Consider the following 57,671-nt stretch of genomic DNA (forward strand, 5'->3'; position numbering starts at 1 on the left):
CCTCGCCGAGCCCGGCAGCCTCAGCCATGCACGCGCGCTCGGCGGCGTCATCAGCAATGGCCTCATGCTCCGGCGCTTCGACGTCATCGGCGAGGCCCTCTCCGACCTCCTCCGCGTCGAGCCCGAGCCCGAGGCGATCCCCGCGCTCGCCTGGGCCTTCGCGATGGCCGTGAACACCCTGCTCCTCACGGGCCAGCGCGGCCCGGCCGAGCTTTACCTGCGCCGCATGGAGCACCTCTCGATCGGCCTCGCGGCGGAAAACCCTTCGGTCATGGCCTGGCTCGCCCATGCGCAGGGGTACTGGGCGCACCACGTCGAACAGGATCTCTGGAATGCGCTCGAGCTCCACCGCCTGAGCGTGACCGGCTTCCGCGAGGCCGGCGATCAGCGCTACTGGCCCAACGCCGAGATGCACGTCGGTTCGCTCCTCCTCGCGCTCGGCGCATTCGACGAAGCGAGCTCGATCGTCGAGCGCGCGCTCGCCGCGTCGCCCCCCGGCAGCCAGGCCACGTTGATGGGCCGATGCGTGCTCGCGTGGGTCGCCCTCGATCGGGGTGCGCTCGCGGAGGGCATTCGCCTGGGCGAGGCGGTGGCGAACGAGGCGGACGCGCTCGACGAGGGCGTGATGGGCCTGCATGCGCGCCTATCGATCCTCGAAGCACGCGTCGCGGGCGGGGAGCTCGACGGCATCGAGGCCGCGCTCGACGCATATGAGCCTGCCGTGAAGGGCATGCCCGTCGCGGAGCTCTGGCACACGAACGTCCGCGCCGCGGCGCTCCTCGCCGCAGGGAGGGTCGTCGAGGCGCGGGGCCTCTGCGTGGAGGCGCTTTCGCGCGACGAGGCGCTCCAGGGAACGGATCATCGCCGGCGGGTCGCGCTCGGCGTCGTGCTGGCGCAGGCGCTCGACGCGCTCGGGCGGCGGGACGAGGCCATTGCGGTGCTCCTCCGCATGCGACGAGAGACCGAGGCGCGGGCCGAGAGGATTGCCGATCGGGCGCTCCGGGACAGGTATCTCTTCCACGTGCCGGTACACGCGCGAATGTGGGCGCTTCTGAGCAAGTTTTCATGACTGCGCGGGTGTCGCGCACGCACACAACCCCATCACCATCGAGAAAAAAGGAACCGCCATGGGCACCACCTATACCCGACTCGACAAGAACAACGCCGCTGTCCTGCTCGTCGACCACCAGGCCGGATTGCTGTCGCTGGTCCGCGACTTCGATCCCGACAGGTTCAAGAACAACGTGCTCGCCTTGGCCGACCTCGCGAAGTACTTCAACCTCCCGACGATCCTGACCACCAGCTTCGAAGACGGCCCGAATGGTCCGCTCGTGCCCGAGCTGAAGCAGACGTTCCCCGATGCACCGTTCATTCCGCGTCCGGGGCAGATCAACGCCTGGGACAACGAGGACTTCGTCAAGGCGGTCAAGGCCACCGGAAAAAAGCAGCTCATCATCGCCGGCGTCGTCACCGAGGTCTGCGTGGCATTCCCGGCTCTTTCGGCCCTGGAGGAAGGTTATCAGGTGTTCGTCGTGACCGACGCCTCGGGCACGTTCAACGAGGTGACCCGTCACGCCGCGTGGAACCGCATGGCCGCGGCCGGCGCGCAGCTCATGAGCTGGTTCGGGGTCGCGTGCGAGCTCCACCGCGACTGGCGCAACGACGTGGAGGGCCTGGGAACGCTGTTCTCGAACCACATCCCGGACTACCGGAATCTGATCACCTCCTACACCACGCTCAAACCGAGCAAGTAGCACCGGCACGCGGACGCTCGCGCTGCGCTCTCTCGACGCGTCAGCTCAAAACGACCATGGCTCCGCGCGGCGCCCTGGCTCCCCCGAAACCCCCCCGCGGCATCGCCCCTGTGGCATGAACAGATCGCTCTGGTGCCGAGGAAGGCGCTCTGCCTGGCATGGGAAGCGTGCTCGCCGAGACGGCGCGCGGGGGCAGGAGAGGAGGAGGCGGCGGAGCGTGATGCTTCGGCTTCGAAGGAAGTGCGAGCCCTCCCCACGAATTGGGATTGCCCGACGCACGCACGAGCGATTATACTGAAGGAATGCAACGTTCTTATGCTCTTCAGCTCGTCGCCGCCATTTTCGTGCTCGCCGCTGGCTGCGGACAGGACGCCGGATCAGGGGCCGGGGGCTCGGGCGCCGGCGCGAGCTCGACCGGCTCGGCGCAAGGTGGGTCTGGACAAGGCGGCGCCGGACAAGGCGGCAGCGAAAACGTGGGGGGAAGCTTCGCCGGAAGTGGCGGCTCGGGCGGCGGCTCGGGCGGCGGTGGTGCCGGCGGGCCGGAGGTCTGCGACGGCATCGACAACGACAACGACGGGACGATCGACAACGTCGACGTGGGCAACGACGGCATCTGCGATTGCCTGCGCATCGCGACGCTCGGGCTGCCTGGCCAGTGGGGCAATGGGGACGTGTTCGCCCAGTGGCTCGACACCCGGAGCGACAATGGCGCCGTCTCCCTGAACGATCAGGTGCTCACGAAGGATCTGCTCGACAAATACCAGGTCATCGTGGCGCAGAATTTGAGCGAGCTCGGCCGGGCGTACTCGGCCGAGGAGGTCACGGCCTTGAGCGATTGGGTCAAGGCCGGGGGCGGCTTCATGACGCTCATCGGTTATGGCGACCCCTCCGAGCGGACGAACGTGAATACCTTGCTGGCAGCCTTCGGCATGAGCTACGCCGCGCAGCAGATTCTACCGAAGAACGGGGGAGCGACGATCCCCGTCACGAACTGGGTGATGCATCCCGTGACGAACGGCGTGACGAGGGTCGGCGTCGACAACGGGTATCCTGTCGAGGGGACGGGACAGACGCTCGCCACGGAACAAGGGTACGACCTGCTCAAGGCCCAGGAAGTGGGCAGTGGTCACGTGCTCATGTGGGGCGACGAGTGGATCACGTACGATACGGAATGGACCGAGCACCCGGAATACCAGCTCGAGCTGTTCTGGCTGAATGCGATCAAGTGGCTGACGCCCGCGAAGAACTGTCAGGTGACCATTCCGACGCCGAAGTGACGTCGGCCCCGCGGACGTTGCCGCGGCCGGCGCCCACGGGGCGCGGCCTCATCCTGGTGGTGCCAGTCCTAGGATGAATTCACGCTCTTTTGGGTCGGCCGCGGAGCCGCTATCCCTGGGCCATGACGACGAACCAAAGGCCCTTGCATTCTGGTCACGGCGCGCAAACGACGGCGCGCGAGGTACTCGGCGACACCAGGCTCGACGGCGCCGTCGCCGTGGTCACAGGCGGGTACGCGGGCATCGGGCTCGAAACCACGCGCGCGCTCGCGGCCGCGGGCGCGACCGTGATCGTCCCGGCGAGGACGCCCGACAAGGCGCGCGCCGCGCTCGCGGCCATGGAGCGCGTGGAGATCGAGAGCCTCGATCTCGGGGATCCGAGCTCGATCGACACGTTCGCCGCTCGCTTCGTGGCGTCGGGCCGCCCCCTTCACATGCTCGTGAACAATGCGGGCATCATGGCGACGCCGCTCGTGCGCGACGCGCGCGGGTTCGAGTCGCAGCTCGCGACGAACCACCTCGGCCACTTCCAGCTCACGGCGCGGCTGTGGCCCGCGCTGCGAAAGGCCGGGGGCGCGCGCGTGGTCTCGTTATCGTCCGGCGGACACGCGTATTCCGGGGTCGACTTCGAGGATCCACATTTCGAGCGACGTCCGTACGACAAATGGATCGCCTACGGCCAGGCGAAGACGGCGAACGCCCTCTTCGCGCTCGCGCTCGACGCGCGCGGCGAGGCCCATCGTGTACGCGCGTTCTCGGTGCATCCGGGCGGCATCGTCACCGAGCTCATGCGATACATGTCCGACGAGGAGGCTCGCGCGGCCGTCGACAATTTCAACGCCGTTTCGAGATTGAAGACCGCGGAGCAAGGGGCGGCGACGAGCGTCTGGTGCGCGACGAGCAAGCAGCTCGACGGCATGGGCGGCGTCTATTGCGAGGACGTCGACATCGCCGAGGCGGTGCCCGCCGATTTCTCGGGGCGACGCGGCGTACGGCCGTGGGCGATGGCTCGGGACCTCGGCGAGCGGCTGTGGACGAAGAGCGAAGAATGGACCGGCGTGACGTTCACCGCGTGACGCGCCGAAACAACTTCTGCGCGCGCGTGGAGCTCTCCCCGGGGCGTGGACAGTAGAGCGAGACGCGGAGCAAATGACCCTCGGGCTCCGCGTGCGTGAGCGTGACGTGCTCGAATTCGATCATGCCCACGTCCGGGTGGACGAACACCTTCAATCCTTCGGGGACCTCGCCCACGTCGTGCTCGCCCCAGAATCGGGCAAACTCGGGGCTCACGCGCGAGAGCTCCGCCGCGAGCGCGTCGAATTCGGTTCGATCGGCCGCGCGCGCAGCATCGAGGCGAAAGCCGGCCACGGCGCGCCGCGCATCCTTCTCCCAGCCTGGCATGCGCGCGCGCCGCTCGGGGTTCATGAACATCGACCACAATCCATTGCGCTGCTCGACGGGGAGGGCTCCGAGGTCTCCATACAGGACCACCGTCGGCCCGTTCCAGGCGAGGATGTCCCACCGGCTCGTCCAGACGAGCGCCGGATAGGGGTATGCATCGAGCACGTGCTGGAGCGCGCCGCTCACCGCATCGGGCGCGATCGCGGGGCGGGCCGCCGGTCGTCCGTGCGCGAGCTCGAAGAGGTGTGCGCGCTCCGTCGGCGTCAGGCGAAGCGCGAGCGCGAGGCGCTCGAGCAATGGCTCCGACACGTGAATGTCCCGCCCCTGTTCGAGCCAGGTGTACCAACTGACGCCCACATCTGCGAGACGCGCGACCTCTTCGCGCCGCAATCCCGGCGTGCGCCGCCGCGCGCCCTCCGGCAACCCCACGTCCGCGGGGCGAAGGCGCGCGCGACGACTGCGGAGGAATTGCGCGAGCTCTGCGCGCCGTGACATGTGTGGCGTATCCGTCACGAGGCGATAGGTTACGCGATCGGGGGGTCGTCTTCCAGATCCTCGGCGCGACTGTCCCTTCCTTCATTTCCCGCCGGGTATGCGACGAAATGAAAGTGTAGCCACAACCGGACGGTGATCACTGCCTCCATCGCCGGGACCGACCCGCGCGTCGATCGTTTCGAGTGCGTTCGAGTGAAAGATGTAATCGATCCGCACGAGCCAGGTCGGCACGGCCATGCCGAGGACGACGGGGCGTGATCCGCCGTGCTCGGGCGTGGGTTCGCCCGGGAACGTGTGACCGAAGCCCCACCCCGCCTCGCGCCAGGCATCGTGCATCGTGCGGGTGATGATGGAGTGCGCCGCGTTCTGGTCGGTCGCGTTCAGATCACCCGCGAAGATCACCGCGCCCTGGTGTGCATCCGCAAAGTCGGAGAGGGCCCGCGCTTGTTCGTCGCGCTCGCGCGCGTTCGCAGGTCCGGCGACAGTGTGGAAGTTGACGAACGTCACGCGCTCCGTCCCGACATCGAGCTCCACGACCATCGGTGTCCCTATCCACGCGATACGATCGAGGGGGCTCGCGTCGATTTTGCGGAGCGGATGGCGGCTCAGAATGCCGCTGCCCGTCACGCCGGGTCTCGCGTCGAGCAAGCGGTAGGGATGACTTCCGGAGAGCGCTTGCTCCAATGCATCCGCATGCTCGGGCGTCATCTCCTGCAGCGCCACGATGTCGGCATTCACCTCGCGGATCACGCGTATCGTCGCGGCCGTGTTCGGATTGAAGCCGAGCGTGTTGTACGTCATGACGCGGAGCTCGTTCTCCGTCGCCTGTGGGGTTCCGCCGCGCGGCACGAGGAGGCCGCCCCAGTGCCACGCGAAGAGGAGCGCTGCCAGGCCGACGATTGTATACCCCTCACGTCGGCGACGACGCGCAACGACCAACAGAATCAAGGGGGCTGGCAAGAAAGCGTAAAGAAGCAAGGCGTTCGCCGCGAAGGACCACCATGTTCTATCTGCGAGGCCGTAACGCGTGACGAGGACGGCAACGAGAACCAGGCCATAAGACCAGACGAGGCCGTCGAGGAGCCAATCGCGCCAGGACCGACGTTCGCTCGCACGAGGAGCTTCCTTGGTAGAGGCATCAGCCGGCGTCATAGGGGTCACCTCGGTCGCCCAATCCCATACCGTTCGAGCCGCCGATAAAAGGTCGCGCGTGGAATGGCGAGCGCTCGCGCCGCCTGGGCCGCATTCCATCCACTTTCGGCGAGCGCGCGCAGGATCGCCTCGCGCTCGGCGTCCCCGCGAGGCCTCTCGATGCCCCGTGAAGGCAAGGGCCGCGCGTCCCGGAGGCCTAGGTCGCCGGGCCGGATCACGTCGCCCTCGGCGAGCACGATCGCCTTCATGAGCACGTTTTCGAGCTCGCGCACGTTGCCGGGCCAGGAATGCGCCAGCAGCACGCGCATCGCCGACGGCGTGATCCGCGGCGCGGACCTGCCAAGCTCACGGGCCGCGCGCGCGACGAGGTGGGCCGCGAGCTCCGGCAAGTCTTCGAGCCGGTCGCGGAGAGGCGGCAGCGTGACCTCCACGACGCCGACGCGGTAATAGAGATCCTCGCGAAAACGGCCAAAACGGACCTCCGTCCGGAGAGCGCGGTTCGTCGCGCAGACCAAACGGAAATCGACGGGCACCGTGGTGTCGCTCCCGAGCGGGCGCACCACGCGTTCTTGCAGGACGCGGAGCAATTTGGCCTGCACTTCGAGCGGCATTTCGCCGAGCTCGTCGAGGAAAAGCGTGCCACCCGACGCCGCCACCATGAGGCCCGCGCGATCACGATCCGCCCCGGTGAAGGCGCCTCGCTTGTGGCCGAACAGCTCCGCTTCCAGGAGACTCGCGGGCAATGCGGCGCAATTGATCCCCACGAAGGGGCCCGCCCGGCGCGGGCTCCCGTCGTGCACGGCGCGCGCGACGAGCTCCTTGCCAGTGCCGCTCTCGCCGAGGACGAGCACCGGGAGCGGCGACGCGACGACGCGATCGAGCGTCGCGAGTACGCGGCGGAGGGCCGGGCTCCTGCCGATGATGCCCCGATCGTCATTGCGATGGTCGAGCGCCTCTTGCTTCGCGCGCACCTCGTCGCCGAGGCGTACGATCTCAGCCGCCTGGAGCCGCGCGAGCTCCTCCACCTTGCTGCGCTCGGCTTCGAGCTCCTCGGTGCGGCGCCGGAGATCCTCGATGAGGCGGGCGCGCCGGAGGACCAGCGCGACGTGATCGGCAAACCCGAGGAGCAGGTCGATGTCGGCCTCGCGAAATCGCGCCTCCGTGAATCGATTGTCGAGGTAGAGCGCGCCGATCACGCCGTCGGGCGAACGAATCGGGACGGCAATGACGGATCGGAGGCGCATGGCGTGCACGGAGGCATTTTCGCGGAAACGCTCGTCCTCGCGCGCGTCGGCGGTGCAGACGGCCTCTGCCGTGCGCATCGCTTGCTCGGCGATCGAACGGCTGAATTTGAGGTGACTCTTGCCGATCTGCTCGCGATCGACGTTCCGCGCGGCCGGCACGTGCAGCGCTCCCGAGCGCGGATCTTCGAGCACGAGAAAACCTCGCTCGGCGCCCGTGAGTTCGATCGCGGCGTCGAGCGCCATCACGAGGATGCCATTCGCATCGTCGGTGCCATTGAGCTTCCGGTAGAGATCGAGCAAACGCGCGAGTTTTTCCGCGCGTCCCTGGGACGCGCCGAAAGCCTGGGCAGGGACGGGCGCCCGCTTCCGCCGTCGTGGGTGGGCGAAAAACGCGCTCCGAAGCTCGGGCGCGAGGCCCGAAACGGCTTCCTCCCAGAGCGCGTCCGCGCGGGCGCGCAGCGTCGAGGCGCGCGCTCGTTCGCCTGCGTGGTCGAGCGCCGCGGCGAGCCGGCCCGCGCAAACCGCAAGGAGGTCCGGCTGCCCCGCGCGCTCGGCAAACGTGAGCGCTTCTTCGAGTCGTTGCAGTTCGCCGGCGGGCACACCCCGCAGCCGATCGAGCTCCGCCCGCCCCAGCGCTTCCCGCGCCGCGACGTCGGGCGCCTCGCGCGCCTCGCCGGCCACGACATCGAGCGCGCGGGCGGCAGCCGCGAGATCACCGGCCGCGAAATCGATTTCGGCACGTTCGAGCGCGACCTCGGCCGCCTCGCGCGCCATGCCGAGCCGAACGAATGCCCCGCGGGCCCGTTCGGCGGCACCCCGCGCAGAGGCGAGGTCGCCGAGGCCCAGCGCGTTTTCTCCGACGGCCGACGCGGCCGACGCGGCAATGGCGACGAGCCCGGCGGCCATGGCGTCCGCCTCGGTGCGCGTCGCGGTGCCGAGGCCTCGCTCGAATGCGCCGACGTCGGCCCATAACTTCGCGAGGTTCGAGGCGAACAGAAGGCCGACGTCTTGCTGTCCGAGCGCGCGGCTGACCCGCGCGCCGCGCTCGTACGCATCGAGGGCCTCGGCAAACCTGCCGAGCTGGTGGCACGCGGTGCCGAGGTTCAAGCACGTCCGCGCAATGGCGTCGCTCAAGCCGTGCTCCTCCGCGACCCAGAGCGCCTCGCGGTGACCGGCGAGCGCCGCGCGGACGTCGCCGGCGCGGTAATCGTGAATGGCGCGATAACTCCGCGCGCGGAGCAGGCGCCGCGGCGAGCGCTCGACTGCGGCGGCCGAGAGATCCAGGAACTTCCGCGCCGCGCGCAGATCACCGAGGTGCGTCGCTGCGACCACGAGATCCTCCATGAGGTCGGCGCGCACGTCGTCGTCCCGCAGCGCGGGCGCGGCCTCGAGCGCGGCCTCGGCGACCACACGCGCCTCCGCGTGACGCCCGAGCCGCGTGAGCGCGCGTGCTTCGAGATCCGCGCGCCGCGCCCGGCCCACGTCGTCGAGCGGCTCGCGCGTGGCCTCCGCGAGGACCGTGAGCGCCCGCTGCGCCTCTCCCTGCTGCGCGAGGCAACTCGCGAGCGTGAGGAGCGCGCGGCCGCGCTGCGCCCCGCTTTCGAGGCGTGGGAGCCTTCGTTCGATCGCCTCGCGCGCGCGAGCAGGATTGCCCGCGAGCTCGATGACACGCACGGCGAGCAGCCATGCCTCGTCGTCGAGGTGCTCGGCGTCGACCACCGCCTCGGCTGCGGCTCGAAAGGCGCGTGGTTGCCGGACCGCGTCGGCCCCGTGTTCGGCGAGCCGACGTGTTGCCTCGGCCGCCTGTCCCGCGAGCGCCCAGTGCCGCACGGCCTGCCCTGCCGCCTCGACGCGTTCGTCCGGCAAAACCGCGGCATCCGCGCCGCGCGCATCGAACCACGCCGCGATGGCCGCATGAGCCTCGCGGATCGCCTCCTCGCGCACCGCGAGCGTGGCCGCCTCCCGCCGCGTGATCCGCAAAGCGTCCGCATCGCGCCGCGCGAGGCCACGGCCGACCAGCGCGGAGATCTCGGCCTCACCGACCCCGAAGCTCGACAGCAGCGAGAGACGCGCGCGGCCGGAGAGCGCGACGAGCAAAGCAAGCGCGCGCTCCTCGGCCGGCGTGAAGGTGCTCGTGGCCGCGGCGCGGGGTTTCTTCTGGACAAACCTCCCCTTCGTCACCGCACGATCGAGCTCACCCTCCGCAGCGCTGCCGGCTTGCAGCTCCGCGACGACATCCGCGATCGCCGCCGCGTGCCCGCCCGTCGCCGCGAAAAGCTCGGCCTCGACGCCCGAAAGCCCGACGTCCAGCATCCACCGCTTCACCGCGTGCGCCGTGAGCGGCCCGAGCCCGATCACTTCGACGCCCGCAGGCTCGCCACCCAAAAACACGCCCCTCGCGTGGTCGACCTCGGTGACGACGAGGAGCACCGGATCGGCCGGATCGAGCGATCGCGCGAGGGCCGAGAGCGCCTCGCGGTCGTCGTCGGGCAGGAGGTGGACGTCGTCGACGAGCAACGCCACCGGTGTGCCCCGACGAACCAGCCGATCCCGCGCTTCGAGCGCGGCGCGCAGGCTCCCTTCGGCCAGAGGCTCCGAGGCGGCGCGCTCCACGAGGGAACCGAACGGCCTTCGTGTCGTGGCGAGGGCTTCGACGGTCGCGACCCGCGTCTGCGTGATCCACTTGAACTCGCGGAGCAGGCGGCTCCTCCCTGCCCCTTCTGGCCCTCGAAGGATCGCCACCCGCGGCCCGGCCAAACCCGCTTCGAGACGGTCGAGCAGCGCTAGGAGAAGGCCGAGCTCCGCCTCGCGACCCACGATCCGCGGCGCCTCGCGCGGCGGCACGCGCAAAAACGAAGCGTGCCCTCCGAGCGCTTCGATCACCTCCTCCGCGGAGGCCGGACGCGCCGCGGGATCCGCATCCGCGAGCCGACGCGCGAGGCGCTCCGCCGCAGGCGGCAGCCTCTGCTTCCGCGCGAGATCGAGCAACGTGACGCCGACGGCGTAGAGATCACTGCGCGCATCGGCGCGTTCCCCACGAAAAACCTCGGGCGCGATGAAACGCGGCGTCCCGCTCGGCGCCGCCACGCTCCCGAGCCGGCCTGCGCACGACAGATCGAGCAGCACGCCCCGCCCACGCTCGTCGACGAGCACGTTGGCGGGCTTGAAATCCCCGTGCCGGAGCCCGAGGCGATGCAGGAACGCGAGCGCGGAGAGGGCATCGACGAGTGGCCCGCGCAGCGCCTCGAACGTCGGCGCCGCCCGATCGAGCTCACGCCCGGCGACGACCTCGGTCGCGAGGTAGTGCAACGCCTGTTCGCCGTCCCGCGGCAGCGATCCGAAATCGAGCACGCGGACGAGGTGCGGGTGGACGAGGCCCGCCAGGTACCCGAGCTCCGCGCGGAGGGCCCATTCATCCTCCGCGCGCCGCAGCACCTTCAGCGCGACGTCCGTTTCGAGGACGAGGTCCCGCGCGAGGAACGTCCGCGCGAGGCCGCCCTCGCCGAGCGTCGCGACGATCCGATAGCGATGGGCGAGGGTCTCTCCCGGGACGACCAAGCCCACGAAGTGTCTCACATGTGTCTCACCTGTCTCAACGAGACATTTCCCGAGAGCGAACCACGCGTTCCTCCTCGTGAATTCGCTCGTTCTGCCCGCGGCGTGACCTTGGTACGCCCCCTGCTAAGGGCCGGCGCATGCTTTCCGTTCGCGTGCTTCTTCGTTTGCTCGCCGCGTCGCTCGCTCTCGGGGCGTGCATCGTGAGCCCCCAGCCGACGCCCCCCGAAGAACCCACGCTCCTCGCGGACCACGTCTCCACGGGCGGCCCCATGGACATGTCCACCACAAAGCGTTTCGTGGGCGAGCCCGGCGCGGTCACGCCGCCGCTCGGCGACATCGTGGTCACGAACCTGGACACGACCGACGCGCCTTTCGCGGCAAAAGTCGCGGCGGATGGAAGCTTCGACATCACCGTGCCCGGCACGGACATGGACGAGTTCCGTCTCGAAATCGTGGCGCCGGGCGGGGTCCGCTCCATGCCGCTCGACCTCGTCCTGAATGCCGCCGGCACCAGCTACGAGCCCGGTCCGCGGCCCTTCGCCGATTGCCTCGTGCTCGATCCGGCGTTTTCTCTCTCGTTCAACGGCGCCGGCGACACCCGGAGCGTCGTCGTCCGCAACGATTGCCCGGACGAGCTCTCGTTCCTCGCGCCCCGCCTGCGCCGCGGGCAGGCCGCCTACGGATTCGATCCGACGACGCCGTTCGTCCTCACGCCGGGCAGCGCCACGACGATCACGGTCGACGTCGGACCACAGGCGAACGAGCAGGTCGACGTGCTGTTCGTCGAGACGACCGGCGCCGTTCGGGATCGCCGCCCCCTCACCCTCTTCGTAACCCCCTGACGACCCTCGATTCATGAAAGAAAAGGAGACCACCATGTTCCGATCGAATACGTTCGCGCTCCTCACGCTCGCATTCCTCGTTTTGCCTGCCTGCGGGAGCACGGTCGACTCGGGCGGCGACGAGCCGACGAGCTACACGAAGGATGAGGCCCGCGCGATGAACGGCGTCACCAACGACGGCGCCGACGTGTGCGCCCTCGAAGGCTGGTACGACGACGGCACGTGTGACGATTTCTGCCCGGCGAGCGACGGCGATTGCGTGGTAGCCGGCGACACGCTCTGCAGCGAGGAAGCCGGCATGCCGTGCGAAGAGGGCTACTTTTGTGATGTTCCGATCGACACGATGTGCGGGGCGATCATCGATCAGCTCGGTACCTGCAAGCCCAAGCCCGAAGCGTGCGATCAGAACTACGACCCGGTCTGCGGATGCGACGGCCAGACGCACGCGAACGCGTGCACCGCCAACATGGCCGGTACGGCCGTCGCGACGGCGGGGGCCTGCCCTTGATCATGCAGGGTCATTTCCGGAACTCCTCCGCCGAAAGCCCCGCGCGCCGCATCAGCCTGTAAAAACTCTCCCGCTCGATCCCCGCGTGCTCCGCGGCGGCCGTCACGTCCCCGAAAAACCTCTTCAAGACCGCCTCCAGGTACCGGCGGCTCGCCTCGGCGCGTGATGCATCGACGGCCTCGCGATACGTGAGCTTCGCGAGCTCGGTGTCCCGCGCGCCCGTGGCCGCCGCCGCGTTTGCGCCCTGGATCTCCGGCGGCAAGGAGCAGAGCGTGATCTCCCGCGTCGTCTCGATGATCGCAGCCCGCTCGACCGCGCTCCGGAGCTCCCGCACGTTCCCCGGCCAGCGATAAGCGCTGAGCGCGGAGAGCGCCGCCTCGGAAAACCGCGTCGCGCTCGATCCCGCGTGCGGCGCTCGTTCCGCGAGGAAACGCTGTGCGAGCAGGGGAATGTCCTCCGCGCGCTCGCGCAGCGGCGGCAGCTCGAGCACGCACACGTTGAGGCGGAACCATAAATCCTCGCGGAACGATCCCGCCTTCACCATGCCGCGGACGTCGCGGTGCGTCGCGGCGATCACCCGGACGTCCACCTTCCGCTCGCGCGGCTCGCCGATGCGGCGAACGGAGCGCTCCTCGAGCACGCGCGTGAGCTTCGCCTGGAGCGTCGGGCGAAGCTCGCCGATTTCGTCGAGGAACAACGTGCTCTCGTGCGCCTCCTCGAAAAGACCGGCACGATCGGCCACAGCCCCCGTGAAGGAGCCGCGCGCGTGGCCAAAAAGCTCGCTCTCGATGAGCGATCGCGGAATGGCCGCGCAGTTGACCGCGACCAGGCGCGAGGGCGCCCGCGAGGAGCGCTCGTGAATCGCGCGGGCCACGAGCTCCTTGCCGGTCCCCGTCTCGCCGAGGATCAAGACCGTCGCGTCGGTGGGCGCGACGCGCTCGATGAGCTGATAGATCCGGCGCATCGCGGGCGAACGCCCGATCATCGCGCCAAACCCGTCCACGTCCCGCGGCTCGTGCGTCTCGTGGAGCACCGCCGCCTGCGCGAGCGCGCGCTCGACGAGGGCCTTGAGCGCGTCGGTCTCGAAGGGCTTCGTGACGTAATCGTAGGCCCCTTCGCGCATGGCCTGCACCGCCGTCGGGACCGTCGCATACGCCGTCATCAAAATGAACGGCACCCCCGGCCAGCGCGCGCGCACCGCGCGGAGCACCTCGAGCCCGTCGCCGTCGCTCATGCGCAGGTCGCAGAGCACCACGGTGATCGGCTCTCTCTCCAGCGCCTCCAGCGCCGATCGCACGCCACGCGCGGTGACGACACGCCCGAGCTTGCCGAGCACCTTGGAGAGCATGGCCGTCATGTTCGGTTTGTCGTCGACCACCAGGATCGTCGGCTTCACGCGGCTTCTTCCTTTCCGGCGTCCACGATCACGCCCGGCAAATCCACGACGAACCGCGCGCCTCCGCCGGGCCGCGCCTCCGCCCGAATGCACCCGCCGTGCGCGGTGACGAGCCCATAACAGACCGCGAGGCCGAGGCCCGTTCCGTCCCGCCGTGTCGTGAAAAAAGGCTCGAAGACGTGGTCGAGCACGTCGGCCGACAATCCTTCGCCGCGGTCGAGCACCTCGAAACGATACCCGTCGCCCTCGCGCCTCCCCGTGACGAGGACCGGCTCGCCGCTCGACGTCGCCTCGCGCGCATTCGAGACGAGATTCACGATCACCTGCCGGATCCGCAACGGATCGACCCGGATCATCGCAGGCTCCGTGTCCACCACGACGGCCGGCGTGCCGGGTGAACTCGACCTTCGGGAGGGCACGCCCTCGGCACGATCCACCGCGTCGCGCAAGAGCTCGGCCGCGTCCACGGGGCGGGGCACGAGCGCGGGCGTACGCGCGTACACGAGCAGCTCCTCCGCGATGCGCTGGCAAAGCGCCGCCTCCTCGTCCAGGATCCGGAGCTCGTCGCGCATCGAATCGCTGTCGACCTCGTCGCGCATCGTGCTCAGGTAGCCACGAATGACGGTGACCGGATTGTTGATCTCGTGCGCCACGCCCGCCGCGACCCGCCCGATCGCCGCCAATCGCTCGGCGGCCACGAGATCCGCCTCCGCTCGTTTCAGCGTGTCGAGCATACGATTGAACGCGTCCGCCACGACCGCGAGCTCGACCGCGGGGACGGGCTCGACGCGCGCCGTTCGATCCCCCTCGGCGACACGCCGCGCGACGCGTTCGACGGATCCGAGCGGCGTCGCGAACGACCGCCACAGGTTCCGCCCCGCGACGAGCGCCACCGCGGCCGCGAGCAGGCCCGTGCCCACGGCGATCACCAGCGCGAGCCGCACGGCGCTCGCGGACTCGCTTTCGGCTTTCAGGGCCTCGCCGTCGAAGTAGCCGGCGATCGCGTCGGCGTGCTCCGTCATCCTGTCGACGAGGGCGTTCGCCCGCTCGTGCGAGTGATGCACCTCCGCCCAGTCCTTCCGATCGATCGCCGGCAGGATCTCCTCGGTGAAGACGCAGCTCAGGTCGCAGCTCGCGTCGGCGATCGCGTCGAGGCGCTCTCCGCCCGCGTCGTCGACCATCGGCCGGAGCGCGCGCAGCTCGTCGTTCAGCTTGTCGACCCACTTGTCGTGGTGGGCGACGTGGGAGGTGTCGCGCAGGATGATCGTGTGCGCCTCGTGGATGTATTGCTCGCGCGCCACGACGCTGAGCAGCGCCGCGCGGCGCGAGGCCACTTCCAGGTCGTGCGCCTTCAGGATGGCGCGACGCGACGCGAGGGCCGAGACCACGGCGCTCGCGCCGCTCGCGAGCACGAGGGCCACGAGCAGGCTCACGGTGAGGAGCAGACGGCCGCGGAGGCGATACGCCTGCGGCGACGGAAGCACCGCCATGCCCCGCCTTTAGCAATGCGCACGACCCGAAGCCAGCCGCGGGGGCGCTCGTGGCCGCGCGGGTCACGTCTTGTGACCGGCTCGGTCACTCCCCTCCCCTGCCCGCCCGTGATGCTCCGGGAAAACTGACGGATCCGCCCTGAACCGCCCTGGCACGGAGCGTGCTGCGCCGCGCAGCGGCGTGTCGACGCGGGCCCCTGCGAACGAGTGTAATGCGCGGCGTCCCCCTGCGTCGGCAAGGGCGAGGGTTGCGCAGACGCGGAGGCCGCGCGAAGAACCGGAGCCGCCTGCCCGAACCCCGAACCCCCTCGATCGTGATCCCGAATTCAGAAGGAACTTGGAGTCGACGCATGAAGACCACGCTGGGCCTGCTCGCCCTGCTCTTCGCATCCGCTTGCAGCGGGCCGGAGGTCCCTTCGGCCTTCCAGCCTGATTCTCCCGCGTCTCCCGCGGCGTCCCCGGCGCCCCGTCCCCCCGTCGCGGCGGTGCTCGCGGCCTCGGACCCGCGGGACGCCGGCGTATGCGTGCCCGGAAAGCCTTGCGTTCTTCCCGAATCCGAGGACGCCTCCGGGGGTGGTCATGAACACGGCGGCCACGATCACGGAAACCACGGCGGCCACGGAATGAACCACGGTGATCACGCCGGCATGAACCACGGCGATCACGCCGGCATGAATCACGGCGGCCACGATCACGGAAGCCACGGCGGAAAGCCCCCCGCGCCGCCCGCCACGGGTCACGAGGGCCATCGCGGCCATGAACATTGACCGGATGGAACCTGCCATGACAACGAGGACCTTCTTTTCGTTCGGCGCTCTCGCGCTCGCCCTCGGCCTGTCCACGGGCTGCGCGAGCGCGGCCCTCCCCCAGCACGTGGGCGAGGTGAACGACATCTTCGCGGCGCGAAACCGGCGTGATCTCGCCGTGTCCGTGCCCGGGGAAGACGAGGACTGGGAAAAAACCGCGGCGGAGGTGCCGAAGCTCCTTTCGAAGCCGCTCGACGCCGACGGGGCCGTGCGCATCGCGCTCGCGCAGAACCGCGAATTACGCGCGGCCTTTTACGAGATCGGCATTGCCCGCGGCCGGTTCGTCCAGGCCGGCCTGCCGCCGAACCCCGAGATCGATCTCAGCGTCCGGCGCCCGAACGATCCCGCGCAGCCGCTCCAGCTCGACATCGGCATCGAATACAACCTCACCGGGCTCCTGATGCTCCCGCTCCGCAAGGGCGTCGCCGAGGCCGATCTCGCGGCCGAGCGGCTCCGCGTCGCGGGGCAGGTCCTCGACATGGCCTACGCCGCGCGGACGTCGTTTTACACGGTCCAGGCGCGCCAGCAGGAGCTCGATCTCCGCGTCCGCGCGCTGAAAGCGTTCCAGGCCGGCTTTTCCGCGGCCGAGGAGCTGAACCGCGTCGGCAATCTCCCCGAGATGGATCTCGCCACCCAGCGAGCCGCGGTGGAGTCGGCGCGCGTCGACGTCGCGGAGGCGGAGAACCGCCTGCTCGACGCCCGGGAAAACCTGAACGTGGCGCTGGGTTTGTCGGGCGAGCAGACACGCTGGAACATCGCGGCGCCGCTGCCGGATCCGCCGGCTGAGGCGCTCGCCACAGAGCGCGTCGAGGAGCGCGCCGTCGCTTCGAGCTTCGAGCTTCAGGAGCTCGAAGCGCGCATGCGTGCCGCCTCCAAGCGCGCCGGCCTCGCGCAGACCGAGGGCAGCCTCCCGCACATCTCGGGCGGCTTCCATGGCGAGCGGGACGCCGCCGTGTGGGAGATCGGCGGCCACGTCACGGTGGGTTTGCCGTTCTTCGATCGCAACCAGGGCACGGTCCTCAGCGCTCGTTCGGAGTTCGGGGCCCAGCGCGAGCGGTATCTCGCGACCGCCACGTCGCTCCGCGCGACGGTGCGCACCGCGCAAAACCGCGTCGAATCCGCGGGGCGACGCGCGCGCCATTACCGCGAAGTCGTCCTGCCGGCGCGTGAAAAAGCCCTCGCGGAGACGCTGCTCCAGTACAACGCCATGCAGGTCAGCGTCTTTCAGGTCCTCGACAGCCAGCGCCAGGTCACGCAGGCCGGCCTCACCTACGTCGAGACGTTGCTCGATTACTGGAATGCGCGCGCGGCGCTCGATCAAATCCTCGCCGGCCGCCACCGCGGCCTCGCGCTCGGCCCCGCCGGCGCGGCACGAACGAACCTCTCCTCCGGAAGCGACGGCGCTGCCGCCGGCCACTGAGTGCAAGGAAGAAACACCATGGATCGCCGCAAATTCGTCCAGTTCGGGGTCGCCGCCGGTGGAGCCTTGCTCGCCTCGCAAACGTTTGGGCAGAACAACCCCGGCGCCGCTCCTTCACGTCCCGCGCCGAAGCGCGCCGTCTTCCCCGGCGGTCAGGTCGCCGTCACCACGCCGAACGGCGTGACCTTGCCCCTCAAGGAAAAGGACGGCGTGAAGATCGGCCACCTCGTCGCCATGCCCGTCAAGCACACGTTCGCGCCGGGGCTCGAGGGGGATTGCTGGGGCTACAACGGCCGGACGATCGGGCCCACGATCGAGGTCGTCGAGGGCGATCGGGTGCGGTTTTACGTGACGAACAAGCTGCCCGAGCCGACCACGGTGCACTGGCACGGCGTGATCCTGCCGAACGGGATGGACGGCGTGTCCGGCTTGAACCAGCGTCCGATCAAGCCCGGGGAGACGTTCGTCTACGAGTTCACGTTCCGGCACGCCGGGACGTACATGTATCACCCCCATTACGACGAGATGACCCAGATGGCGCTCGGGATGATGGGGATGATCGTGGTGCACCCGAAGCGGCCGAAAGGCCCGCCGGTCGATCGGGATTTCGTGCTCATGACGCACGAGTGGAAGATCACGCCGGGCTCGCGCCGGCCCGATCCGAACGAGATGACCGATTTCAACGTGCTCACGTTCAATTCGAAGGCCTTCCCCGGGACCGAGCCGCTCCTCGTGGGCCGCGGCGAGCGCGTGCGCATCCGGTTCGGCAACCTCTCGGCGATGGATCACCACCCGATCCATTTCCACGGCCTGACCTTCGAGACGACATGGACCGACGGCGGCGAGATCCCGGCGGCCGCGCGTCATCCGGAGACGACCGTCCTCGTGCCCGTCGGCAGCACGCGTGTCATCGAGTTCGTCCCCAACGAGCTCGGCGACTGGGCCTTCCATTGCCACATGACCCACCACGTGATGAACCAGATGGGCCACGGAATGCCCGTGATGGTCGGCGCCGACGCGCGGAAGATCGACCCCAAGGTGCAGAGCCTCCTGCCCGGTTACATGACGATGGGACAAACCGGCATGGGCGACATGGCCGAGATGGGCATGCCCGTGCCGAAAAACTCGATCCCCATGGGCGGCGGGCCCGGTCCCTTCTCGTCGATCGACATGGGCGGCATGTTCACGATCCTGAAGGTCCGCGACAATCCCGAGACGGCCGATCCGAAAGGCTGGTACCAGCACCCCAAGGGGACCGTGGCCGAGCGCGCGGAGGAAACGCTCATGAAAGCGGACGGAATCGATCCGGATGTGAAGTTCGGCTGAGCGCGGAGCCGCGCATCCCGCGTCCGCTTCCGCGCCCGCTCGCGTGCGCCTCCCGCCGTCCGCGCTACGCTCGCCCCGCGATGATTGGCTCTCGGGTCACGGCCGTGCTCGGCCCGACGAACACCGGCAAGACGCACCGGGCCGTCGAGCGCATGCTGGAGCACGAGTCCGGGATGATCGGGCTGCCGCTCCGGCTGCTCGCGCGCGAGGTCTACGATCGCATCACGGCGCGCCTCGGGGAGCAGCGCGTCGCGCTCGTGACGGGCGAGGAAAAACGTGTCCCGCGCCGGCCGCAATACTGGGTCTGCACGGTCGAGGCGATGCCGCGGAACCTCGAAGTCGAGTTCGTCGCGGTCGACGAGATCCAGCTCGCCTCGCACCCGCAACGCGGGCACGTGTTCACCGAGCGCCTCCAGGGCGCCCGCGGCACGAAGGAGACCTGGTTCATGGGCGCCGCCTCGATGCAGCCCATGATCGGCGAGCTCTTGCCCGCGGCGCGGATCCAGTCGTTCCCGCGCCTCAGCCGGCTCGCCTTCGCGGGCGCCGAGAAGCTCGCGCGGCTGCCGCAGAGGAGCGCGATCGTCGCGTTCTCGATGCAGGAGGTCTACGAGGTCGCCGAGCGGCTCCGGGCCACGCGCGGGGGCGCGGCCGTGGTGCTCGGGGCGCTCTCGCCGCGCACGCGGAATGCGCAGGTGGCCATGTTCCAGTCGGGCGAAGTCGAGTACATCGTCGCGACCGACGCCATCGGGATGGGGCTGAACCTCGACGTGAAGCACGTGGCGTTCGCGGCGCTGCGCAAGTTCGACGGCCGCGACGTGCGGGACCTCGAAGCCGCGGAGATCGGGCAGATCGCAGGGCGCGCAGGCCGCTACACGAGTGATGGATCGTTCGGCACGCTCGCGCCGCTCACGCTGCCGCAGGGCCTCGCGAACGCGGTGGAGGCGCATCGCTTTCCCGCGGTGCGGCGGCTCGTCTGGCGGAACGCGGATCTCGACACGAGCTCGATCGACGACCTGCTCGCCTCGCTGCGGCGCTCGCCGGGGCGGCGGTCGCTCGTGCTGCAGGAGAGCGCGGAGGACGCGGCGGCGCTCGCGCGGCTGGCCCAGGATCCCGCGATCCGGGCGCGGGCACAGGGTCGCGAGGCGGTGGAGCTGCTCTGGGAGGTTTGTCGGATCCCCGATTATCGCAAGCTGCTCTTCGAATCCCACGTCGCGCTGCTCGCGGAGATTTTCGGAAACCTCGCGGGGCCACGGTGCTTCCTCGACGAGGCGTGGATGGCCGAGCGCGTGCAGGAGATCGACGATCCGGCCGGGGACATCGATACGCTCATCGCGCGAATCTCGGCGATCCGGACGTGGACGTACGTATCGAATCAGGGCCGCTGGGTGAAGGATCCGGCGGCGTGGCAGGAGCGGACCGCGGCGATCGAGGATCGGCTGAGCGACGCGCTGCACGAGCGGCTGGTGCAGCGGTTCGTCGAGAAGAGCGGCGGCGGCAAGGCGCGGGCGGCGCAGGGCCCGACGCGAAAGGCGGCGCTGACGCGGGCGGAAGCGCGCGCGATGGATAAGGCGAATCCGTTCGGCAAGCTCGCAGCGCTCAAGGCGCCGCAGGCGCGCGAGGCGGGCGGGGCTTCGACCGACGAGGCGCGATGGGTGGAGTCCGTCGTCGCGGCGCGGCATGCGGCGATCGTGGTGGATGAATCGGGGCGAATCACGGTCGAGGATGGGCGCGAGCTCGGGCGGCTCGTGCGGGGATCGAGCCTGCTCCTTCCGGACGTGAAGCTCGCGGCCCTGGAGCTCGGCGCGGGGGCGCGGGCGCGGATCACGCGGCGGCTCGTGGCGTTCGCGCGTGATCTCGTGGAGGAGTTATGCGCGCCGCTGCGAGCGCACGCGCCGCGCGGGCTCGGGGCCGCGGCGCGCGGGATCCTTTATCAGCTCGAACAGGGGCTCGGGACGGCGCGGGCCGAGGACGCGGCCGCGCAGATCGAAGGGCTCGCGCCGGAGGACCGGGACAAACTCGCCGCGGCGGGCATCGTGGTGGGCGCGCGGGTGCTCTACGTGCCGGCGATGCTCAAGGGGCCAGCACTTTCGCGGCGCAGCGCGCTCGTGGCCGCGTTCGCGGGGCCTCGGGCGCCGCGGGCGCCGGGGCCGAGCGTGGTATCGATGCCGACCACGCGAATCGCGGAGATGTCGCTGTACACAGCGGTGGGATATCCGGTCTTCGGGCCTCGCGCGGTGCGCGCGGACGTGGTCGAGAAGGTGATCGCGGCGATCGAGGCGGACGGGGGCCTGCCGCCGGCGGGAAAGCTCGCGGGATGGCTCGGATGTCCGGCGAAAGAAGCGGCGAAGGTCGGCGCGGCGCTCCTGGGCGAGGCGCGGGCCGAGGCGGCGGCCCCGGAGCCTGCGCGCGAGGCGAAAGTGTAGATTCGCTGGAAAACGCGCCCTGGATCCGGAAGTCGCCTTGTGGCGCGGGGCGTCGGCATTTATAGTCAGGAGCCTGCTTTTTTTCCTTAGCGGAGGTCCGGCTCATGCTTGACGCGTGGATGCGTACGGGTTTGCTTTTGTGCGGCGTCGTGGGGATGACCGCGGGCTGTTTCCAGGTCCCGGCGGAGGCGGGCGCGGCCGACGACAGGAACGAGTCCACCGCCAACACTGGCACGGGCGGCTCCGGCGGCTCGGGCGGCGGGGGAGGATTTTCCGGCACCGGCGGCTCGGGCGGCTCGCAGAACGGCGGAGGCGACTGCGCGAGCGGAGAATACCCCACGATCGACGACGTCCCCGCGGGCGCGAAGGTTTGGTACGTGTCGCCGATCTGCACCCCGAAGGGCGCGGACGGCGACGGCACGCGGGACAAACCCTTCACGACGCTGGCGGAGGGGATCAAGGCGAGCGAGCCCGGCGACTACGTCGTCGTGATGAAGGACTCGGTCTTCAAGGAAAACGTGGTGATCGACAAACCGTTGTCCCTCATCGGCGCCGATCCCGAGACGCCCGCCGAGGAGGCCTCGATCATCGTGCAGGCGCCGGAGCCGAACGCGATCATCGTGCAATCGAAGGACGTCACGCTGCGCGGGATCATCGTGCAGAGCCCCAAGGGCGCCGGGATCTGGGTGCAAGGCGGCTCGGCGACGATCGACGGGTCGAAGGTGGACAAGGCCACGAAGAGCGGCAATGGCCCGCTCGAGCAGGGGAGCGGAATCCTGGCGACCCATGACGCGAGCATCATCGTGCAGCGCACGATCATCGTGCAATCGGAGCACACGGGCGTGCTCATGCAGGATTCGCGCGGCACGATCGCGCGGAGCACGATCGCGGAGAACCTCGGCGTGGCCGGGATCTGGGTGCAGCGGTCGAGCGGGTTCGTGACGCTCTCGGGCAACCAGATCGCGAAGAACCGGGGGACCGGCATCTCCGTGCTGAGCTCGCGGGCGATCATCGTGCAGAACACGATCCACGGGACGGCGGACGGCGGGGTCGCCGGCGCGCGCGCGGACGGGATCGTCGTGGCCGAGCATTTCGACGGGGGCCTTTCGGAGGGCTTCGCCGAGGCTTCGCTGCAAGGCAACGACATCAGCGGCAATGCGCGGCTCGGCGTCCTGTTCTCGGGCGACGCGCGGGGCATCATCGTGCAGAACACGGTGAACGGCAACGGCGCCGCGGACACGGCGAAGCGCGGCGCGGGCATCTGGGTGCAATCCGGGGCCGGCTCGCTTTCACCGATCACGATCGAGCAGAACGTCGCCTCGGGCAATGGATTCGCGAACATCGTCGTGGGCAGCAATGCGCGGGCGATCATCGTGCAGAATCCGTCGATCGGGAGCGCGATCCCGAAGCCGTGGACGGAGAACGGCGTGACGGCGAACGCGGGCGAGGGCATCGTGGTGTTCGGCGGCGGTCACGCGTCGATCAAGAACAACGTGCTCGCGGCGAACGCGCGCTCGGCCATTCTGCTCGAGGGCTCGGCGAGCGGCACGGCGGTCCAGGGGAACACCATCTCGGGCAGCGAATACGCGATCATCGTGCAAAACGTGCCCGAGCTGCCGCTGCTCGAAATGAACAGCCTCCTCGACAACGGTAAGGTCGACATCGTCCCGGCCGGGCAGGTCGGTCACCCGGTGCCCCACGAAGTCTTCGATACGCCGTGAAAGGAACGACGACCATGACGAACCGATTGCATTTCGTACGTCTGGCTGCATTGCTCGCCGCCGCCCTGCCGCTCGCGGGCTGCGGGGCGGACTCGCTGGCGACGGCGGTCTGCGGCAACTACGCAGGCGCGCCCGACAAGGCAAAAGGCGTGGTGTACGTGTCCGCGAGCTGCGGCGCGCGGGACGGGGACGGTTCGGCGGAGCGGCCGTTCGCGAGCTTGCAACAGGGCATCGACGCCTCGGCCGAGGGCGGCGCCGTGCTCGTCGACGCCGGGACGTACACGGAGAACCTGAGCATCACGAAGTCGGTGCAGGTGCTCGGCGCGGACGAGACCGGCGACCCGGACAAGGCGAGCATCATCGTGCAGGCGCCTTCGCCCTACGCGATCACGGTGGAGGGTGCGTCGGGCGTGCTGCTGCGCGGGATCATCGTGCAAAAGCCCGAAGGCGCGGGGATCTGGGTGCAGAAGAGCGGCAGCGCCGTGATCGAGGCATCACGCGTCGAGGGCACGATCACGCGGAAGGAGAACGAGGACGGCCACGGCGTGATGGCCACGGACAGCGGCAGCATCATCGTCCAGCGGATGATCATCGTGCAATCCGAGGGCGCGGGCGTCTACACCAATGCGGCTGCGGCGGCGAAGGTCGAGCGCAGCATCATCGTGCAAAACGGTGGGCTCGCCGGGATCTGGGTGCAAAGCACGCTCGGCGAGGTGTCGCTCGCGGAGAACGAGATCGCCGAGAATGTCGAGGGCGGCATCACGATCCTCGGCTCGCGCGCGATCATCGTGCAGAACCAGGTGAAGAACACGAAGAGCCGCATGCCCGGAGGGCTGGCGGACGGCATCCGGGTGCTCGGCGACAGCAAGGTCGGCCCGGCCTACGTGGAGATCGGCGGCGAGAAGGCCGAGAGCAAGAACGTGATCGAAGGCAACGGCCGCGTCGGGATCCTGTTCTCGGGCGAGAGGGCGCGCGGGATCATCGTGCAAAACGATGTGATCGGCAATGCCGCAGACACCACGCGCGGAGCCGGTATCTGGGTGCAATCGAGCGCCGGCACCGCCCCGAACGACGACCAGAGCATCGGCATCCGGATCGCGCAGAACCGCGTCGAAGGGAACCATTTCGTCGGGATCGGCGTGACCAACAATGCCCGGGCGATCATCGTGCAAAACCAGAGCATCAGCGGGACGATCGCCGGGGAGATCGTGGCGAACGGGATCCCCACGAAGATCGGCGACGGGCTCGGCGTGTACGCGGGCGCGAGCGCGCACGTGGACAAGAACATGATCGCCTCGAACGCGCGCGTGGGCGCGGTGTTCTTCGGGGCAGCGACGACGTGCGTCGTGACGAACAACGTCTTCGAGAAGAACAACGAAGGGTCGATCATCGTGCAGAACGTGGACGGTCTCGCGCTCGACACGAACGAGGCCGACGTCCCGCCGAACGCGCCCGCCATTCCCGTCGGCGTCGACACGTCCGATCTCTGATCCCACCCCGGCGGGCGCCGTCGCCGACGCGCGCCCGCCCTCCCCTTTTTCATCCCGATAACGACGCGGCGAGCGCCCTCGTCTCCTCGGCGAGCTTGCCCATGTTCGCCGATTCGAAGATCGAAATGCTCTCGTCGAGGAAGCGGCTCGCCTCGGCGAGGGCCGATCCGTCGCCCTTCGCGCGCGCGTGGAGCACGCGCGCCATCGTGCGGCGCGCCGTGCCCCGCATGTAAGGCGAGCTCACACGGTCCGCGAGCTCGATGCAGCGCTCGGCGTGCCCCTTGGCCGCGTCGAGCTCGCCCGTGACGAGGTGGCATTCGGCGAGCGCGCGGTGCGCCTCGGCGAGGCCACGCAAAGAGCCGAGCCGCTCGTGCAGGACCTCGGCCCGCGAGAGCGTGCGAATGGCCGCGCGTGCATCGCCGCGGGCGAGCTCGAGCTCGCCGACGTTGCTCAGGATGACCGAGCGGTGCTGGACGAGGTCCCAGCGCTCGGTCTGTTCGAGCGCGGCTTTCCAGGTGGATTCGGCCAGATCGAGGCGGCCGCGGAAGTAATGGAGCGCGGCGAGCCCGTTGTAAGCGTCGACGGCCTCGACGGGCGCGTTCGCCGCGATGGCGCGATCGATGGCCCGCTGGTAGGTCGGTTCGCCCTCGTCGTACCGGCCGGTGTGCAGATACCCGTTCCCGAGGACGCGGTAGGCCGACGAGAGCGCCCGCTCCCATTCCTGCGAACGCGCGGCGTCGTCGCCTCTTTCGTGTGATTCGAGGACGCGGCGGAGGCGCTCGGCACAATCACGATGATCCCCGAGGTGCACGCTCGCCCCCATCGCGCCCGTGAGCGCCCGCAGCGCGAGCAGGCTCTCGTCCTCGCCGAGCCATTGTTCCGCTCGGACAAACGATTCCCGCGCGTCGGCATAACGCCCGAGGTGCTCGAGCGCCCAGCCTTTTTCGATGGCGACGCGGGCCTTTTCGCCGGCGAAGTCGTCGCGATCGCCGGCGCGGGCGAGCGCGTCGTCGGCGACCTCGATGGCGCGCGCGAGGCTGCCCGCGAGCACGAGCTCGTGCGCGAGGCTGCCCGCGAGCGAGAGGAGCTCGCCGAGCCGCGCGGCCTCGTCCATGGCCGAGGCGGGCATTTCGAGGAGGATCTCGCGCGCCGCTTCGAGCATCCGCACGGCCTCCTCGATGGCGTGGGTGCGCATGGCGCGCTCCGCAGCGCGGCGCTTGTACGGCAAGGCGAGGGCGGGCTCGCCGGCCTCGCGGAAATGGTGGCCGATGAGGTCGTCGTGCGGGCCGGGGGAGCCGCCCGTCGCGCGTTCGAGCCAGAGCGCCGCGGCCCGGTGGAGCGCGCGCCTTCGCGCCTTGGGCACGCGCCGCTGCGCGACCTCCTGCAAGGCCGCCTGCGTGAACGCATAATCGAGCTCGCCGGCCAGCATCGCGTCGCGCCGCGGGGCGAAGATGCCGCGGCGCACGAGCTCGGCGAGCGCTCGTTGCTCGAAGCGCCCTTCCAAAAGCTCGCCGAGCAGCGACGGCCAGAACCTCCGGCCCGCCACGGCCGCGGCCTCCACGGCCTCGCTGAGCCGCGGTTCGAGCCGATCGAGGCGACCGAGGAGGAGCTGCTCCAGAGTTTCCGGCAGGCGCACGCTCGCCGCGCGCGACGAGGAGAGCCGCCACGTGCCTTCGCCGACGACGAGCACGCCCTCGTCGACGAGCTGGTGCACGGTCTCCTCGACGATGAGCGGCACGCCGCCCGCGAGCGCCGCGATCTGCCGCACGAGCCCCGCGGGGACGTCGATGAGCGCGCGGAGGACGTGCCGGATGAGCGCCTCGCACGCCTCGTCTTCGAGCGGCTCGACGGGGATCGTGACGACGCCCGACGCATCCCGCAAAAACGAGAGATCCGGCGCGGCGGCGCCCTCGGCGCGGCTCACCAGGACGAACAGCGCGGGGCAGCCCGCGAGGCGCTCGATCACGTGGCCGAGCAGGGCCTTCGTGGTCGCCGTGGCCCACTCGAAATCCTCGAGCAAGAAGAGCAGCGGCGTGCGCGTCGCGAGCCTCCGATACGCCTCGGCCACGGCGTCGAAGAGGACCTTTTTTTGCGCCTCGTCGCCGGCCACGACGTCGCGCTCCGCGGTCGCGTCGCCGCTCGTGCCCACGCCGAGGAGGGCGCCGATCCTCCGGCCGAGCTCGATCTCGGCCTCGCCGAGCGTCGTGGGATCGACGGCGCAGTAGCGGCGGATGTAGTGGTCGAGCTTGGCGCGGACCTGCTCGGGGCCGTCGTCGTCGACGACACGCGCGCGGTGGCGGATGGCCTGGAGAAACGGCTCGTACGGGACGCCTTGCCCCGCCGGGGTCGAGCGGCCCATCTCGAAGTAGTACGTCTCGCCCTCGCGCTCTTCGAGCTCCTCGACGAGCGCCATGCAGAGCCGGCTCTTGCCGACGCCCGCGGGCCCCGTGACGACGAGGACCTCGGGCGTCCGCTCCATGCGAGCCCGCGCGAGGACGGCGCGCAAGACGGAGAGCTCTTCGTCGCGCCCGATGAGCGAGATGCGGACGCCGTGGATCTCGTTCGTGCCGAGGTACGCGGTGGATTTCTTCGACGCGACGCGGCGGCCAGGGACGTCGGCGCCCGCGCTCGTGGTCTCGTAGAGGCCGCGGACGCGGCGGAGGACGGCGTGCGTCGCGACAATCTCGCCGGAGGAAGCGGCGCGCGCGAGGCTTCGGGCCTCGAAGACGGGCGCGCCCGAGACGAACGGGACGCCGCCGCTCCGCGGCTGGGTGGAGACGACGCGGCCGGCATCGATGCCGAGGCGCACGCCGAGCTTGAACGAGGGCGGGAACGTGGGGTCGGAGGAGAGCGCGCCGAGCGCGGCGCGGAGCGAGAGGGCAGCGTCGAGGGCGCGCTCGGCGTCGTTCTCGGCGGCGCCCTCGGGCCCGAAGAGGCAAAGCGCGCGATCGGTGAACGGCCCGATGGGCTCGCCGCCATGACGCGCGAGGACCTGTTCGAGGCGCGCGCCGACGACGGCGAGGCAGTCGAGGTGCTCTTCCAGATCGACCGAGGCGTCGAGCGCGCCGAGCGTGAGATCGACGTAGAGGACCGTGGCGCTGCGGACCGAGCGCGCGTCCTTCTGCTCGCGCGGCGCCCACGCGCCCGAGCCGACGGCCGTGGGGAAAGGCCGCGACGCGTCCGAGAGGAGCGAGGTCACGCCGGGCAGAGGCCCGAGGGTGCCGTCGGCGCCGACGACGATCGTCTCGGAGAGCTCAAGCGGCGCGGGTGAAGACGGGCTCGGGGGCCGATCGGTGACGGGGCCCGCGCCCGCGTCGAGGGCGCGGAGCTCGCGCAAGAGCTCGTGCGTGAAGTGCTCGACGGTCTGGTAGCGTTCGCCGGGGTTTGTCCGGAGCGCGCGACCGATGACGGCGTCGATCCCCGCGGAAATGCCGAGATCCGGGCGGAGGCGCGAAGGCAAGGTCAGGGTGCCTTCGAGGCGCGCGGTGAAGAGACGCCCGAGGCCGCCGGACTCGTCGAAGGGTCGCGCGCCCGTGATGAGCTCGCAGGCCATGATGCCGAGCGCGTAGATGTCCGCGCGACCGTCGACGTCGTTCGCCTCGATCTGCTCGGGCGCCATGTACGCGGGCGTGCCGCTCACCTGGCCGTCGACCGCGAGCTCGGGGCCGCCGCCGTCGAGGCCAAACGCCTTGGCCACGCCGAAGTCGACGACCTTCACGAAACACGCGTCGCCCGCGAGGGTCGTGAGCAGCACGTTGCCGGGCTTGAGGTCACGATGGACGATCCCGCTCCGGTGGGCCTCGGCGACGGCGCTGCCGACCTGGGCCATCACGTGTCCGACGAGCGAGGGTTCGAGGCGGCCCACGCGGCGCAGGCGCTCGTCGAGCGACTCGCCGCGCACGTACTCCATCACGATGTAGTGCAGCTCGGTCGAGGCGCTGCCGAAGGCGTGGACGACGACCACGTTCGGGTGGCTGAGGCGGGCGAGCAGGCGCGCTTCGCGGCGGAAACGCGCGTCGGTCTCGAGGAGCGTGGACAGCTCGGGGCGCAGGATCTTGATCGCGACGAATCGATCGAGGGCGAGATCACTCGCGAGCAGAACCTCGCCCATCCCACCGGCGCCGAGGCGCTTGATGATCTGGTACTTCTGCCCGAGGATCGTGCCGGGGGTGAGTTTTGCCGTGTCGATGACGCCCCTCGCGGGCCCCGAAAGACCTTCCCCCGATCCCCGTGGGCCTCGTTCGCCCGTCGTACCATACCGGCGCGCGCGGCGTCACGAGGGTCCGCGCGCGGCTACTGCAACAGAAAGGAATGCCAGTACGCGAGGACCTCGCGGGTGATGAACCATGGCTCCTTCAACAAGCGCCGGCTCATGCGCGCGGGCACCGTGTACACGGCCACACCCGCGCGCTCGAAGAGCATCTTCACCCGCGGCTCGTGATAATAATGCGTCACCGCGATCGCCCTCGAAAACCCGTGGCGACGCATCAAGAGCGCCCCGTTGCGCGCCGTCCACGAGGACGTGATGCCCGCTTCGTCGAGGATCACCGCGTCCTTGGGCACGCCCGCCGCGACGGCGCGCGACCGCATCACCTCGGGCTCCGAAAAACCATTGTGGTCGTCGACGGCGCCGCTCATCACGAGCGCGCCGACGAGCCCCTGCTGGTAGAGGCGAATCGCCTCGTCGACGCGATCCGAGAGCGCGAGCGAAGGCGTACCGTCGTCCCACACGCGCGCCCCGAACACAATCGCGCAGTCCGCCCGGCGCTCGTACCGCGTGGGACCCAGCGTGATCATGAGGAGGAGCGGCATGGCCACGAAGCTCGCGACCGTCACGGCCCCGCACGCGACCGCTCGTGCGAGCGTCCATCGAGGACGCTCCGCGCGATGATCCGTCGCGATGCTCGCCGCGAGCGCGGAGAGACAAACCAGGACGACCAGAGATGCCGGGACGAACGCCGGGCCGCGGATCGCCCCACGCGCGAGGACGCCGTAAAATGTGGCAACGTCGAAAGCTGCGAGCACGGCCCCGATCCCGACCACGATCGCCCCGCCGAGCCGCGCCCACGAAGGGCGCAGCGGCCGCGCCACATGCCACAGGAGCACGACGGCGGAGGCGAGCTCCAGCGCGCGGAAGATCGGCCGCGGAAGATTCGCGTCGCCGAGCCAGGTGTGTGTCGAGTCGAAGGGAGGCCGCAGGGCCTCGCCCGCGAGGTTCACGAGGGCGAGCAGACCAACGGCGAGGCCCACGCCGCGCAAGGCGAAGGCGGCGTGGGAGCGGAGACGAGAGGCGCGGGAGATCAGGTGATCGTGGGCGGGTTCGAGATGCGGGGCAGGCGCGTGCTCGGCGACGCGCCGCTCTTCGAGGACGGCGCCGACTGCGAGCTCGCGCCGCCGTAAAGCGCCTGGATCGAGGCCGGCATGCGCGAGCCGGGCGGCATGGACGGGCGGCCCATCGGCGGGCGGTACGAGGGACGCTTGACGGCGGGCAGGCGATGCGCGCTGCCGCGGCGCGAGAGCGGCGTGCGGAGCGAGAGCGGCGCGACCTCGTTCGCCGCGTCTTTCATGACCTTCGCGAGCACGCCGTAGACCGTGGCCCACGCTTCCTTGACCTCGGGCGTGAACGCCTCGCCGAGGCCCTTCTCCAGCGTCCAGAGGAGCGCCGCGCCGACCGTGTCGTAGTGATCGTCGCGAACACCGTAAGCGAGGTGGCGGCGACCGAGCGCCTGGACGGTCGGGATCAGCGCTTCGAGACGATCGAGCGCCTGGACCGCCACCTTCAGCGTGGACATGAGCTTCTTGCCCTGGTCCTTCATGTCGCCCCGGAAGAGGGGCTTGAGAGACGGATCGACCTCGAAGAGCCGACCGTAAAACAGTTCGGCGGCCACGTCCGCAATCGGAGCGACCATCTCGAAGGTCTTCTGGACCAGAAGCTTCTGCTCGTTGTTCATCGTTTCCTCACGGTCAGCCCTGTTGTCCGGGCGGAGAGATGCTTCGGCGACCACCAGCGCGAAGACCTCTATCCAAGATCTGCGCCGACGTTTCACCCTAGCATGGGTCGGGCAGGCACCGACAGTATTTGTTGCGGGGACGCCAAGCGCATGGCGTCCTCCGTGTATCGTCCGCGACCCGACGCGAAGTCCGCAACGTTTGCACCCGAACGACATGGATGTCGGTCCAAACGGCGGAAACGTGCGGATCGCGGGGGCGCGAAGGGCTCAGACGGGAATGATGCCGCGCTTCTTGAAGGGCCGCTCGATGCGCTTGTGCCGCGCGAGCTCGAGGCCCCAGGCCACGGCGCGCCGCGTGTCGCGAGGGTCGATGACGTCGTCGATGAGGCCCCAGCCGGCGACCTTCATGATGTCGATGTTCTTCTGGATCATGTCGATCATCTGCTGCTTGAGCTCCGGCGGCGGCGGGGCGTCGCCGAAGAGCTTGCGCGAGGCGATGCCGAGCATGCCCTCGGGGCCCATGACGCTGATCTCGCCGGTCGGCCACCCGACGATGAGATCCGGCTCGTAGGCGCGGCCGCACATCACGTAATAACCGGCGCCATAGGCCTTGCGCACGACGACCGTGACCTTGGGGACGGTCGCGGCGCTCATGACGTGCAGCATCTTCGCCCCGTGCCGGATGATGCCCTCGTGCTCGACCTTCGAGCCGATCATGAAGCCGGGTACGTCCTGGAGGAACACGAGCGGGATGTTGAAGGCGTCGCAGATCTGCATGAACCGCGCGGCCTTGTCGGAGGCGTCGACGTCGAGCACGCCGCCCATGTGGTTCGGCTGGTTCGCCACGATGCCGACGCTCTGGCCGCCGATACGCGCGAGGCACGTGATGATCTGGCGCGCGAAGCGGGGCTTGATGTCGAAATACTCGCCGTGATCCACGATCGCCGCGATGAGCTTGTACATGTCGTACGCCTTGCGCGGGTTCTCGGGGAGCAGGTCGAGCAGCGACTCCTCGCGCCGATCCGTGGGGTCGGTCGCGGCGAGGCGCGGCGGCTCCTCCTCGCAATGCGACGGGAAGTACGAGAGGTATTTCTTGATGGCCGCGATGCATTCGGCGTCATTCTTGAACTCGCCGTCGCCGACGCCGCTCTTCGTCGAATGGATCTTCGAGCCGCCGAGGTCCTGCTCGGAGATGTCCTCGCCGGTCATGGCCTTGACGAGCGGCGGGCCGCCGAGGGCCATCGAGCCGATGTCCTTCACCATCGGCACGAAATCGGCGAGGCCCGGGATGTAGGCCGTGCCCGCGGCGCCGGGGCCGACCATCGCCGCGACCTGCGGGACGACGCCGCTCATCACGACCTGCTCGCGGAAGAGGTGGCCGCTGCCCGCGAAGAGCGAGATCGTGTCGGGGTGGCTCGATCCCGGGTCGATACGCGCGCCGGCCGAATCGATGAACCACACCATGGGCCAGCGGCCGCGCAGGGCCATCTGGCGCAATCGCGTGACCTTCTCCTCGCCGGTATGGCCGATGCTGCCGCCCTTGACCGTGAAATCGTAGGCGGCGGCGCAGACCATGCGGCCGTCGACCTTGCCGAAGGCGCAGACGACGGCATCGGCGGCCGGGCGATCCCTGCCGTCGCCGGCGGCGAGGCCCATCTGCGTGCCGTGCATGCCGACCTCGAAATGGACGCCGTCGTCGAAGAACGCGGCGAGCCTCTCGCGGGCGGTCAGCTTGCCGCGTGAATGTTGCTTCGCGACCTTGTCCTCGCCGCCCATCTTGCGCACCTCGGCGCGCCGGGCCTCGAGGTCCTTCAAGAGCTCACGCATGTCCATGGGTCATTTACCCGTCCATTTGGGGGTGCGTTTTTCCAGGAACGCCATCAGGCCTTCCCGCGCGTCGTCCGTCGAAAGCACGGCGCCGAGGCGCTCGCGCAGCATCGGCAATGCATTTTCGAGCGCGAGATCGGCCTGCGCCGCGAAGGCTTCGAGGCCGAGCTTGACCGTGATCGGGCTCTTCTGCGCGATCTGGGTCGTGATTCGGAGAACCTCGGCGTCGAGCCCGTCCGCGTCGACGGCCTTGCCGACGACGCCAATCGCGGCCGCCGCGTCGGCGTCGAGCCGCTCGCCGAAGAGCATCATTTCGAGCAGGCGCCGCTGCGGGATGACACGCGCGAGCACGGCCATGATCATCATCGGGAACAGGCCCACGTTGATCTCGGGCGTGCCGAGCTTCGCCGTCCGCGACGCCACGGCGAAATGGCAAGCCGCGACGAGCCCGAGCCCGCCGCCCATCGCGTGGCCGTTCACCCGCGCCACGAGCGGCTTCGGCGAGCGCGTGATCGCGAGCAAAAGGTCCGCGTAATCGCCCTTCGGCGGCAACTCCGTGCCCGGACCGAACGAGCTCATTTGCGTGAAATCGCCGCCGGCGCAGAACGCGTCGCCCGCGCCGGTGAGGACGATCGAGCGCACGGACTCGTCGTTCGCCGCGTCTTCGAGCGCCCAGAGGAGCTCGTTCACCATCGCGGGGCCGATGGCGTTTTTCTTGGGCGGGTTTTTCAGGGTGATCCAGAGGGCGCCGTTCTCCTTCGCGGCGACCTCGATGAACCCGTACGCGCGCGCCGTCGTCATCGCGGCGCTCCGAGCGACAGGATCTCCCGCGCCTCCTCGACCGTCGCCGGCCGCCGGCCCACGTCGCGCACGAGCCGCACCGCGGTCTCGACGAGCTCGCCGTTCGATTTCGCCATCTCGCCGTTCGGCAGATAGAAGTGATCTTCGAGCCCACAGCGGACGTTGCCGCCGAGCACGAGCGCCGTGGCAATCATGCGCCAGGCGCCGTGGCTGATCCCGATGACCTCCCACTCCGAGCCGGCGGGCATGATCTTCGTCTGGAGCTGGAGCGACTCGACGTGCGCCGGAATGCCGCCGAGCACGTTCACGATGAACGAGAACTGGAGCGGCGGCCGGAGCACGCCCATGTCGAGCAGCGGCGCGATCCCGTTCGTGTGCCCCGTGTCGAAGCACTCGAGCTCCGGCTTCACGCCCGCCTCGTTCATCACCTCGAGCAGCTTGATGATTTTCGAATAGGTGTTCGGAAACACCATGTCGAAATCGAATTGCTTGCGCTTGGGCGAGTATTTCGCGTAATTCATCGTGCCCATGTTGAGGGCAGCGATCTCGGGCTTGCTCTCGCGCACGTACGTGCATTGATCGGTCACGTCGTCGAGGATCGTGCCCGTCGAGAAATTCAGGATGATCGGACAGCGGGCGCGGACCTCTTCCTTGATGCGGGCGAAGACGGCCGGGGAGAAGGTCGGGCCGCCTTCGTCGTTCCGGGCGTGGATGTGCACGACCGAGGCGCCGGCGTCATAGGCGCGCTTGCATTCCTCGGCGATCTCCACCGGCGTGTACGGGATGCCCGGGTTTTGCTTTCGATTGGCGAGGACGCCCGTGACGGCGCAGGTGACGACGCAGATATCGGGATCACGCTCGCCGGGCTTCTTGGCCTGGCCCGTGAACGACGGCTTCTCCTTCATGGCTTCTCCTCTTCTTCCCCCGCGCGGGGAGCGCCCTCGACCTCGGATACGCGGCCCTCGACGTGCGAGACGACGCGCTTTTGCAGCTTGGTCAAGACGCGGAGCAAATGTTCGAGATCGCTTTGCGACAGATCCGTGAGCGCGCTCCGGAAGATCTCCATGGGCTCGACCTGGATCTCCCGCGCGAGCTTCTGGCCTTTTTCGCTGAGCCGGATGTAAACGACGCGCCGATCCGTGGTCGAGCGCTCACGCTTGACGAGCCCCTCGCGCTCCATGCGGTCGATGATCCCGGTCACCGTGCTGTTCTGGGCCCGGATGCGCTCGGACAGCGACGAGAGCGACAGGTCCCCGAGCTCCTGCAAGAGCTTGATGACGGTGAGCTGCGGACCGGTGAGCCCGAACTGCGCCGCCAGGCCCTTCGTCAGGCGACGCGATTCGGTATAGAGGTAGATCATCGTCTCGACGATCGCGTCCACCTCGGGCTTGGTATCGGGAGGGAGAGAGGCTGCCACGGATGTTTCGTGTACGAAATATCCGGACCAGAACCAAATGTCAAGCAGGGAGTTTTAGCAAGCAAGCTCACGACCCGAACGGACGGAACCCCATCGCGCGGGTCCGGGCGAGCCGTTCGAGGAACTGCTTGCGGGTGAGGACGATGGCGCCGAGCGCCTTCATGTGCGGCGTCATCACCTGGATGTCGATCCAATCGCAGCCCGCCTCGGCCAGGTGATCCACGAGATACAAAAGCGCGATCTTCGACGCATTCGGCGCGAGGTGGAACATGCTCTCCGCGGAGAAATATCCCTCGACGCAGACGCCATAAATGCCACCCACGAGCGCGCCCGCCTCGTCCCATACCTCGACGCTGTGCGCGAAGCCGAGCCGGTGCATCTCCTTGTAGGCGTCCATCAGCTCCGGCGTGATCCACGTGCCGTCCTGCCCGGGCCGCGGGACCTCGGCGCAGCGCTCGATGACCGCGTCGAACCCGCGGTCCACCGTGCAGCGGAGCGGGGTCTTCCGGAGCTCGCGGCGGAGGCTGCGCGAGAGGTGGATCTGCGAGAAATCGAGGATCGCCCGCTCTTTCGGGCAAAACCAGGGCAGGACATCGAGCCCGTCGATCGGCCAGGGAAAAACCCCGCGCCGGTACGCCTCGACGAGCACACGCGGCTCCAGGCTGCCGCCCACCGCCACGATGTCGTCGGCGTCGATGCTCATGCTGGGTCTTCCGGGACGCCGGCCATCCAAGCGCCAAACCCCCCCGAGGTCAAGCCTTTGCCGGCGGCCGAATCCGTCTTATACGCCAGAATCGTGCCCGTCTTCGAGAAACGTACCCGGATAGAGGCCCCGCCCGACGTCGTCTTCGCCTTCCACGAGCGCCCGGACGCGCTGAACCTGCTGCTGCCGCCGTGGGAGCGTGCCCGCATCCTCGAACGGAGCGGTGGCCTGGAGAAGGGCGCGCGGACCGTGATCGAAACCTACATCGGTCCAGTGAAACAGCGCCTCGTGGCCGTACACACGGCGTACGAAAAAGGGCGGATGTTCCAGGATACGGTGATCGAAGGGCCGTTCGCCCGGTGGGTCCACACGCACACGATGGAGCCGGACGGCGAAGGCGGGACCTTCCTCGTCGATCACATCGATTACGCGCTGCCGCTCGGCCCGCTCGGCGCGCTCTTCGGAGGCGCGTTCGCGCGGCGGAAGCTCGAAAAGATGTTCGCGTTCCGTCACGCGGTGACGAAACGAGCGTGCGAGGACGAAGCCGGGTCAGCGTTTGTCCGGTGAACCGGACCCACTGCCTTTTTCGATCGCCGAGAGCTCGAGGAGCACCGCCTTGACGCGCGGATCCTCGGGATCGAGGGCCTGCGCTTTCTCGTATGCCTCGCGCGCCTCCGGCAATTTGCGCTGCTTGGCGAGGGCGTTGCCGAGGTTCACCCACGCGCTCACGAGCGCCGGATCGAGCGCGAGCGCCTCGCGGTAGATGACCTTCGCGCGTTCGAGGTCGCCCTTTTGCGCGATCGCATAACCGAGGTTCGAACGGTACGTGGCGCGGCGCGGATCCTTCGCGACGGCCGTCTCCAGGCAGCGGATCGCGCGATCCGTGTCGTTCAGCGTGAGCAGCGCGGTGCCGAGGTCGTTCTGGACGCGGGCGTCGTTCGGGGCGAGGCGCGCGGCGCGCTCGTAAGCACGGACGGCCTGCTCCCGCCGGCCGAGCGCGAGCAGGGCCGTGCCGAGGTTCGTCTGCCGCTCGGCCACGCCGGGCTCGATCTCGGCGGCGCGTTCGAGCTCGCGGACCGCGGGTTCGAGCTCTCCCGTGGCGACGAGCCCGACCCCGAGCGCGGAGTGCGCCTCGGCGTCGTTCGGCGAAAGCTCGGTGGCCTTGCGCAAAGCGGCGAGCGCGGCGTCGGCGCGGCCGAGGACGAGGAGCGCGCGGCCGAGCTCGAGGTGCGCCGGCGCATATGCTGGCTCTTTTTGCAGGATCGCTTCGAGATCCTTCACTGCCTGGAGCAGCCCGGGGTGCGTGGGCGCGGCGCCGTAATCGACGGGCGCGTCCTCGGCGGAGAGGCGCGTCCGGACGAGGCCGACGACCGGCGCGGGATCCTTCGGCGCGAGCGTCTTCGCCTTCTTGTACGCCTTCTCCGCCGCCGGAAAATCTCCCCGCGCGAACGCCTCGTCGCCCTCGGCGAGGGCCTTGTCCGCGGGCGTCCCCGTCCCGCGCGCGAGCTTCGCCGGCGGCGGCTGCGTGGCCTCCTCGGAGGAAACGGGCGCGTCGAGCGGGACCCCGGATCCCTGCGGCGGCGCCGCGGGCGCGAGCGGAGGCGCGGGTGCGGGCACGGCTACGGAAGCAGTTGCGGAAGTGGGTACGGAAGCACTTCCGTAAGTGGCAGGCGGCAACGGTTGGGGAGGCGGAGGCGGGGGCTGCGTGGCGGGGCCGCAGGCGGCGAGGATCACGAGCGTGATCACGTCGCCGCGGCTTCTTCGAATCTTCATCACAGCTTGTACGGGGTCATCGAATGCTCTTTGCCGTCGTAACGCAGGAGCACGGGCTTGTTGTCGAGCCGCGTCGCCACGGCCACGGGCCGTTTCCAGCAGCGGACGAGCGAGACGAGCGTCTCGCGCGCGTAATCGGCCCGGAGGTCCACGCCGCCGTGCTGGTGCTCGAGGAGCAGCTCGCCGCGGTTCTGGTGGTTCGCGTCGACCACGCGGATGTATGGATCGCCGAAGTTCGTGAGCGAGAAGAGGAGTTTTTCCTTCACGTCGCGGAACTGGCGGCTCTCGATCTCGAAACGATCGTTACGCCCTGAAAAACCGAACGTGTAGAGCTTCTGCTCCAGCACGAATTCGGGGGTCAGGAACTCGTCGATGAACGTGACGTCGTTGTAGAGCGCGCGGACCTGGAAGATCTTCTGCCGACCGAGGCCGAGGCGCATGTCCCAGCTCCGCTTCGCGTCGAGGTCGTTGCACTCCTCCCACTCGCGGCCGAAGCGCCCCTTGTTCCAGCGCTCCTCGATGTAACGGAAGAGCTCGACCCCGAGCTTGTACGGGTTCAGCCGGCCCGGCGCCGTGGCCATGACGCCAGCGTTGTTGTCGGCGTAATCGATGATCTCCGAGGCATCGAGGATCTTCTCCGTGAGCATCTTCGAATGCCAGTACGCCGCCCAGCCCTCGTTCATGATCTTGGTCTGGCGCTGCGGCACGAAATAGAGGGCCTCGTCGCGGATGACCTCCAGGATGTCGCGCTCCCAGCGCTCGAGCGGCGCGTGATCGAGCAAGAAGCCGAGCACGTCCCGCTCGGGCCGCTCGGGGACCTTGCGCTCGGGTTTGTCCTTCGCGAGCTGCTTTTTCTTGGCCTCGATGTACTCCTCCGGGTTGATGAAGGATTCCATGTACTCCTTCGCCCGGAGACGCGGCACCTCGACCGGCTTCTCGTCCTCCTCCTCGTCGCTCTTCTTCGCGGCGCCGCGGCCCGAGAACGGCTGCCAGGGATCGATGAGGTTCTCCAGCGACAAACATCGATCGATGAAATCCTCGACCTTGTTGATGCCGTGCCGCTCGATGTGCCGCGCGACGCGCGCGCCGTGGTTCGCCATCTTGTCGATCCAGCGCCGATCGGGGTCGTACGGGCTGGTCTTGCGGACCGGATCGATGATGTTGCCCTTCTGATCGAGGTCGGTCGATCGGAAGCAGAAGTTGTTCTTGAAGAAGTCCACGTGCGCGTACACGTGGGCCATCACGAGCTTCTGATCCGTGAGCGAATTGCCTTCGAGCAGATAGGCGTACGAGGGGTTGTTGTTGATGACCATCTCGTAGATCTTCGAGAGGCCATACTCGTAGCTCTTCGAGAGCTGCTCGTACTCCATGCCGTACCGCCAGTGCGGATACCGGCTCGGGAAACCGCCGTACGCGGCGATCTCGTTCATCTGGTCGTACGTCAGGATCTCGAAGATCACGGGGAAGAAATCGAGGCCATAGTCGCGCGCCACGGCCTCGACACGCTCCTGTGTCGCCCGCAGGTAGCGGGGGAGCGCGGTGTTCAGGGCAAACTTGCTCATCTCGCCTCTACGCCCCCTCTCTCACTTCCCCTTGCCCAGGAAATCCTTGATGCTCCCCACGATCCCGTCCTTGTCCCGGATCTCGCTCGTCACCACGCGCTCGTCGCGCCCGAAGTGCTCGCGCAGGTCCTTGATGAACTGGCCCGAGCCGTACGGGCTCTCGACCTGGCCATACGCGAACATGTTCGCCCGCGGCAGGATCTTGTTTTTCAGGACGTCCACGCACGAGAGCGTGTCGTCCATCGACCAGTTGTCACCGTCCGAGAAATGGAACGGATAGATGTTCCACTCGTCCGCCGGATAATCGGCGTCCATGATCTGCGCGCAGAGCTTGTACGCGCTCGAAATCATCGTGCCGCCCGACTCGCGCGTGTGGAAAAACGTCTCCCGATCGACCTCGCGCGCGACCGCGTCGTGGATGATGAACCGCGATTCGAGGCCCTTGTATTGCTTCGTGAGCCAGGCGTCGATCCAGAAGGACTCGATTCGAACGATCTCCTTCTGCTCGTCGCCCATCGAGCCCGAGACGTCCATCATGTAAATGATGACGGCGTTCGCGACGGGCTCGGTGACCGTCTTCCACGATCGATATCGTTTGTCGTCCGGGACGGGCACCACGACGGGTTTGTCGTGCTGGAACGTTCCGCTCGCGATCATGCGCTTCAGCGCCTCGCGGTACGTGCGCTTGAAATGGCGCAAGGACTCGGGGCCGACGCGCCGGATCCCCGAATACCGGTCGTGCGCATTCGAGATCTTGTTCTTGCCTTTGTCCTGGATGTCCGGCAGTTCGAGCTCTTCGCCCAGGATGGCCGCCAGCTCGTCGAGCGTGACGTCGACCTCGAGGATGTGATCGCCTGCGTCGCTGCCGGCTTGCCCTTGCCCGGGCTGCTTCTCGTCCCCGCCGTGGATCGGGTCGCCGGGGTTGCCATCCCCCTGCCCCACGCCCCCTCGCTGCTTGTCCCCGTATCGGAACCGCGGGATGTCGATATGGGGGATGGGGATCGATACGAGGTCCTTACCCTTCCGCCCGACGAGCTCGCCTTGCGAGATGTACTTGCGCAGGTTCTGCCGGATCCTCCCGCGGACGATCTGGCGAAAACGGCCGTGGTCCTGGTCGATCTTCAGCGACACCTCGGAAGTGTAGCAGATCCGATCCAAAGGAGGCTCTTTCTGCCCGACGAACTGCGCGGCCGCCAAGCACGATCCCCGCACGTCCAGCCTGGCCTCGCGCACGCTCGATCGTCGGGTCGCTCACGCGGCCGATCGATTCGGAGCCCGGGGGCGCGGCCGTTCAGCGCGCGGAGCAAGCGGTCAGTGATCGGCGCGATCACGCGGCGAATTGGGCGTCCAGGACAGCGCCTGTGATACGCTCCCAGGTGATGTCGCGGGGCGCTTATTCCATAAGGTTGCTTTGGTTCGTGCTGTCACTCGTGGCCCTCGGATGCGGGGGTCGCGCGGAGCTGCTCGGGCCCGGACAAGGCGAGGGCGGCCAGGGCGGTTCGGGCGGGGGCAATCCCTGCCTCGAAGACCTGAGCCCCTGCCAGGACGGCAGCGTCTGTTGCAGCGGCAACTGCGAGAACGGCCTGTGCGGTCCGTCTGCGTGCCTCGCCGATCAGTCGCCCTGCGCGAACGACGCCGAGTGCTGCAGCGGGATCTGCGAGAACGAGCGCTGCGGCTTTCAGTGTATGCCCGAGGGCTTCGGTTGCGTGACGAACAGCGATTGCTGTAGCTCGAACTGCGTCAACGGCACCTGCTGGGGTAACGAGTGCGTCCCCGACGGCTTTGCGTGCGCCGGGAGCTTCGAGTGCTGTAGCGGCACCTGCCAGAACGGCGCCTGCGGCTTCAGCCAGTGCGTGCCTGACGGCGGGAGCTGCATGACCGGCTTCGACTGCTGCAACGGCTCGTGCATCAACGGGGTCTGCGGCATCGGGCAGTGCACGGGCAACGGCCTCATGTGCAGCTCGTCCGACGAGTGCTGCTCGGGCATGTGCGCGAACGGCGTTTGCCTCGGCAAGGCCTGCACGCACGACGTCTGCGTGGTCGGCCCCGCGCTCGATCCCGGCTGCGGGCCGTGCGCCGCGTCGATCTGCCAGATCGACCCGTTCTGCTGCAACACGAACTGGGACGGGCTCTGCGTGAACGCCGTGGACTCGGTCTGCGGGCCGAAATGCGGCGCGTGCACGGAGGATGGCCAGCCGTGCATGTCGAGCGATCAGTGCTGCTCGCAGGTCTGCAACGCGAACGGGACCTGCGGCGCGCTCGTCTGCTCGCCCGACGGCAAGCTCTGCAAGACCGGGTCCGACTGCTGCAACGGGCAGTGCTCGAACGGCGTCTGCGGGCCTGCGCAGTGCAAGGCCGACAGCCTGCCGTGCTCGTTCGCCGGCGAGTGCTGCTCGTTCCTGTGCTCGGCCGGCGTCTGTGGCGCCCCGATGTGTACGTCGAACGGCCAGCCGTGCATGACCGACGGCGAGTGCTGCGCGAAGCAGTGCACGAACGGGATCTGCGACCTGTCGGCCTGCAACCCCGTCGGCGGGCTGTGCGGCAACGCCATGGACTGCTGCTCCGAGGCGTGCGCCGACGGCCTCTGCGTCTTCCTGTGCAAGCCCGACGGGAAGGCCTGCATGACGGCCGGCGACTGCTGCACGGGCCAGTGCTCGAACGGCGTCTGCGGGCCGCCGCAGTGCCAGCCCGATGGAAAGGCCTGCATGACGGCGAGCGACTGCTGCACGGGCGCCTGCACGAACGGCGTCTGCGGCAAACCCGTCTGCCAGCCCGACGGCGTCCTCTGCAACGTGTCGAGCGAGTGCTGCTCCGGGGTCTGCTCGGGCAACGTCTGCGGGCCGCCCGAGTGCCAGCCCGACGGCGCGATGTGCGGGAGCGCCGCCGACTGCTGCAACGGGCAGTGCACGAACGGGATCTGCGGCGCGTCCGCGTGCCCGTCGGACGGCTCGGTCTGCGGCGACTGCATCGCCGGGAGCTGCTGCAATCAGCTCCAGAACTGCCTGAACAGCCCGACCTGCCAGGACAACGTGCAGTGCCTGTTCACGTGCGTCGCCGGCGGCGGCGGTCCCGTCCAGTGCTTCTTCCAGTGCATACAGAGCCCCCAGGCAGCTCAGCTCACCGTGTGCCTGCTCCAGAACTGCGGCAACAACGTCTGCTTCTGATCGTGCCCCGCGTTCACCCCCGCATCGCCGCGGCGTTTTCCCTCCTCGTCTCGCTCCTCTCCACGGAAAACGCCGCGGCCGAGCCGCCTTCCCGCGCGGAGTCCGCGCTCCTCCACGACCTCGTGAAGATCGTCGAATCGAAGGCGAACTCCGGCTGGAAGATCGATCGGTACGAGCTCGAAACGATGATGCCGGACGCGCTGGAGAGCGTCTGCGGCACGCCGGAGGAGGTGCGCCTCGACGCGCTCGCGAGGCAAGCGCGCACGGTGGAGTCGCTCGGCGGGCCTGTCGCCGAGGCGTTTCGCAAGAACGGCGGGAAGATGAGCGGGCTGTCGGATCTGCTCGCCGCGACGCGGGTGCACGATCTGCTCGCCGAAGCCTTGAAGCGCGCGCCGGCGGAGTGCCCGTTCTGGATCACGCCGAGCCCCGCGTTCCGCGGCGTGCAGACGGACGCCGATCGCTTCACGCTGAACCTGGAGACGGACGGCCTCTTTCTGCTGCGACGAACGGAAGGCAAGTTCCTCCCAGGCGCGGGAGGCAGCGGGCGGCTGCTCCTCGGGCGCGGGCTCTCCCACCGCTTCACGCTGCTCTTCGGCCTGGAGTTCGGCGGCTGGGCCCTCATCGAGCAGAGCGAAGAGGCGACGAACTTCCCGCTCGAGTTCATCGGGGCCGTGCCGCTCGTCGTCCGCCACGTGCGCGAGACGTGGCAATTCGACCTGGAGCTCGCCCCTGTCGCATTCCTCACGCAGTCGGATCTACGCCCGAGCGCCGGCGGCCGCGTGGGCGTGTCGATCGGCGTCTCGACGCTGCGGATCCGCCGCATCATGCCGTGGGCCGGCCTGCAGCTCTCCGCGGAGCATTACCCGGCGAACGACGTGCGCGGGACGATCACCGTCATCAAAGGCGGCGGACGCGTGGGCTTCGACTGGGACTTTTAGTCCCCGTCCATCAGCGTGAGAAGGCGAGGCCCCACCACGCGATGACGCGCGGCGAGCCGCCCTGATCGAAGATCACAGGGCCGATGCCGATGCCGGGCGCGATCCGACGGAGCTCGTCGCGCAGCGCTCGCACGGGCCAGCCATGTCCCTGCGCAGGATCGTCGTAGCGGAACACGAGCGTGGGCCCGCCGTCGAGCGACGAGTCGGCGCGCTCGATGCGGAACGGCGCGACGCGGCGGCCACCCTTGAGGAGGTTCCACCCGATCTCGCCCTCGATGGCCTTGCCCTCCCAGGGCAAACGGTCCGTCGCGAGGAGACGAACGAGGCTCCGGACCATGAGGAACGCGCCGGGCGCCGCGACGAGCGCGAGGACACGGCCGCGGCCTTCACCGATCGAAGAGGGATCGAGGACGCTCCCGGCCGCATAGATGCGGCGGAGCGACTCGGGATGCGCACCGACGAGATCGTCGAGTGACCGAACCTGCGAGACGACGCGACCGGGCTCCACTGCCTGCATGGGCCCGGCGAGTCGCATGTTTTCGGGAGGGGAGCAAGGCTCAGGAAGGGAGGATCAAGCGCGCGGCGTGCGGGCCGGCGGAGGCGTGCTCCGCGACGGGACCTGCTGAGGCGCCGGAGGGGCCGCGAGCGCAGGCGCAGGCGCGCTCGTGCCGAGGCGGCGCGCGACGTCCGTCAGATCGAGGCCCGTGGCCGCGCGGATCTGCTCGGTCATGGCGATCGCCTTGCGCGCGAGCGAGCCGTCATCGCCCGACGGGAGCACCGAGAGCGTGCCGATCTTCGTCGGCGCGCGAGCGCCCGCGATGTGCGGGAGCAGCGGCATCATCTGCTGGAGCGCGAGGATCTCCAGCGCGCCCGGCCCGGCCTTGCGGATCTCGTCGACGAGGCGGTGCAGCGCCTCGGCCTCGGCCTTGCCGAGCTCGACGATCCGCGCCGCCTCGCCGCGCGCCTGCTCCTCGAGGTTGCGCCGCTCGGCGTCGTGCGGCTGGATCACGTCGGCCTGGAGCTGCCGCTCGACCTGGAGCGCGCGGGCCTTCTGGCGGTTGATCTCCGCCTTGACCTGCGCGATCTGCGCGAGGACCTGGCCACGCGCCTCCTGGATCATGGCCTCGCGACGGCTCATCGCGTCCTTGATGCGCTTCTCCGTCTCCTGCCGCGCGATCGCGAGGTCCGCGTCGATCTTGGCGACCTCGCTCTTCGCCCAGTTCTGGGCCTTCTGCTCGGCCGACTCGGCCTGCGTCTTGGCCTCGACGATGCTCGCGTCCATGCGCACGCTCGCGCCACGCATGCGGCCGATCGAGTTCAGGTAGTTCGCGTCGTCGGCGACGTTCTGGATCTTCAGCGTGTCGAGCACGAGGCCCATGCGCTGCATGTCGTGCTCGGCCTCTTCGAGCAGCTTGTCGGCGAACGCGGTCTTGTCCTGGTTGACCTGCTCGGGCGTGAGCTGCGCGAGCACGCCGCGCACGTTGCCTTCGAGCGTCTCACGCGCGATCGCCGCGATCTCGTCGCGCGATTTCCCGAGGAAACGCTCGACCGCGTTCGAGAGCCGCGGCTCCTCGCCCGGGAGTTTTACGTGCGCGACGCCCTGCACGTTGAGCGGGATGCCGCCCTTCGAGTAGGCGCCCTTCACGGAGATGTCGACCGGGATGTTGTTGAGATCCATGCGGTCGACGCGCTCGAGCAGCGGGATGCGCACGGCGCGGCCGCCACGCACGGAGCGATAGCCGACCTCGCGCGAGCCCACCTGATGCGACCCGCCCGAGAGGACGAGCACCTCGTTCGGCGAGCTCACGAGCAGGAGGTTTTTCAACGTGTAGACGACGAACCCCACGACGACGAGCGCGGTGAGGCCGAGGACCATGATGATGGGGATCACGAAGCCCTCCCGTGGGATCCGAGGATCTGCTGGATGTCGATGCCCATCGCGCGCCCCGTCTCCTGAAGCACACGCGTGACCGCGGCCGGGTACGCTGCGACGAGCGCGCTGAACGCCTCGACGTCGTTGCCCGCCACCACGTTGACCTCACCGATCTGCGTCTGCGCCACGCGCGCCGCCGCGGCCGTCACGAGCTGCCGGAGCTGTTGGAGCACGTACGCGTCCTTCGCGAGTTGCCCCGCGGCCGCCCACTCCTGCGCCACGAGCCGGAGCGCCTCGGCCGTCGCCTTGCCGTTCTCCACCGTGGGCGCCGCCTCGCCGCGCGCCTTGAGCTCCTGCGCCTTGCGGTTCGCCTCGGCCGGCAGGATGACGTCGCAGTTGAGGCGGAGTTTTTCGAGCTCGGCGCGCATGGCCTGGAGCTCCTGCTCGGCCACGGCGCGCTCGGTCTCGGCCGCGATCTCGGCCTCGTTCTCGATCTGCTTGGCCTCGGCTTCGAGCTTGGCAATCTCGGCGCGGTAGTTGTTGCGGCTCTGCGCGATCACCGTCTCGGCGCGCTTCGCCGCCGTCTCGGCCGCCTGCCGCGCCGCGGCCTGCGCCTCGGCGACGGCCTGGTTCGCCGCGTTCTCGGCGTTCGCCGCGTCGCGCAGCATGGTCGCGATCCGGCCGCGGCCGAGGTTCGCGAGGTAGTGCTGATCATCGGAGACGTGCTGGACCTTGAGCACGTCGAGCTCGAGCCCGAGCTTGTCGAAGTCGTCGCGCGCGTTCTCCACGAGCGTCTCGGCGAACTTGAGCCGATCCTCGTTCACCTCCTCGGGCGTGAGCTGCGAGATGACCTCGCGAAGAACGCCTTCGAGCGTCTGCTGCGCCGCGATGGAGATCTGCGTGGGCGTCGTGCCGAGGAAGCGCTCGACGGCGTTGCGCACGGCCGTGTCGTTGCTCGCGATCTTCACGTTGGCGATCGCGTGCACGCTGAGCGGGATGCCGCCCTTCGAGTAGGCGTTGTGCACCTGGACCTCGACAGGGAAGAGCCGCATGTCCATGCGGGCCACGCTCTCGAGGAAGGGCACGCGGAAGCCACGTCCGCCGTGCAGGATCTTGTAGCCGCTCACGGTGCCGTCCGGCAGGACGTGCTTGCGGCCGCTGAAGACGAGGATCTCGTTGGGTCGGCAGATGAACAAGAACTGCCGGAGGACCGCCACGAAGATCCCGAAGAGCAGGATGATGCCGCCCGCGGCGAGCAGCACGAAGACGGCTTGATCGAGGTCGGGCGTCCCCGCGCCCGAAGCCACGTCGGTCGATGGGCGCGTGCGCCGCTGCGCGTCGATGGACGCGAAGAGGACACTGCCGAGAAGATGATACCCCATGCGCCGAGCGTAGCAGGCAACACGGCGAGCCCGGTGCGTGATCGAACACGCGATCGCGCGATTTCAGCCTTCGCTCAAGCGAGCTCGGAGGGCCGCCGCGACACGCGCGCCACGTCACCTTCCACGTCCTCCACGAGGACGTGATCGCCGCGCCCGATCTCCTCGCCGTCGCTCTTGGCGAGGAGGTCGACGCTCTGACCCTTCAAGACGATACGAATCTTGCCGACCTTGTCCTTGCCGACGGGCACGAGCACGCGCCCGACCGAGCCGCCGGCGTGGGTGACGTCCGCCGACGTCGACGCAGATCCTTGGGACACGAAACGAAATGCGAGCTGCGCGAAGAGGCCCGACGAGAGGCCGGATGCTGCGGCCAGCACGAAGATCACGACGGGCCCCGCGAGCGCGAAGAGGTGCAGGAGCGAGCCCGACATGCCGAAGCCGAGCAACGTGAAAACCCAGAACCGGAGCGAGAGAAAAAACGCGAGGATGTCGCTCGCTCCGGTGCCCGCGGGCGTCGTGGCGAGAGCCTTGCCGGAGACGTCTTTCGCGAGGTCCTTGCCGCCACCGTCGCCCGCGTCGTGCGCATCGCCGGCGTCGGCGTCGCCCTTGCCCCCCGACACGATCTGCACGAGCAAGATGCCCAGACCGACGACCAGGGAGAAGAGATAGACGAGGCCCATCGCCGAGGAGGATACCGGAAGGCGCGGGCCGAACGATCAACTCCCGCGCAGCACGGCCTCGTAGACCTCGCGCACGCGCCCCGTGACCTCCCGGTACCGCGCGAGCAGCTCGACGGCAGCCTGCGCGCCCGGTCGATCACGGATGCCCATGCGCCGCGCCAGAGGCCAGAGCCCCGGCGCGCTCTCTTCGAGCAGATGCGACGCATCGGCATGCACGATCCGGATGCGCCCGCCGAGCTTGCGCAGGAACGCATACCCATCTCGCAACGCCTCGGCCTGCTCCGGCGTGAGCTTGCCCGACGCCACGAGCGCCTCGATCGCGAGGGCCGTCTCCGTGGTGCGTACGCCGGGATCCGCGCCGCTCAGCATCTGCAAGAACTGCACGCAGAGCTCGATCTCGAAGAGCCCGCCGCGCCCGAGCTTGAGGTCGTACCGTCCGTGCCGCTCCAGGGAAAGCTCTTGCTCCATGCGGCCGCGGAGACGGCGGAGCTCGTCGGCGACTTGCGCCGGATCCCCCGGCATCGCGTAAGCGGCCGCGTGCGCGATCTCGATCGCCCGCGCCCCGAGCTCGACGTCACCCGCCACGCCGCGCGCCCGCAAGAGCGCGAGACGCTCCCACGCCGCGGCCTCGACGTGCGGCGTGTCCGGCCCTTTCGCGTGGTACCGCGCGAAGGCGTCGATCGACGTGACGAGCAGGCCCTGGTTGCCCGAAGGCCGGAGGCGCGTGTCGAGCTCGTAGCCGGGTCCGGCAGGATGCAGGATCGAGATCAGGCGGATCACGCGGCGCGCCGAGCGGGCGAAAAACGCGTCGGGATCCGTGCCAGGAGGGGCCTTCTCCGGATCGAAGAGGAAGAGGACGTCGAGGTCCGATCCATAGCCGATCTCGCGCCCGCCGAGCGTGCCGACGGCGAGCACGGAGAGGCCTCGCACGGGCTCGCCTTCCGGTGTGCCGAGCGCATGCCGCGTCGCCGCTTCGAGCGAAGCATCCGCGAGCTCCGAGAGCACGTACCCGACCTCGCGCGGGCCGAGCTCGCTCGCGAGGTCGGCGAGGCCCACGTCGATCACGACACGCGCCTTCGCCTGGCGGAGCGCGCCGACGAGCTGCTCGTCGGGATCCTCGTCCACCGCCGCGGCCTCGCGCTTGGCCTGTTCGAGCTCCGCGCGCGCGGACGCGCGTGTCGGGACGCCACGCGCGAACAGGATGCGATCGCCGTGCTCGGGGTGCTGCACGAGCGCCTCGGCGAGGAACGCGCTGCCCCCGATGGCCTCGACGAGCCTGCGCACGAGGCGTGGCTCGTCGCCGAGGAAACGCAGGTACACGCCGGGATGACGGAGCCGCGCGAAGAGCCTGCGCAGTGTGCGTGCGGCCTGCTCGGGATCGGCCGCGTCGGCGACGGCGTCGAGGACCGCCTCGCCGAGCCGCGGGTACGCTTCGCGGCTGCGCGCGCCGAGCACCGCGTCCGGACGGCGCGAGAGATCGAAGAGATCACGCGCGACGTCGCCCCAGCGCTCCACGGCTTCGAGCGCGTCCGGTGCTTCGGGTGTCGCGCCCGGCAAGGAGACTTGCGCGATGCGGCGGAAGGCCGACTCGAAGGCCGCGGCGTCGCCGTCGTCGAGCGCGGCAAGGGCCTCGGCCCAGCGGGATGGCGCGGGCGCGCCGTCGGGCACGAGAGAACGAAAGCGCTCCTCGACACGGCCGAGGTGCTTCGCGAGGTCGACCTCGAACGCCTCGGCCGACGCGAACCCGAGCACCCGCGCGAGCCTTCCGGCAGACTCGGCGTCCGCGGGCCACACGTGCGTCTGCAGGCCCGTCGCGAGCTGCACGGCGTGCTCGGCGCGGCGCAGCGCGAGGTACGCCTCGGCGATCTCACGCGCCTCGCGATCCGTCACGAACCCGGCCGCGCGCAGGCGCCGGAGCCCATCGAGTGTGCCCTTCACGCGGAGGCGCGCCTCGCGCCCGCCCCAGATGAGGAGCAGCGTCTGCACGAAAAACTCCGCCTCGCGGATGCCGCCCGATCCGAGCTTCAGATCTCGCCCCGGCTCACGCGAGAGCTCGGTCCGCGCGCGCTGCACGAGCTTCGTCATCTCGACGGCGATCGTCGGATCGACGCGCCTCCGCCACACGAACGGCTCGAGCGCGGCGAGCACCTCGTCGCCGAAGTCGAGATCCCCCGCGATGGGCCGCGCGCGCACGAGCGCCGCGCGCTCCCACGTCCGCCCGAACGACTCGTAGTACCGCTCGGCCGCGGCGAGCGAGTTGACGAGCGGCCCGCTCCGCCCCTCCGGCCGCAGGCGCAGATCCACGCGCCACACGAACCCATCCGCGGTCACGTCTTCGAGCGACGCCGTCACGCGCCGCGCGACGCGCGTCCAGAAGTCGTGGAGCGGGAGCGCCTCGCCTCCGTCGATGGTGCACCCGCCTTCATCCGTGTCGTAAAAGAACACGAGATCGACATCGGATCCCACGTTGAGCTCGCCCCCGCCGAGCTTGCCCATGCCGAGCACCACGAACCGCGCGGGCGCGCCGCTCTCGCGCCGCGGAGGACCGAACCTCGCCGCGAGCTGCGTGATCGCGTCCTTCACCGCCGCGTCGATCGTCACCTCCGCGAGCGCCGCGATCTCCTGCGACGTCACGTCGACGTCGGCGCCTCCGAGCGAAGGCGGCAAGAGCTCGCGCAGCGCCACGCGGATCCGCTCTTCCCGCGTGAACCGCCGGAGCTCCCGTGAAACCCGCTCGCCATCGTCGCCGTCTCCGAGCCGCGCCCGAAGCCTCGCGGCGAGCCCCGCGTGATCCCTCGCGGCCTGATGCCCCTCGGCCGCGATCGTCACCACGATCTCGGGCGACGCTTCGAGCGCGGGGGCGAGCCCCGGGTACGCGCTCGCGAGCAGCACGGCGAGGGCGAATTCGACCGAGCCGGACTCGAGCCGCTCGGCGAAACGTGCGGCGTAGATCTCGGCGCGCCGCCGATCGATCCGCTGCGCGAGGGCGTGGAGCCGGGAGCGCCGGAGCATCGGAAGGCCGCAACGTAGCAGCGCCCGCGTCCCTTTTCATGCTCGCGGATCCGCGTTTTTTCCTCGGGCCCGCGCCGAGCAGGCGGGGGCGGACGCCCCGGGCGATCTCGTCGTGGACGTTGGGGGGATACGCTCGGGCACGCCGAGCTACGCCCCAAACCCCCCGCTTCTCGTCCTCGATGCGCCTTGGCGAGGCTCCGCCCACCTCCTATGCTCCGCCACGTGCGTCTCCTCTGCCTGTCCGACATTCATGGACGCGCGGATGCGCTCTCCGCCGTACTCGCGGTGGCCGAGCGTCGCGGCTACTCGAAGATCCTCGTCGCCGGAGATCTCTGCTTTCCCGGCCCCGATCCGCTCGAGACGTGGCGCCGGCTCACGCAGATCCAGGCCATCCTGGTCCAGGGCACCGGCGATCGCGCGCTCGCGACGCTCGACATCAGCAAGGTCGTCCCGAAGAGCCCCTACGAGCGCTCGCGGCTCGAGCGCCTCTCCGAGGTCCGCACCGAGCTCGGCCAGCTCATCCTCGCGCGGCTCGGCCGGCTGCCCACGACCCACCGCATGAACCTCGAAGACGGCAGCGAGCTCCTGCTCGTCCACGGATCCCCGGTCGATCCGTTCGAGCCGTTCTCCCACGACATGACGGACGAGGAGATGGCGGCGCTGCTCGGCGACGATCCGGCCGACGTGATCGTCTGCGGCGGCTCGCACGTCCCGTTCGATCGCATGGTCCAGGGCGTACGGATCGTGAACGTGGGCAGCGTCGGCGAAGCCCCGGGCGGCGAGGGCGCAGGGCAAGGGTTTTCGCACGCCGACGTCACGCTCCTCGAGACGAGCATCGCCGGCGTCGAGGTCGAGCAGATCGCCGTCCCCCTCGGGAAGGCTGCTTAGTGAGGGCGCGGCGAACCCATCGGCCTTCCGGTCGGCTGGCTTTCTTTAGGCTTCTTGTAACCCCGAGAAACCACTCTGTCCCTGCACGGTAGCCGTTCCCAAGCGACGACGTGCAGCGCTATGATGTAGTTTGGCAGCATGAACAGCGGGCCGCCTGACGACGATATCGAAGCCACGCGGGTCGCCCACGTGAAGGAGCTCCAGGACGAGCTCAGGGCTCGATCGCAGCGTGATCGCGCCTATCTCATCGTGCTCGTCGGCTCGAACGTCGGCGAGATGTTCGAGGTCGAGTTTCCGGAGACCGTCCTGGGCCGCGGGGCGAACGCCACGGTGCGTCTGAACGACGACGGCATCTCGCGTCGGCACGCGCGGCTCGTCCGCGCCGGCAACGACGTGGTGCTGGAGGATCTCAACAGCTCGAACGGCACCTCGGTGAACGGCGAGAACATCAGCCAGCGCATCCTTCGCGACGGCGACAAGATCCGCCTGGGATCGACCACGATCCTCAAGTTCACCTACCACGACCACCTCGACGTCAGCTTCCAGCAGCAGATGATCGACGCGGCGCTGCGGGACGGGCTGACGAAGGCGTTCAACAAGCGCTACTTCCTGAGCCGCCTCGAGACCGAGATCGCCTACGCGAAGCGACATCGTGCGCCGCTCTCGCTCGTGATGTTCGACGTCGATCACTTCAAGCGCGTGAACGACACGTACGGCCACCTCGCGGGCGACTACGTGCTCACGAAAATCTCGAAGCTGACGATGAACACGGTGCGGACCGAGGACGTCTTCGCGCGTTACGGCGGCGAGGAGTTCGGCGTGATCTGCCGCGGCGTGACGCTCGGCAACGCGGGCATCCTCGGCGAGCGGCTGCGCTCGGCCGTGGAGTCGGCGCCCTTCGAGCACGAAGGGACGCGCATGCAGATCACGATCAGCGTCGGCGTCGCCGCGCACCCGGATCTGCCGGTGGAGACGCCCGAGCAGCTCATCGCCGCCGCCGACGAGGCGCTCTACCAGGCGAAGCGGACGGGCAGAAACCGCGTCCTCTTGAAGCACGGAACAGGCTGACGGGCGACTACGCAGGTTCGTCGAGGGCGCGTCGCAGTTCGCTGACGAAGGCGCGTACGGCGCGCCGTTGTTCATCTCCGCTCGCGGCCTGCTCGATGCGCCGCGCGAGCGCAGTGCCGACGACGACTCCATCGGCGCCGCCGGACGCCTCGCCCGCCGCGAGCCTCGCGCTCGCGCCGCTGTCGATGCCGAAGCCGAGGAGCACGGGCCTGTCGAACGCTCGACGCATCGCCTCGGCATCCCGCGCGGCTGCGGCGAGATCCGACGGGCTCGCCCCCGTCACGCCGGTCATCGAGATCGAGTACACGAACGCGCGCGGCGCGCCGTCGAGCGGCATGGACGCGTGCCGGATCGCCTCGACCCGCGCCGCGTGGCTCGTCGGCGAGACGAGCGGCACCACGCCGAGCCCCTCGGCCGCGCAGACGGCACGGAGCGGCCCCGCCTCCTCCGGAGGCAGATCCACGACGAGCAACGCATCCACGCCCGCCTCGCGCGCGAGCCGCGCGACCTTCGCCTCGCCCACGACGAGCACGGGGTTGTAGTACGTGAAGAGCACGAGCGGCGCCTCCGAGCGCGCGCGAATGCGCGACGCCACTTCGAGCACCCGTTCGAGCGTCGCGCCCGCCGCGATCGCTCGCTCTGCCGCGCGCGCGAGGGTCGGGCCGTCGGCCGTGGGATCACTGAACGGAACGCCGAGCTCGAGGATGTCGGCTCCCGCGTCGATCGCCTCGAGCGCGAGGAACCCCGACGCTTCGAGCGAAGGATCCCCGACGCAGAGGTACACGCAGAGCGCCTTCCGGCCTGCGCGCCGGAGCTCGACGAAGCGCTGATCGATCCGGTGCATCACTTCCCTCCGCCGTACGCCGTGATCGTGTCCAGGTCCTTGTCGCCGCGACCCGAGAGGCACACGAGGATCCGCGCAGGCCGTCCCCTCGCCTCGGCCTCGCGCCGCGCGATCGCCCCGATCGCCGCGAACGCGTGCGCCGTCTCCAGCGCGACCACGATGCCCTCCGCGCGCGCCACCTCCAGCGCCGCGTCGAGCGCCTCCGTGTCCGTCGCCGAGACGTACGTCGCGCGCCCCGTGTCGCGCAGCCGCGCATGCTCCGGCCCCACGCCCGGATAATCGAGCCCCGCGCTCACCGAGTGCGCCTCGGTCACCTGCCCCGCGTCGTCGCAGAGCACGTACGACTTCGCCCCGTGCAGCACGCCGATGCGTCCGCGCGAGAGCGTCGCCGCGTGTTTGTCCGTGTCGATCCCGAGCCCCGCGGCCTCGACGCCGTAGAGCGACACGCTCGCATCACCCTCGAACGCCTTGAAGATCCCGATCGCGTTCGAGCCGCCGCCCACGCAAGCGATCACCACGTCCGGCAGCGCACCACGATCGATGCACGACGCGCGCGCCTCGTCGCCGATGATCCGCTGCAGCGACGCGACGAGCGTCGGGTACGGGTGCGGCCCGGCCGCGCTGCCGACGCAGTAGTACGTCGTGCGCACGTTCGTCACCCAGTCGCGCAGCGCCTCGTTCATCGCGTCCTTCAGCGTCCGCGATCCCGACTCCACCGGCACCACGCGCGCCCCGAGCAGCCGCATGCGCGCGACGTTCGGCGCCTGCCGCTCCATGTCGAGCGCGCCCTGATAAACCTCGCACGGCAGGCCGAGCAGCGCCGCCGCCGTCGCCGTCGCCACGCCGTGCTGCCCTGCGCCCGTCTCCGCGATGATCCGCGTCTTGCCCATCGCCTTCGCGAGCAAGAGCTGACCGAGCGCGTTGTTGATCTTGTGCGCCCCCGTGTGACAGAGGTCCTCGCGCTTGAGCAGGAGCTCCGCGATCGCACCTCCGTCCGGATCGATGCGCCGCGCGAGCCGCTTCGCCTCCGTCAGGGGCGTCGGCCGCCCGACGTAGCTCCGCAAGAGCTCGTGAAGCTCCGCCTGGAACGCCGGGGTCGGCAGAATCTCCTGCCGCGCGCGATCGAGCTCCTCGAGCGCGGGCACGAGCGTCTCTGCGACGAAGCGCCCTCCGAACTGTCCGAAATATCCTGCCCCGAGCACCCGCGAAGCCTGCTCGCCCGCGTCCTATCGGGCGAGCAGGTCCTTCCTGAAACGTGTGTGCAGCGAGCCCCGCGGCGCGCAGGTCACCAAACGGCGCACACGTTCGCCGGGTGCATCGGCGTGCCCGCGGCGCACGAGAACGCCTGGGCGAACTCGGGCGTGTTCACGAGCGGACCGTTCACACGGAACCGCGGCGCCGAGTGCGTGTTCGTCTTCGCGTGGTGCCGGACGTACTCGTCGCGGCTCTTCGCGCACCAGGCCTGCGCGTGCGCGAGGAAGAACTGCTGATCCTCGTTGAAGCCGCCGGCGACAGTCATGTTCGCCGCGCCCTTGCGCATCTCGCGGTAGGCCATGAACGCGAGCCGGATGCCGCCGAGATCCGCGATGTTCTCGCCGAGCGTGAGCTTGCCGTTGAGCTTCACGCCGGGCAGCGGCTCGTACGTCGAGTACTGCTCCTCGACGCACGTCGTCTTCTTCTTGAAGAGCTCGCCGACGGCGGGCTCCCACCAGTTCTCGAGGTTGCCGTTGCCCGCGTACTGCGAGCCCTCGTCGTCGAAGCCGTGCGTCAGCTCGTGGCCCACGACCATGCCCATGCCGCCGAGGTTCACCTGAATCGCCGACTTCACGTCGTAGAACGGCGGCTGCAGGATCCCGGCCGGGAAGACCATGTGGTTCTTCTGCGGGTCGTAGTACGCGTTCACCATCGGAGGGCTCATCTGCCACTCCTCGCGATCGACGGGCTTTCCGATCTTCGCGAGCCTGCGCTTCTGCTCGAACGCGCCCGCGGCCATCGTGTTCTTCCCGTAGCTCTTCCGATCGACCTCGAAGTCGTAGCTGCGCCACTTCCCCGGGTAGCCGATGAGGTAGGCCATGCTCGAGAGCTTCGCGAGCGCGCGCTCCTTCGTCTTGTCGTCCATCCAGTCGAGCGACTTGACGCGCACGCCGAAGGCCTTGCTGATCTCCTGCACCATCTGCTCGGCGGCGCGCTTCGAATCACCCGCGAAGTGGCGCGCCACGAACGGCTGCGCGACGAGCTCGCCGAGCGCGTGATCCGTGGCCTCGACGCACCGTTTCCAGCGCGGCTTCTGCTCCTTCAGGCCGAAGAGGCGGGCGCGGAACGAGAACGCTTCGTCCACGAACGGCTTCGACAATTCATCGGCCGACGCGCGCACGATCGTCCACGTCAGGTAGCTCTGCCAGACGTTCGGCTTCACCGACGCGAGCAGCTTGTCGATGCCCTCGAAGAACGGGATCGACGTGAGGTTCGCCTGCTTCACGTCCGAGAGCCCGAGCGACTTGAAGTACGCGTCCCAGGGGAACGTCGGCGCCTTCTTCGCGAGATCCGCGCGGCCCACCATGTTGTAGATGCCCTTCGGATCGCGGCGCTCCACGCGCGTCTTCGAGACCTTGGCGATGTCGGTCTCGAGCGCGAGCACGTCCGCCGCGGCCTTCTTCGCGTCGGCGCCTCCGAGCCCCGCGAGCTTCAGCATGCGCTCGACGTGGGCCACGTACTCGGCGCGGAGCTTCTTCGAATCGTCGTCGTCCTTCGTGTAGTAGTCGCGATCCGGCAGGCCGAGCCCGCCCTGATCGAGCGTCGCGATGACGCGCGTCGCGTCCCCGGGATCTTGCTCGCCCGAGATCCAGAACAGCGGGAAGACGCCCGTGGCGTGCAGATCGGTGACCAGCGCGGCCACGTCCTTCGTCGACGAGACCTTCCGCGCGCGCTCGACGAGCGGCTTGATCGGCGTGATGCCCGCGGCGTCGACCGCCGCCTCATCCATGCACGCGGCGTAGAAGTCGCCGATCTTCTTCGTCGTCGGATCGGGGTTCTTCGCCTTGCCCGCGTCCTCGAGGATCGTCTTCAGCGCGAGCTCGTTGCGCTTGTCGATTTCGCTGAAGCTCCGCACCCAGGTCGCCTCGTCGGAGGGAATCTCCGTCGACTTGAGCCAGCCGCCGCAGGCGAACGAGTAGAAGTCCTTGCAAGGATCGACGGACCGGTCGAGCGCGGCGCCGTCGAGCCCCACGCTCTCCAGCGTGACCTCCACGGGCGGCGGCCCCTTATCGGCAGGCGGAGCGACCGTGGGCACGGGGCCCGCGGTGTTGGTGATGGGCTCGGGCTTGGCCGAGCCACACCCAGCGAGGAGGGACATCGCCACGGAGGCGAAGGCGAGGGAAAGCGTGCGCATACGAGTCTCCGGTCGGGGGAGCGGCATCCTAGGACGAACCGCGAACGTCGCAACGATGGACGTCGCTCCGAAGCCCGTGTGAACCCGCGAGAGCGCGTGAACCGGAGAGGATGTGGCAGGGCCGTGATCGAGACCGCGATCAGCGACGCGAGATTTCTACGCGCCGCCGGCCCCTGCGCGCCGCGACGGCCGCGCCGATCGCTAGGCCCGCGATCCAGCCGAACGACGCATCACCGCCCCCGACGACCCGGCACCCGCAGCTCCCATCTTCGCCGCTGTCGGTGCCGCCGCCATCGCCACCCCCCGCGCCTCCGCTTCCGCCGGCGCCTCCGCTTCCACCGGCGCCTCCGCCGCTGCCGCCGTTTCCGCCACCGCCGCCGCTTCCGCCGCTTCCGCCGCTTCCGCCCGAGCCTCCTTCACCGCCGAGCTCGTAGGCGCCGATGTCGATCGTGCCGACCGTCGTGCGCCCCGTCCTGTCGGCCGGGTGCACGTAGTGATACTTGGGGGTCAAATCGATCCCGCCGCCCATCCCCGGCGCCTCGCCCGCGTCCACGCAGGGCGAGCCGTCCTTCAGCCGGTAGTCGAACGCGGCCTGGTCGGCGAACATCGGATCGCCCTGGAAGTTCTTCCCGAGGGCCGCGTTGCCCTGGTTCGTCAACGTCCCCGGCCCGACGAAGATGTTGTTCCGGACGACCGCCGGCATCGCGCTCGAGCTGATGTTCAGGAACGTGCCGCCGTTCGGGCGCTCGTTGACGAACGTGTTGTTCACGACGAACAGCTCCATGTTCGGGTTCGCCCCGTTCGACTCGAGGGCGTAACCCACGAGCGAGCTGTTGTCCGTGTTCGGCCCCTGCTGGATGAGGTTGCCGATGACGAACGTCAGGCCGCCGTTCGACACGTCGATCTCGTAGCTGCCCGTCCCGTCCTCCTGCGTGAGGCGGTTGTAGAGCACGTGGTTCTCGAGCGCGCGCGTCTTCAGCAGGTGGCCGATCTTCGCGGCGTGCGAGTAGTTGTACTGGAAGACCAGCTTCTTGACGTGGTTGATGTAGAGGTTGTGCGACTGGCCGTCGCCGAAGCCGTTCTTCGCGAACTCGGTGTACTCGATGAGGATCGTGCTCGCGTCGTTGTTGCCCGCGAGGATACCGTTCTCGTTGTCGTGGAAGTAGCAGCCGCGAACCGTGAGGTTCGCGCCCTCCTGGCGGATGCCCGCGCCGTTCTGATCCGGGACCGTGGCGCCGGTGAACTCGATGTTCTCGACGACCGTGTCGTTCCCCGCGATGACCCAGATCGCCTTGCCGCCCGAGTTCTTCCCCGCCGCGTCGATCTTCGCGAGCCCACCCGTGCCGCGAAGCGTGAGCCCGTTCTTCGACCAGCCGCAGACATCACCGGCGTAGTTGCCGGCCGCGTCGATCTCGATCGTGTCGCCGTCGCTCGCCGCCGCGATCGCCTGGCAAGGCGTCGCGTGCGTCTTGCCCGGACCCACGGTCAACGTCGCCGCCGACGCCGTCGCCGCCGCGAGCGCGCACGGCGCCGCGACGAGCACTGCCAAAAGCACCCTCGAACCACTCCGCATCATCATCACCAAGACCTCCTCGATTCACGCGTCGTCCGCGCCGTCCGCCGCTTCTGCGGCTTCCTGCGCGGCGCGCCGAGCTTCGTGCACGAACGCGCGCATCTTGCGCTCGTCCTTGACTCCCGGCGCGGACTCGACGCCGCTCGCGACGTCGACGCCCCACGGACGCACGACGCGCACCGCCTCGGCGACGTTGTCGGGCCCGAGCCCGCCCGCGAGCAAGAGGCGACGCGCGCGCGCGAGATCGACGACGAGCACCGCATCGACGCGCACCCCCGTGCCCCCCTTCTGTCCCGGGACACGCGCGTCGACGAGCAGGAGATCACCGCCGTACCGCGCCGCGAGCGCGACGTCCTCCGCGCCGCCGATACGCAGCGCTTTGAACGCGCGCGGCCCGAGCGCGTCGATCACCTCGGGCAACTCGTCTCCATGGAGCTGCACGCGATCGAGCCCGACCTCTCGCGCGAGCTCCTCGATGCGCGGCGGATCCAGATCGGCCACGACACCGACGATCTCGACGCGCC

The 57,671-nt window shown here is 69.3% G+C and carries 43 protein-coding genes (2 of these 43 running past the window's edge); 17 read left to right on the plus strand and 26 right to left on the minus strand.

Annotated elements, in window-relative coordinates:
- From QHF84_RS31735 to QHF84_RS31750, 4 genes are all read left to right on the plus strand, one after another.
- Window positions 1-1,069: the end of a serine/threonine-protein kinase gene (locus QHF84_RS31735; protein WP_281317227.1), read on the plus strand. 2,798 nt of this gene lie to the left of the window's left edge; only the last 1,069 of its 3,867 coding nucleotides appear in the window; the start codon falls outside the window, past its left edge; it ends in the stop codon at window positions 1,067-1,069.
- A 58-nt stretch (window positions 1,070-1,127) separates the two neighbouring features.
- Window positions 1,128-1,754: an isochorismate family cysteine hydrolase YcaC gene (gene ycaC, locus QHF84_RS31740; protein WP_281317228.1), complete on the plus strand. Its 627-nt coding sequence runs from the start codon at window positions 1,128-1,130 to the stop codon at window positions 1,752-1,754.
- A gap of 302 nt (window positions 1,755-2,056) precedes the next feature.
- Window positions 2,057-3,031 (plus strand): hypothetical protein, encoded by a 975-nt coding sequence (locus tag QHF84_RS31745; RefSeq protein WP_281317229.1) that lies wholly within the window; start codon window positions 2,057-2,059, stop codon window positions 3,029-3,031.
- A gap of 122 nt (window positions 3,032-3,153) precedes the next feature.
- A complete protein-coding gene (locus QHF84_RS31750) occupies window positions 3,154-4,107 on the plus strand; it encodes an oxidoreductase (protein WP_281317230.1) in 954 nt (317 codons plus the stop codon).
- Here QHF84_RS31750 and QHF84_RS31755 read toward each other — a convergent pair.
- The 3 genes from QHF84_RS31755 to QHF84_RS31765 all read right to left on the minus strand — a co-directional run bounded on the left by QHF84_RS31755 (window position 4,097) and on the right by QHF84_RS31765 (window position 10,887).
- A complete protein-coding gene (locus QHF84_RS31755; protein ID WP_281317231.1) occupies window positions 4,097-4,927 on the minus strand; it encodes a helix-turn-helix transcriptional regulator in 831 nt (276 codons plus the stop codon). The genes QHF84_RS31750 and QHF84_RS31755 overlap by 11 nt on opposite strands.
- A gap of 81 nt (window positions 4,928-5,008) precedes the next feature.
- Window positions 5,009-5,728 (minus strand): endonuclease/exonuclease/phosphatase family protein, encoded by a 720-nt coding sequence (locus QHF84_RS31760; RefSeq protein ID WP_281317232.1) that lies wholly within the window; start codon window positions 5,726-5,728, stop codon window positions 5,009-5,011.
- Between the two features lie 356 nt (window positions 5,729-6,084).
- On the minus strand, window positions 6,085-10,887 hold the full coding sequence (locus QHF84_RS31765; RefSeq protein WP_281317233.1) for a sigma 54-interacting transcriptional regulator: 4,803 nt from the start codon (window positions 10,885-10,887) through the stop codon (window positions 6,085-6,087).
- Window positions 10,888-11,018: 131 nt separating this feature from the next.
- Here QHF84_RS31765 and QHF84_RS31770 point away from each other — a divergent pair, with 131 nt between their 5' ends.
- Both QHF84_RS31770 and QHF84_RS31775 read left to right on the plus strand, forming a co-directional pair.
- Window positions 11,019-11,723: a hypothetical protein gene (locus QHF84_RS31770; RefSeq protein ID WP_281317234.1), complete on the plus strand. Its 705-nt coding sequence runs from the start codon at window positions 11,019-11,021 to the stop codon at window positions 11,721-11,723.
- Window positions 11,724-11,757: 34 nt separating this feature from the next.
- Window positions 11,758-12,231, plus strand: coding sequence for a Kazal-type serine protease inhibitor domain-containing protein (locus QHF84_RS31775; protein WP_281317235.1), 474 nt, complete (start codon window positions 11,758-11,760; stop codon window positions 12,229-12,231).
- Window positions 12,232-12,241: 10 nt separating this feature from the next.
- Here the strand turns inward: QHF84_RS31775 and QHF84_RS31780 are convergent, their stop codons facing one another.
- Complete coding sequence (locus QHF84_RS31780) at window positions 12,242-13,627, minus strand: sigma-54 dependent transcriptional regulator (protein ID WP_281317236.1); 1,386 nt, start codon at window positions 13,625-13,627, stop codon at window positions 12,242-12,244.
- Entirely contained in the window at window positions 13,624-15,117 is a 1,494-nt protein-coding gene (locus QHF84_RS31785; RefSeq protein ID WP_281317237.1) for a HAMP domain-containing sensor histidine kinase, read from the minus strand. Before QHF84_RS31785 ends, QHF84_RS31780 begins: the two co-directional genes overlap by 4 nt.
- 350 nt (window positions 15,118-15,467) lie before the next feature.
- Between QHF84_RS31785 and QHF84_RS31790 the strand changes: the two genes are divergently transcribed.
- The 6 genes from QHF84_RS31790 to QHF84_RS31815 all read left to right on the plus strand — a co-directional run bounded on the left by QHF84_RS31790 (window position 15,468) and on the right by QHF84_RS31815 (window position 24,303).
- Window positions 15,468-15,884, plus strand: a complete 417-nt coding sequence (locus QHF84_RS31790) for a hypothetical protein (protein WP_281317238.1) — start codon at window positions 15,468-15,470, stop codon at window positions 15,882-15,884.
- 16 nt (window positions 15,885-15,900) lie between these two features.
- Window positions 15,901-17,343, plus strand: coding sequence for a TolC family protein (locus QHF84_RS31795; protein ID WP_281317239.1), 1,443 nt, complete (start codon window positions 15,901-15,903; stop codon window positions 17,341-17,343).
- An 18-nt stretch (window positions 17,344-17,361) separates the two neighbouring features.
- Window positions 17,362-18,669 carry a copper oxidase gene (locus QHF84_RS31800; protein WP_281317240.1) on the plus strand — a complete coding sequence of 436 codons (1,308 nt, stop codon included), beginning with the start codon at window positions 17,362-17,364 and terminating at the stop codon, window positions 18,667-18,669.
- 80 nt (window positions 18,670-18,749) lie between these two features.
- Entirely contained in the window at window positions 18,750-21,092 is a 2,343-nt protein-coding gene (locus tag QHF84_RS31805; protein ID WP_281317241.1) for a helicase-related protein, read from the plus strand.
- A 104-nt stretch (window positions 21,093-21,196) separates the two neighbouring features.
- Window positions 21,197-22,813: a right-handed parallel beta-helix repeat-containing protein gene (locus tag QHF84_RS31810; RefSeq protein WP_281317242.1), complete on the plus strand. Its 1,617-nt coding sequence runs from the start codon at window positions 21,197-21,199 to the stop codon at window positions 22,811-22,813.
- 14 nt (window positions 22,814-22,827) lie between these two features.
- A complete protein-coding gene (locus tag QHF84_RS31815) occupies window positions 22,828-24,303 on the plus strand; it encodes a right-handed parallel beta-helix repeat-containing protein (RefSeq protein ID WP_281317243.1) in 1,476 nt (491 codons plus the stop codon).
- 49 nt (window positions 24,304-24,352) lie between these two features.
- Here QHF84_RS31815 and QHF84_RS31820 read toward each other — a convergent pair whose 3' ends face one another.
- The 8 genes from QHF84_RS31820 to aat all read right to left on the minus strand — a co-directional run bounded on the left by QHF84_RS31820 (window position 24,353) and on the right by aat (window position 35,002).
- The gene (locus QHF84_RS31820; protein ID WP_348652904.1) at window positions 24,353-28,492 is read right to left on the minus strand and encodes a protein kinase; all 4,140 of its coding nucleotides are present in this window, start codon (window positions 28,490-28,492) and stop codon (window positions 24,353-24,355) included.
- A gap of 104 nt (window positions 28,493-28,596) precedes the next feature.
- Complete coding sequence (locus QHF84_RS31825) at window positions 28,597-29,553, minus strand: YdcF family protein (RefSeq protein ID WP_281317320.1); 957 nt, start codon at window positions 29,551-29,553, stop codon at window positions 28,597-28,599.
- A 50-nt stretch (window positions 29,554-29,603) separates the two neighbouring features.
- Window positions 29,604-30,254 carry a globin family protein gene (locus tag QHF84_RS31830; protein WP_281317244.1) on the minus strand — a complete coding sequence of 217 codons (651 nt, stop codon included), beginning with the start codon at window positions 30,252-30,254 and terminating at the stop codon, window positions 29,604-29,606.
- 267 nt (window positions 30,255-30,521) lie between these two features.
- Window positions 30,522-32,081 (minus strand): acyl-CoA carboxylase subunit beta, encoded by a 1,560-nt coding sequence (locus QHF84_RS31835; RefSeq protein WP_281317245.1) that lies wholly within the window; start codon window positions 32,079-32,081, stop codon window positions 30,522-30,524.
- 9 nt (window positions 32,082-32,090) lie between these two features.
- Complete coding sequence (locus QHF84_RS31840; protein WP_281317246.1) at window positions 32,091-32,882, minus strand: enoyl-CoA hydratase-related protein; 792 nt, start codon at window positions 32,880-32,882, stop codon at window positions 32,091-32,093.
- Window positions 32,879-33,787, minus strand: a complete 909-nt coding sequence (locus QHF84_RS31845) for a 3-keto-5-aminohexanoate cleavage protein (RefSeq protein ID WP_281317247.1) — start codon at window positions 33,785-33,787, stop codon at window positions 32,879-32,881. The genes QHF84_RS31840 and QHF84_RS31845 overlap by 4 nt, the downstream gene beginning before the upstream one ends.
- Complete coding sequence (locus QHF84_RS31850) at window positions 33,784-34,299, minus strand: MarR family winged helix-turn-helix transcriptional regulator (RefSeq protein WP_272422673.1); 516 nt, start codon at window positions 34,297-34,299, stop codon at window positions 33,784-33,786. The genes QHF84_RS31845 and QHF84_RS31850 overlap by 4 nt, the downstream gene beginning before the upstream one ends.
- Window positions 34,300-34,366: 67 nt before the next feature.
- Window positions 34,367-35,002: a leucyl/phenylalanyl-tRNA--protein transferase gene (gene aat / locus QHF84_RS31855; RefSeq protein WP_281317248.1), complete on the minus strand. Its 636-nt coding sequence runs from the start codon at window positions 35,000-35,002 to the stop codon at window positions 34,367-34,369.
- A gap of 93 nt (window positions 35,003-35,095) precedes the next feature.
- Here aat and QHF84_RS31860 point away from each other — a divergent pair, with 93 nt between their 5' ends.
- On the plus strand, window positions 35,096-35,569 hold the full coding sequence (locus QHF84_RS31860) for an SRPBCC family protein (RefSeq protein WP_281317249.1): 474 nt from the start codon (window positions 35,096-35,098) through the stop codon (window positions 35,567-35,569).
- On the opposite strand, the gene QHF84_RS31865 is transcribed toward QHF84_RS31860, so the two are convergent.
- From QHF84_RS31865 to QHF84_RS31875, 3 genes are read right to left on the minus strand one after another with little or no spacing between them, the layout of a single operon-like run.
- The gene (locus QHF84_RS31865) at window positions 35,552-36,775 is read right to left on the minus strand and encodes a tetratricopeptide repeat protein (RefSeq protein ID WP_281317250.1); all 1,224 of its coding nucleotides are present in this window, start codon (window positions 36,773-36,775) and stop codon (window positions 35,552-35,554) included. The genes QHF84_RS31860 and QHF84_RS31865 overlap by 18 nt on opposite strands.
- Entirely contained in the window at window positions 36,775-38,337 is a 1,563-nt protein-coding gene (locus QHF84_RS31870) for a SpoVR family protein (protein WP_281317251.1), read from the minus strand. Before QHF84_RS31870 ends, QHF84_RS31865 begins: the two co-directional genes overlap by 1 nt.
- Before the next feature lie 21 nt (window positions 38,338-38,358).
- On the minus strand, window positions 38,359-39,468 hold the full coding sequence (locus tag QHF84_RS31875) for a DUF444 family protein (protein ID WP_281317252.1): 1,110 nt from the start codon (window positions 39,466-39,468) through the stop codon (window positions 38,359-38,361).
- A gap of 287 nt (window positions 39,469-39,755) precedes the next feature.
- Between QHF84_RS31875 and QHF84_RS31880 the strand changes: the two genes are divergently transcribed.
- Window positions 39,756-41,501, plus strand: a complete 1,746-nt coding sequence (locus tag QHF84_RS31880) for a hypothetical protein (RefSeq protein ID WP_281317253.1) — start codon at window positions 39,756-39,758, stop codon at window positions 41,499-41,501.
- Between the two features lie 2 nt (window positions 41,502-41,503).
- Window positions 41,504-42,439 (plus strand): hypothetical protein, encoded by a 936-nt coding sequence (locus QHF84_RS31885; RefSeq protein WP_281317254.1) that lies wholly within the window; start codon window positions 41,504-41,506, stop codon window positions 42,437-42,439.
- Between the two features lie 10 nt (window positions 42,440-42,449).
- Here the strand turns inward: QHF84_RS31885 and QHF84_RS31890 are convergent, their stop codons facing one another.
- The 5 genes from QHF84_RS31890 to glnE form a co-directional block, all read right to left on the minus strand.
- Window positions 42,450-42,956 carry a hypothetical protein gene (locus QHF84_RS31890; RefSeq protein ID WP_281317255.1) on the minus strand — a complete coding sequence of 169 codons (507 nt, stop codon included), beginning with the start codon at window positions 42,954-42,956 and terminating at the stop codon, window positions 42,450-42,452.
- Window positions 42,957-43,010: 54 nt separating this feature from the next.
- Window positions 43,011-44,330 (minus strand): flotillin family protein, encoded by a 1,320-nt coding sequence (locus QHF84_RS31895; protein ID WP_281317256.1) that lies wholly within the window; start codon window positions 44,328-44,330, stop codon window positions 43,011-43,013.
- Window positions 44,327-45,694: a flotillin family protein gene (locus tag QHF84_RS31900; RefSeq protein WP_281317257.1), complete on the minus strand. Its 1,368-nt coding sequence runs from the start codon at window positions 45,692-45,694 to the stop codon at window positions 44,327-44,329. Before QHF84_RS31900 ends, QHF84_RS31895 begins: the two co-directional genes overlap by 4 nt.
- A 74-nt stretch (window positions 45,695-45,768) precedes the next feature.
- Complete coding sequence (locus QHF84_RS31905; protein WP_281317258.1) at window positions 45,769-46,374, minus strand: hypothetical protein; 606 nt, start codon at window positions 46,372-46,374, stop codon at window positions 45,769-45,771.
- A gap of 36 nt (window positions 46,375-46,410) precedes the next feature.
- A complete protein-coding gene (gene glnE / locus QHF84_RS31910) occupies window positions 46,411-49,386 on the minus strand; it encodes a bifunctional [glutamate--ammonia ligase]-adenylyl-L-tyrosine phosphorylase/[glutamate--ammonia-ligase] adenylyltransferase (protein ID WP_281317259.1) in 2,976 nt (991 codons plus the stop codon).
- Between the two features lie 222 nt (window positions 49,387-49,608).
- Between glnE and QHF84_RS31915 the strand changes: the two genes are divergently transcribed.
- The gene (locus tag QHF84_RS31915; RefSeq protein WP_281317260.1) at window positions 49,609-50,274 is read left to right on the plus strand and encodes a metallophosphoesterase family protein; all 666 of its coding nucleotides are present in this window, start codon (window positions 49,609-49,611) and stop codon (window positions 50,272-50,274) included.
- A gap of 138 nt (window positions 50,275-50,412) precedes the next feature.
- Window positions 50,413-51,342, plus strand: a complete 930-nt coding sequence (locus QHF84_RS31920; RefSeq protein WP_281317261.1) for a GGDEF domain-containing protein — start codon at window positions 50,413-50,415, stop codon at window positions 51,340-51,342.
- Between the two features lie 7 nt (window positions 51,343-51,349).
- Here QHF84_RS31920 and trpA read toward each other — a convergent pair whose 3' ends face one another.
- The 5 genes from trpA to QHF84_RS31945 all read right to left on the minus strand — a co-directional run.
- A complete protein-coding gene (gene trpA / locus QHF84_RS31925; protein ID WP_281317262.1) occupies window positions 51,350-52,186 on the minus strand; it encodes a tryptophan synthase subunit alpha in 837 nt (278 codons plus the stop codon).
- Window positions 52,186-53,388 (minus strand): tryptophan synthase subunit beta, encoded by a 1,203-nt coding sequence (gene trpB, locus QHF84_RS31930; RefSeq protein WP_281317263.1) that lies wholly within the window; start codon window positions 53,386-53,388, stop codon window positions 52,186-52,188. Before trpB ends, trpA begins: the two co-directional genes overlap by 1 nt.
- Before the next feature lie 83 nt (window positions 53,389-53,471).
- Window positions 53,472-55,574, minus strand: coding sequence for a M13 family metallopeptidase (locus tag QHF84_RS31935; protein WP_281317264.1), 2,103 nt, complete (start codon window positions 55,572-55,574; stop codon window positions 53,472-53,474).
- Window positions 55,575-55,713: 139 nt separating this feature from the next.
- The gene (locus QHF84_RS31940) at window positions 55,714-57,153 is read right to left on the minus strand and encodes a hypothetical protein (protein ID WP_281317265.1); all 1,440 of its coding nucleotides are present in this window, start codon (window positions 57,151-57,153) and stop codon (window positions 55,714-55,716) included.
- Between the two features lie 18 nt (window positions 57,154-57,171).
- A protein-coding gene (locus QHF84_RS31945; RefSeq protein ID WP_281317266.1) for a phosphoribosylanthranilate isomerase crosses the window boundary here: on the minus strand, window positions 57,172-57,671 show its 3' portion. Its footprint extends 172 nt past the window's final position; 500 of the gene's 672 nt are visible here — the last part of the coding sequence; the start codon falls outside the window, past its right edge; its stop codon occupies window positions 57,172-57,174.

This window comes from Polyangium sp. y55x31 (assembly GCF_029946505.1).
GTDB lineage: Bacteria > Myxococcota_A > Polyangia > Polyangiales > Polyangiaceae > Polyangium.

Excerpts from the sequence above, each read along its gene's own strand:
- QHF84_RS31795 (WP_281317239.1), top strand. The coding sequence starts at position 15,901 with ATGACAACGAGGACCTTCTTTTCGTTCGGCGCTCTCGCGCTCGCCCTC.
- ycaC (WP_281317228.1), top strand. The coding sequence starts at position 1,128 with ATGGGCACCACCTATACCCGACTCGACAAGAACAACGCCGCTGTCCTG.
- QHF84_RS31785 (WP_281317237.1), bottom strand. The coding sequence starts at position 15,117 with ATGGCGGTGCTTCCGTCGCCGCAGGCGTATCGCCTCCGCGGCCGTCTG.
- QHF84_RS31905 (WP_281317258.1), bottom strand. The coding sequence starts at position 46,374 with ATGGGCCTCGTCTATCTCTTCTCCCTGGTCGTCGGTCTGGGCATCTTG.
- QHF84_RS31835 (WP_281317245.1), bottom strand. The coding sequence starts at position 32,081 with ATGCGTGAGCTCTTGAAGGACCTCGAGGCCCGGCGCGCCGAGGTGCGC.
- aat (WP_281317248.1), bottom strand. The coding sequence starts at position 35,002 with ATGAGCATCGACGCCGACGACATCGTGGCGGTGGGCGGCAGCCTGGAG.
- QHF84_RS31800 (WP_281317240.1), top strand. The coding sequence starts at position 17,362 with ATGGATCGCCGCAAATTCGTCCAGTTCGGGGTCGCCGCCGGTGGAGCC.
- QHF84_RS31755 (WP_281317231.1), bottom strand. The coding sequence starts at position 4,927 with ATGTCACGGCGCGCAGAGCTCGCGCAATTCCTCCGCAGTCGTCGCGCG.
- QHF84_RS31770 (WP_281317234.1), top strand. The coding sequence starts at position 11,019 with ATGCTTTCCGTTCGCGTGCTTCTTCGTTTGCTCGCCGCGTCGCTCGCT.
- QHF84_RS31920 (WP_281317261.1), top strand. The coding sequence starts at position 50,413 with ATGAACAGCGGGCCGCCTGACGACGATATCGAAGCCACGCGGGTCGCC.
- QHF84_RS31935 (WP_281317264.1), bottom strand. The coding sequence starts at position 55,574 with ATGCGCACGCTTTCCCTCGCCTTCGCCTCCGTGGCGATGTCCCTCCTC.
- QHF84_RS31815 (WP_281317243.1), top strand. The coding sequence starts at position 22,828 with ATGACGAACCGATTGCATTTCGTACGTCTGGCTGCATTGCTCGCCGCC.
- QHF84_RS31805 (WP_281317241.1), top strand. The coding sequence starts at position 18,750 with ATGATTGGCTCTCGGGTCACGGCCGTGCTCGGCCCGACGAACACCGGC.
- QHF84_RS31940 (WP_281317265.1), bottom strand. The coding sequence starts at position 57,153 with ATGATGATGCGGAGTGGTTCGAGGGTGCTTTTGGCAGTGCTCGTCGCG.
- glnE (WP_281317259.1), bottom strand. The coding sequence starts at position 49,386 with ATGCTCCGGCGCTCCCGGCTCCACGCCCTCGCGCAGCGGATCGATCGG.
- QHF84_RS31790 (WP_281317238.1), top strand. The coding sequence starts at position 15,468 with ATGAAGACCACGCTGGGCCTGCTCGCCCTGCTCTTCGCATCCGCTTGC.
- QHF84_RS31830 (WP_281317244.1), bottom strand. The coding sequence starts at position 30,254 with ATGAACAACGAGCAGAAGCTTCTGGTCCAGAAGACCTTCGAGATGGTC.
- trpA (WP_281317262.1), bottom strand. The coding sequence starts at position 52,186 with ATGCACCGGATCGATCAGCGCTTCGTCGAGCTCCGGCGCGCAGGCCGG.
- QHF84_RS31845 (WP_281317247.1), bottom strand. The coding sequence starts at position 33,787 with ATGAAGGAGAAGCCGTCGTTCACGGGCCAGGCCAAGAAGCCCGGCGAG.
- QHF84_RS31890 (WP_281317255.1), bottom strand. The coding sequence starts at position 42,956 with ATGCAGGCAGTGGAGCCCGGTCGCGTCGTCTCGCAGGTTCGGTCACTC.
- QHF84_RS31750 (WP_281317230.1), top strand. The coding sequence starts at position 3,154 with ATGACGACGAACCAAAGGCCCTTGCATTCTGGTCACGGCGCGCAAACG.
- QHF84_RS31810 (WP_281317242.1), top strand. The coding sequence starts at position 21,197 with ATGCTTGACGCGTGGATGCGTACGGGTTTGCTTTTGTGCGGCGTCGTG.
- QHF84_RS31745 (WP_281317229.1), top strand. The coding sequence starts at position 2,057 with ATGCAACGTTCTTATGCTCTTCAGCTCGTCGCCGCCATTTTCGTGCTC.
- QHF84_RS31775 (WP_281317235.1), top strand. The coding sequence starts at position 11,758 with ATGTTCCGATCGAATACGTTCGCGCTCCTCACGCTCGCATTCCTCGTT.
- QHF84_RS31865 (WP_281317250.1), bottom strand. The coding sequence starts at position 36,775 with ATGAAGATTCGAAGAAGCCGCGGCGACGTGATCACGCTCGTGATCCTC.
- QHF84_RS31840 (WP_281317246.1), bottom strand. The coding sequence starts at position 32,882 with ATGACGACGGCGCGCGCGTACGGGTTCATCGAGGTCGCCGCGAAGGAG.
- QHF84_RS31870 (WP_281317251.1), bottom strand. The coding sequence starts at position 38,337 with ATGAGCAAGTTTGCCCTGAACACCGCGCTCCCCCGCTACCTGCGGGCG.
- QHF84_RS31760 (WP_281317232.1), bottom strand. The coding sequence starts at position 5,728 with ATGACGTACAACACGCTCGGCTTCAATCCGAACACGGCCGCGACGATA.
- QHF84_RS31900 (WP_281317257.1), bottom strand. The coding sequence starts at position 45,694 with ATGGGGTATCATCTTCTCGGCAGTGTCCTCTTCGCGTCCATCGACGCG.